The sequence below is a fragment of the Salaquimonas pukyongi genome (assembly GCF_001953055.1).
GTDB classification, from domain to species: domain Bacteria; phylum Pseudomonadota; class Alphaproteobacteria; order Rhizobiales; family Rhizobiaceae; genus Salaquimonas; species Salaquimonas pukyongi.
Genome location: NZ_CP019044.1, coordinates 1,652,650 through 1,707,711, shown reverse-complemented (window position 1 = coordinate 1,707,711; position 55,062 = coordinate 1,652,650). Strand labels below are relative to the sequence as shown.

Sequence of the window (55,062 nt, the reverse complement as noted above, 5' to 3'; positions counted from 1 at the left end):
TTCCTGTCACAGCAGCAGATCGGCGGCGACGGCCAGGCGGCGATTGAAAACCTGCAGGCAGTTTCGACCTATCTCGGCCTCATCATGACGCTGATTTTCGCCTTCGGCCTGGTGTTTCAGCTGCCGGTTGCGATCACGCTGCTGGCAAGGGTGGGGCTGACCAACTCGGCCTGGCTGAAGGACAAGCGCAAATATGCCGTGCTTTTGACCTTCGTTGCCGCTGCCGTGCTGACACCGCCCGATCCGATCAGCCAGATTGGCCTGGCGGTGCCGACCCTGCTGCTCTACGAAATCTCGATCTACATGGCGCGGATGGTCGAAAAGCAGCGCGAGGCGGCAGAAGCTGCAAGCGATACAGACGCTGACGGGAATGTTGACTCTGGGGATGTTGCAACCAAGTAAGCATCCCGCTACACGATCTCCATTCTTGCATCGCGGGAATCGGCACATGGTGCGTTTGCCCGTCTTTTCGTTTCAGGTTGATCCCAATGTTTGACATCCGATGGATTCGTGAAAACCCCGCGGCATTCGACAAGGGCCTTGCCCGGCGCGGGCTTGCGCCCCAGTCGGAAAGCCTGATCGCGCTGGATGAAAAGCGCCGGGCGCATACCGGCAAGGTGCAGGAGGCACAGCAGCGCCGCAATGCCGCCTCCAGGGAAATCGGCCAGGCGATGGGGGCCGGCGACACGGAAAAGGCCGAGAAGCTCAAAGCCGAAGTCGCCGGGCTCAAGACGTTTCTCACGGAAGCTGAGGACACAGAACGCAAGATCAACGAGGAACTGAAATCGGCCCTGGAAGTTCTTCCCAACCTGCCGCTCGACGATGTGCCCGATGGCGAGGACGAAAACGACAACACGCTCTATCGTGAGCATGGCGAAAAGCCTGAATTTGCCTTTACCCCGAAGGAGCATTTCGAGATTGGCGTTTCGGCAACCGGCATGGATTTCGATCAGGCTGCAAAGCTCTCCGGCGCGCGTTTCGTGGTGCTGAAGGGCGAAATCGCGAGGCTCGAGCGGGCGCTCGGCCAGTTCATGCTCGACCTGCACACCAATGAACACGGCTATACGGAAGTTGCGCCGCCTCTGCTGGTCAATGATGCGACCATGTATGGCACCGGACAGTTGCCGAAGTTTGCCGAGGATTTGTTCCAGACAAGGGCAGATGATGAAGAGCGGTTCTGGGGTGAGTACGTTGAAGATTTGAATAAACCAAGAAGCCCACATGTCTCTGAAGCGGAAGCCATTGAATCTGCACGCAAGAGATCAGAGTCTTGGATGAAAAGGCTCGTGGGCGGAGAATTTTCAAAGCGAATGTGGCTCATCCCCACCGCCGAAGTGCCGCTGACCAATATGGTGCGCGAGGAGATCGTCGAGAAAAAGGACCTGCCGATGCGCATGTGTGCGCTGACCTTCTGCTTCCGCTCGGAAGCAGGATCGGCCGGGCGCGACACACGCGGCATGCTGCGCCAGCACCAGTTCAACAAGGTGGAGCTCGTTTCGATCACCGACAAGGAAAGCTCGCTCGACGAGTTGGAGCGCATGCTCTCCTGTGCCGAAAAAACGCTGCAACTGCTCGGCCTGCATTACCGGGTAATGACCCTTTGCACCGGCGACATGGGCTTTGGCGCGCGCAAGACCTATGACATCGAGGTCTGGCTGCCGGGGCAGGGTGCCTATCGCGAAATCTCCTCCTGCTCGGTGTGCGGCGATTTTCAGGCCCGCCGCATGAACGCGCGCTACCGGGAGGAAGACGGCAAGACGCTTTCCCATGTCCACACCCTCAATGGTTCGGGGGTTGCCGTCGGGCGCATGCTGATCGCCGTGCTGGAAAACCATCAGCAGGAAGACGGCAGCGTTCGCATTCCTGAAGCATTGCAGCCCTATATGGGCGGCAAAACGGTGATCGGCGAGGCAAGGGGTGCCTGATGCGCATTCTCATTACCAATGATGACGGCATTCATGCGCCGGGGCTTCAGTCCTGCATCCGCATTGCCGAAACCTTCACCAACGATGTGTGGGTCTGCGCGCCGGAAAGCGATCAGTCCGGGCTTGCCCATTCGCTGACGCTTTCAGAGCCCTTGCGGCTTCGCAAGATCGAGGAAAAGCGCTTTGCGCTGAAGGGCACGCCGACCGACTGCGTCATCATGGCGGTGCGTGAAATCCTGCCCGAGCCGCCCGACCTTATTCTGTCGGGGGTCAATTCGGGCCAGAACATTGCCGACGATGTGACCTATTCGGGCACGGTGGCCGGTGCGATCGAAGGCGCGATGCTCGATATCCGTGCCATTGCCCTTTCGCAGGCCTATAGCTGGGACGAGGGACTGCGCACGGTGCCCTGGCATACGGCCGAAACGCTGGCGCCCAAAATCATTGCCGAACTGATCAAGACCGATTTTCCAAGACGAAGCTGTGTCAACGTCAATTTTCCCAATTGCGAACCGCAGGACGTCAAGGGAACGGAAGTCACCCGCCAGGGAACCTTCACCCACGGCCTTTACATGGAAAAGCGCCATGACGGGCGCGGCTTTCCCTATTACTGGCTGCGCTTCGGGCGCGAACGCGAAGCCCCGCGCGACGGCACCGACATCAAGGCGCTGGCCGAAAACAAGGTGTCGATCACGTCCCTGAAGCTCGATTTGACCGATGATGTCTTCAGTGCAACCTTGCGCGAACGGTTCTGAGCCAGATTCGCTGCGGCGGCTGCGCTCGGGCACAATGGATGCGGGATGAGCGATGCCGGTTGACAGGCGCGAGGCGGTTGCAAGCCTATTGTTGCGGTTGAGAACCGCAAGTGTGGTGGACAAGCGGCTGTTTGCGGCGTTCGAGGCAGTGCCGCGGCAGAATTTCGTACCGCTGGTCTTTCTCGATCATTCCTATGAGCCGGGCTCGTTTCCCATCGAATGCGGGCAGACCATGACGTCCGCCGACCAGGTTGCGCGCACGTTGCTGTCACTGGACGTCGGCGCCAGCCACCGGGTTCTGGAAATCGGCACGGGTTCGGGCTACCAGACCGCCTTGCTGGCGCATCTGGCCAAAAAGGTCACCAGTCTCGACCGGTTCCGCACCCTGGTGGACAAGGCCAAAATCCGGCTCGATACGCTGAAGATCACCAACACGCTCATCAGCCATGCCGACGGCATGGACGGCATGCCAAAATCGCTTTTCGACCGCATCCTGCTCAATGGATCGGTCAAGGAGCCGCCAAAACACCTGATCGAGCAGCTTGCTTCCAATGGTGTCATCATCGCGCCGGTCGGTCCGCCGGATGGTGTTCAGCAACTGGTGCGGATGACCAAGATCGGTTCCAGGTTCCAGAACGAAACCCTGTTCGAGGTGCGCATGCAGCCGTTAAAACCCGGCCTTTCAAGGGCAATCTGACGGTGGGCGGCTTCGTCATTCGACAGGCGCAGCCTGCCGACTGGCCATCCTGCTGGGCAATCCTCCAGCCGGTCTTTGAAAAGGGCGACAGCTATCCTTATCGCGGCGACATGGATGAAATGGATGCCCGCAGGCTTTGGCTTGAAAGCCCGCTGCGCTGTTATGTGGCGCAGGATAATGGTGGAGAGGTTCTCGGCACGTATTACCTGAAACCCAACCAGGCGGGCCGTGGCGATCATGTTTGCAATTGCGGCTATGTCACAGCCCAAGCTGCACGGGGCCGCGGTGTTGCCTCGGCCATGTGCCGCCATTCCCAGCAAGAGGCGCTGGCACTTGGCTTTAGCGCCATGCAGTTCAATCTGGTGGTCGCCAGCAATACCGGCGCGGTGGCGCTGTGGCAGAAGCTTGGATTTGAAATCATCGGCACGCTGCCGGGCGCCTTCCGCCACGACGAACTTGGTCCCGTCGATGCGCACATTATGTTCAAGACCCTGGCCTGAGCGGTGCCCGGAAAGCGAAACGGCATAAAATTCCGGCTCTTAACCCGGCGGTAAGATTAACGCGGTCTAATGAACTTGTTTCCAATTGTACCGCGTGAGTTTTTGAGTAATGCGTACCTTTATCATGCGCCGTCATGTCCGGCTTTTGAAGCGGACCGGGTTTGCCGTACTGATTGCGGCCAGTGCAACGGCATGCAGCTCTGACTTTACCCGATTTGACCGCAATCTTTACTCCGCCCTGCCTGGTGGAGCGCAGCCGCAGCCTGCTGCGGCCAACAATCCTTATCCTGCCGATGTCGATCCGACGACCACCGCCTCCATTGCACGCGGTGCGCCCCATCCGGCTGCCACGGTCGCACCGGCAGTGGGGCAGCCCGATCACGCCGGCTATCAGCCGATTGCCAATGTCAACAATCAGCCGATCAGGCTGAACAATCGCATGAATGGTGCGGTAAGCACCAACTACGGCAGCCAGACCGCGGGTAGTGTTGCTGCAGCACGTGCCGCCCCCACCTACAATTCCGGCGTCATCAAGCGCAGCCTGCCGAATCCGGTCAGCGGGCCAGCAGGCCTGCCATCGGCCCGTGCGCCGAAAGTCGATCCGGTCAATACCGGTTCAATTGCCCAGGCCGCCACCTCGCTGCCCAAACCATCGCTCTCTTCCGCTGCGGCTGCAGGTCAGGCAGTGGGTGGCCAGGCGGTGGGCGGATGGAACCGTACCGGCGGTACGGCCATCACCTTGCGCTCGGGCGAAACCCTGTACAATGTTTCAAAGCGCTATGGCGTACCGGTTGCGGCAATCATGAAGGCAAACGGCATCTCCAATGCCAACGAGGTACAGGCCGGCCGGCAGATTGTCGTTCCGACCTATGTCTATTCGCGCAGCGCGCCGGTTTCGGCGCCTGACAATGATCCGCTGACGCGTGCTTCGCGTGCAACCACCGGTCTTGCTGGCCAGGCAATGCCGGGCAGGATTGCCATCCCCCAGCACAATCCTCGGGAAATGGCAGCGCTTAACAATAATTCCAGCCTTAATGCCCAGCGCGAACAGATCGATCAGCGCTATGTTCCAAAGCCGCTGACCCGCGATCACAATGCAAACACCAGCGTGCCGGACTATTCCATCGTCACCGGATCGGTGTCCCGAACCGTACCGATGGACGGGCTCTATACGGTCAAATCAGGCGATTCGCTGTCGGCGATTGCGGTGCGAAGCGGAACCACGGTCAAAGCGCTGATGGACGCCAACGGTCTGGACAATTCCAACATCCGGGTGGGCCAGACCCTGCAATTGCCAGCGGCGGCAAATCAGCCAGCAGCCGCCCAGCAGGTGGCACGCAATGCGCCGGTTCAGGGGCCGAAAGCCTATGTGAAGCCGAGCCTGGATCAGACCGTCACCAATTCGGTCTCAGCCAAGGCGCCGGAGCGCACCGGAATCAAGAACCTGCGCTGGCCGGTCAGCGGGCGGATCATTTCCGGCTTTGGCGACAAGCGCCGCAGCGGCCCCAATGACGGCATCGACATTTCCGTGCCGGAGGGAACCACCGTGCGGGCTGCTGAAAACGGCGTCGTGATTTATTCCGGCAACGACCTTGAAGGCTTTGGCAATCTGATCCTGATCCGCCATGCGGACGGGTTCGTGACGGCCTATGCCCACAACAAGGCAAACCATGTGAAGAAAGGTGCGCAGGTAAAACGCGGCCAGCAGATTGCAGCATCGGGGCGCTCCGGCAGCGCCACGGTTCCGATGTTGCATTTTGAAGTGCGCAAGAACGCAAGGCCGGTGAATCCGGAGAAGTATCTCGGCGGGTAGGGGACACCCGGACTTCGTGGGGATTGGGGTATTTCTTCATCGAGCCCGCGCCGGTTTCCGGCGCGGGCTTCGCTTTTCTGGTCCGCCGGCGCTGGAAAACAGAACAGATCGAAGGGATCAATCCCGAATCGGACGATCTTTGCCCGCTCCTTTCAGCTGAATGATCGGCGACCTCCCATTTGGAAAGGTACAATGGGTCCCGGCTCGGCCTGTGGCCGTCCGGGATGACGGCGGTGGGTTGCGAACTCTGCCGCGGCCTAATCGAGGCGCTTTCCCAGCCTTCCGGCAAGATCCTGAACGAACTGCCAGGCAACCCGGCCCGAGCGCGCGCCACGGGTCGTCGACCACTCAAGCGCTTCAGCCCGCAGCTTTTCAGCAGGGTAGGATAGCTTGAAGTAATCAGTGTAACTCATTATCATTTCCAGATATTCATCCTGGCTGCACTTGTGGAAACCAAGCCACAGACCGAACCGGTCAGACAGGGAAACCTTCTCCTCGACGGCTTCGGAAGGGTTGATGGCCGTTGAGCGCTCGTTCTCCATCATGTCACGCGGCAACAGGTGGCGGCGGTTGGAGGTGGCATAGAAAATCACGTTATCGGGCCGCCCTTCAACGCCGCCTTCCAGCGCTGCCTTGAGCGACTTGTAGGAGGAATCGTCGTGGTCGAAGGAAAGATCATCGCAAAACAGGATGACGCGTTCCTTTCTGCCGCGCAGGAGGTTCAAAAGCACCGGCAGGGTGTCGATGTCCTCCCGGTGGATTTCGATCAGCTTGAGCGGCCTCTTGCCGGTTTCGTTGACGGCAGCGTGGGCAGCCTTGACCAGCGACGACTTGCCCATGCCGCGTGCGCCCCACAACAATACGTTGTTGGCGGCCTTGCCGGCGGCAAAACGCTCGGTGTTTTCAACAAGGATGTCGCGGACCCGGTCTATGCCCTTGAGCAGCGGCATGGCGATCCGGTTGACCTTTGCCACCGGTGAAAGGCGAAGCGTTTCGGCATGCCACACAAAGGCATCGGCTGCCGCAAGATCGGGGCTGGCCGGCGTGCGGACAGGAGAAAGCGACTCAACGGCGGCGATCAACCGGTCCAGCTTTTTGTCGAGGCCGGCAAGGTCGGGATTTTCTGACTTCTTTTTGCTCAAGGCAGCACCATGAAAAGGCCGGCGGCAGCGGCCGGGAGAATTTCGGATAGCAGCCCAAGGCGATAGCATGTGCGGTCCAATTGCCACAACCGCCGAATAGGGGACCGGTAAACGCCGGTTTGGTTTGCAATTGACCGTTCAATCACTATATTCCGCGCGATCATACAAGGCCGTCATGCCGACCAAGGGCGCAGCGGTCAGACAAGGTGAAATCAAGAAAGATTGGAGACCGGTCCATGTTCGTGACCCCGGCCTATGCCCAGACCGCTGGCGGCGGTGGAGACCTTTTCATGAGCATTCTGCCATTCGTGCTGATGTTCGTTATTTTCTACTTCCTGCTGATCCGCCCGCAGCGCAAGCAGATGCAGGAACGCAAGGAAATGCTTTCCAATGTCCGCCGCAACGACACCGTCGTCACCGGCGGCGGTGTGGTTGGCAAAGTCACCAAGGTGATTGACGACAATGAGGTCGAGGTGGAAATCGCCAAGGACGTGAAGGTGCGCGTGATGCGCAGCCTGATTGCCGATGTCCGGGTAAAGGGCGAGCCTGCCAAGCAAGCGGCCAAACAATCGGCCAAATAGGCGGCAAGGTGAGCGGTTCTGGCGCCATTTGGCCGTATTTGCGGCATATGGCGCTGACCATGCCCCTCCACTACAGTGCAGTAAGGCTGTGCCATTGCAAACAGGCGGCCTGTTAACCCGGTAACGCGGAACCCCATCATGCTGTATTTTTCCCGCTGGAGCACCGTTAGCATTCTCCTGGTTGTGCTGGCCGGCATTATCTTTGCCGCTCCCAATCTGGTTTCCAAATCGACGCTGCAGGCATTGCCAGACTGGCTGCCGAAAGACCAGATGACGCTCGGGCTCGACCTTCAGGGCGGCAGCCATCTGTTGATGCAGGTTGACCGGCCTTCCATGGTGGAGGAGCGAAAGGAAGCGCTGGAAGACGATGCGCGGCGCATTTTGCGGGAAGACAAGATCGGGTACCGCTTCTCCAAGCTGCAGGGTGAGGCGGGGCTGGATGTCCGGCTGCGCGATCCGGCCCAGCGCGATCTGGCGGTTGAAAAACTCGAAACGCTGACCCAGCCGGTCAATTCCGGCATTTTTGGCCAGGGCACGGTGCGCGAGATCGATCTTACCGAGCCTGAACCGGGACTGATCCGCCTGACGCTCAACGAAGACGGCATCGACAATGCCATGGCGGCAGCCGTCACGCAGTCTATCGAGGTTATCCGCAAGCGTATCGACGAACTGGGCACCACCGAGCCGGTGGTTCAGCGCCAGGGCGCGGACCGTATTTTGGTGCAGGTGCCGGGGCTCGATGACCCGGCACGCCTTAAGGCACTGATCGGCACGACTGCAAAACTCACCTTCCATCTGGTTTCCGATGCGATGAGCCCGGCTGACGCGCTCCAAAGCCGCCCGCCGGCAGGCACCAAAATCCTGTATGACGAAGAGACCGACCCGCCGACGCCTTATCTGGTGGAGAGCCGTGCGATGGTCGATGGCGAGGATCTCGTCGACGCGCAATCGGGCTTTGATCAGCGCACCAACGAGCCGATCGTCACCTTCCGTTTCAACACCAAGGGTGCTTCGCGTTTCGGCCAGGTGACGACGGCCAATGTCGGCCGGCCCTTTGCCATCGTGCTTGATGACAACGTATTGTCGGCGCCGGTCATCCGCGAGCCGATCATTGGCGGTTCAGGCCAGATTTCCGGCAGTTTCACGCCGGAATCCTCAAACAATCTGGCGATCCTGCTGCGCGCCGGAGCCTTGCCGGCCAAGCTGACCGTTCTGGAAGAGCGTACCGTGGGGCCAGGGCTTGGCGCCGACTCCATTGCTGCCGGCAAGATCGCGGCCATTGTCGGCGCGGTCGGTGTCCTGATCTTCATGCTGCTGGCCTATGGCCTGCTTGGCGTTATCGCCGACATCGCCCTTGCCGCCAACATTGCCATGATTGTCGGCATCTTGTCCTATCTTGGTGCAACGCTGACCCTGCCGGGCATTGCCGGTATCGTGCTGACCATGGGCATGGCGGTCGATTCCAACGTGCTGATCTATGAACGCATCCGCGAGGAACGGCGCAACGGGCGCAACCTGATCCAGTCTTTCGACGCCGGGTTCAGGACCGCCTTCGGTACCATTCTCGATGCCAACATCACCACGCTGATCGCCGCCTTTATCCTGTTCTATCTGGGTTCAGGTCCGATCCGCGGCTTTGCGGTAACGCTGGCGATCGGTATCGTGACCACCGTCTTTACCGCCTATACCTTTTCCCGCTTGATGATGGCGCTGTGGGTCAAGTGGAAACGGCCGAAGGAGCTGCCGCGCCGCCCGGTCTCCCTGGTGCCGGACAATACCGGTTTCCGCTTCATGACGCACAGGCGCTTCTCCTTCCCGCTGAGCGGCCTGGCCATGATTGCCTCCATCGTGCTGTTTTTCGCCGTGAGTCTTAATTTCGGCATCGATTTCAAGGGCGGCACGCTGGTCGAACTGCAGGCCAAACAGGAAACGGCCGATATCGGCGATGTGCGTTCGCGCCTTGGTGAACTGGAACTTGGCGATGTCCAGGTGCAGGAGTTCGGTTCACCACGCGAAATTCTCGTGCGGGTGGAAAGCCAGGGCACCGTCGACAACGCCGAACAGAGCGTGGAAACCCTGGTACGCCAGACTCTCGAGGCGGACTATGAATTCCGCCGCGTCGAAGTGGTGGGTCCGACGGTTTCCGGCGAACTGGCACAAACCGGCACGATAGCCGTCATTGCCGCGCTGCTCGCCATCATGGTCTATATCTGGTTCCGCTTTGAATGGCAGTTTGCGGTCGGCGCGGTGGTGGCGACGCTGCATGACGTGATCCTGACCATCGGCATGTTCGCGGTGTTGCAGCTTGAATTCTCGCTTTCCTCCATCGCGGCCATGCTGACCATTGTCGGTTATTCGCTCAACGATACGGTGGTTGTCTATGACCGAATTCGCGAGAATTTGCGCAAATACAAGAAAATGCCGGTGCCGCAATTGCTCGATCTTTCGATCAACAACACACTGTCGCGCACCATTCTCACCTCGCTGACCACACTGGTGGCGCTGCTGGCGCTCTACTTCCTGGGCGGCGAAGTGCTGGCACCGTTCACCTTTGCCATGATCTTCGGTGTTGTGGTGGGCACCTATTCGTCGGTGTTCATCGCTGCGCCCGTGCTGATCCTGTTCAAGCTGCGGCCAGGCCAGGTTGCCGGTGCCGACAAGGATGACGCGGACAGCGAAAAAGCGGCGACGGCTGCCACTCAGCCGGTCAATTTCGGCTGACCGCAAACAAGGGCGCAGATGTCATGGGCAGGGGCATAGAAATCCGCGAAGCCCATTTTCCCGGCCGGGCGCCGATCGATGCCTATGGCAATGGCGGTTTCCGGTTTGCCGATATGAGCCATCGCGGCAGCCTGCTTTGTCTGCCATCGGGCATCTATGGCTGGGATGTGGCAGAACCTGCCGATTTGACATCTGCCGCCTTTGAGACGCTGTTTGCCGAGGCAGGCGATATCGAGGTTTGCCTGATCGGCTCGGGCATCGATCTGGTACCGGTGGCAAAGGCGCTGCGCGAGCGATTCCGTGATGCTTTCATACAGGCCGATTCCATGAGTACCGGCGCTGCGGTGCGCACCTACAATGTGCTGCTGGCGGAAAACCGGGCAGTGGCTGCTGCGCTGCTGGCGGTGTGATGGCTGGCGCCGATCACAAGGACGCATTTTCCCATTGTGCCAGTGTTGTGCGGGAAGAAGACAGACCGCGTTATTCGGCAAGGCTGTTCTTGCCACAGACGGCCCGCGAAGAGAGTTTGGTGCTCGATGCCTTCCGGCTGGAAACCCTGAAGATACCCTATCTGGTCAGTGAACCCGGACCCGGCGAGATACGCCTGCAATGGTGGCGGGAGGTGATTAGGGGTGAGCGGGAAGCAGAAACCGCAGCCCATCCGGTTGCCCTGGCGCTGCGCTCGGTGATCGAACGGCATCAACTGCCGGTTCCTGCCTTCGAGCGTTATCTGGAAGGCGTGGCCTTCGAGTTTTATCATGATCTGGTCCCCGACAAGCCTGCGCTTGAGGGCCTGATTGGCGAGACCGAGAGTTTTTTGCTGCAGATGACGGCGCTTGCCGGCGGGCTGGAGCAGGGCAGTGCGCTGGCAGATGTCTGCGGCCATGGCGGCATGGCTTTGGGCATGGCGCGATTGCTGCGGCTGCTGCCCTGGCATTTGAGCCGCGGCCAAGTGCGGTTGCCGCTTGACCTTCTGAACGAGCACGGGCTGGACGAAACCCGCTTTGCTTCAGGGCAGTGGGAGCGGCGCGAGCAAGCGGTGGCCGCCTTTGCCATGCTCGGACTTGACCACGCCGCTGCCGCCCGTGCTGCGATCCGGCAGCTGCCAAAGACGGGCCGGGCGGTGTTTCTGCCTTTGACGGAAGCAGAACTTGTGCTGCAAGCCGTTAAAGCCCAGCCGGCGGCAGCATTGCGGGAGCCGGTTACCGCGTCACCACTTAAACTCCAGTGGGCATTCTGGAAAACGGCCTGGCGGGGATATTAGGGAGAATGCAATGAGCGGTAAGGAAAGCAAGGCGTCAGACATCATCAGCCTGCTGGGCATGTCCCGCCATCCAGAAGGCGGCTGGTTCGTTGAAACATTCCGCGACAGGCAAGGCCCGGACGGGCGCAGCCATGGCACGGCGATCTGCTATCTGCTTCAAGCAGGAGAGCGGAGCCACTGGCACCGGGTGGATGCAGCCGAGATCTGGCATTTCTACGCCGGGGCACCGCTTTCCTTGTCCGTTGGGCAGGGCAAGACGGTAAAAACCCATGTGCTGGGAACGGATTTTAAGGCAGGCGAACGGCCTCAAGCGGTGGTTGCGGCCGGACAATGGCAATCGGCACAAAGTACCGGCGCATGGACCCTGGTGGGTTGCACGGTTGCGCCGGGATTTGAGTTTTCCGGCTTCGAAATGGCGCCGCCGGACTGGCAACCGGGCAGTGGCGAAGGCTAACGCTGCGGAATGCGTCAATTTGTGTTTTGGCTGTCTGCATGGTTCAATCGACCCGTTGCGTAGCGTGCTCCGAAACTTGAAAAAGGAGGCAGGCTCATGACCCCCATCCATGTCTTGAATCATGCCAAACTGTTTGGCCTGTTCGTTGCCGGTTCGTTTGCACTGGCGGCGATGGTGCAGGCCGCTGAACTGCAACCGGCCGGGCCGATGACGGCCATACCGGCAGCAGGCCAGCAGATCGCATCGTTTTGCGGTGCGTGTTCCAACAGCGACCACGACGCCTGTGGCGGCCAGTCCAATGGCTGGAGTTGCTGTTCTTCCGGCTGCAGCGACGACAAGATGCAGTGCCACAACGTGACCAGCTGCGACAAGCTTGCCGGTATTGGCAATCGTTCCGGCATCAGCCTTGCCATCGGCTTGAAGACAGATGCTGCGGTTCCTGCATTGCCGGTCATTCGTGCCCAGTCGAATGCGTGCACCACTTGGTACAACAATCTCCAGGCGCAGATTTCGGCCCATAATTCGGAATGCTCGGGCACTTTGAGCGAGTCGCAGGTTGCCTATTGCAATAACCAGGTACAAAGGCTGAACAGCGAACGCGCACGGTATAACGCAGAGTGCGGATAGGCTGAAAAGGCTTCCGGCCTTGGGATCGCAGGCTGCTGCGGGACACTGTTGCGCCTGACAGGCGCTTGTCCGGCCGGCCGCAGCTTGTCCAATTGGCGGCAATGCGATAAATAGCGATTACGTTAACGTAAACGGTAGAGCGTTGCATGCCGCTTGAAATTCTGGCCGGAATGGTGGTGGTCGGTGTGGGCCTGGCGGTGCTGATGGTGCGGCTGGCCTTCGGGGCCAACCGTGCCCGGCTCGAAGGTCCCGCGGAAGCAATCGATGTATTGCGGCTCGACTATCCCGATATACAAATTGCCGCCACAAGGGGGCAGGCGATGGCGTGCTGATGGCCGATGACCATCACAACGCGCTGGTGCGGCTTGCTGCCCCGGCAAACCATCTGGGTTATGTGCAGGCGTTCGGTTCGAAATATGTCACACGGCTTCTTCAGGGCAGTGATTTCCGCAATTACCGCATTCACGGGGATGGTGTTTTGCGTATCCATCTGAAGGATTTCAGCTTGCCCCGTATCGACATGGTGATCGGCCGGGAAGAAGTGCGCGAACAGGCCCGTGCCTTGCTGGAGGATATTACGAGATGAACGAGATTCCGGATTTTCCACAGGTCACCCAATTGGCAATTCCGCTGTTTGTCGGCGCCATCATTGTCGAGATCATCGCAGTTCGCTTTTTTCGCCGTATCGGCGAGTTTGAGACCACCGACGTGCTGACCAGCCTGATGATGGGGGTTGGCAATGTGGCTGCCGGCATCCTGTTCGGTTTCATCTCCTACGGCGCCTTGATGTGGTTCTGGCAATTCCGCTTCTTCGATCTCGGTTTTTACTGGTGGGTGGGGCTGATCGCCTTCATCCTCGATGATTTGAGGTACTACTGGTATCACCGCATTGCCCACCGGGTGCGCTGGGTGTGGGCAGAACACATCAACCACCATTCAAGTCAGCACTACAATCTCTCCACCGCGCTCAGGCAAAGCTGGACGGGTCAGTTTACCGGCATGTTCGTGCTGCAGATTCCCGTGGTACTGCTGGGCTTTCATCCGGCTTTTGTTGCCTTCGTTTACGGTTTCAACCTCGTCTACCAGTTCTGGATCCACACCGAGACCATCCGTAAAATGCCCTGGTGGTTCGAGGCGGTGATGAACACGCCGTCCCATCACCGTGTCCATCACGCCACCAATCCGCGCTATCTGGATGCCAATTATGCGGGTACGCTGATCATCTGGGACCGCATGTTCGGCACCTTTGTGGAGGAGCTTGAAGAGGACATGCCGCGCTACGGGATCGTCAAGAACATCGGCACGTTCAATCCGGTCAAGGTTGCCTTTCACGAATGGGTGGGCCTTTGGAAGGATATTCTGCAGCCCGGCATCAGCCTGCAGGACCGGCTGCGTTATGCCTATATGCCGCCGGGCTGGAGCCATGACGGCTCGCGCAAGGGATCGGAAGCGCTGAAGGCCGATTACGTGCGGCGCAATCCCGATCAGGCCGGCATGCCGGGCCTTCCCGGCGAGGAAGTTCTTCCGTCCCGGCCCTTGCCGGCGGGTGAGTAGGCAGGCTCGCGAGCGGTCTGATTTTGTTAGAAATCGTCGTCTTCTGCATCGGCAAGGGACCGCTGATGGTTCTGCAAGGCGCGCTGATGAAAGATCACGGCCGCCTTGTAGGATTCTGAATCCTGCATGTTCATCTGCTCAAGGCGCTCTATCTGTTCTGCGTGCATTTCAACCTGGCGTTTGTAGAAATCCGGCGGAATGAGAAAGGCCCGCTTGCGCGGAGCGCTCGTTTGTCCGGGCGGATTTGCTGTTTCCGGCTGCTGGCCGTAGCCATCATCGAGATTGCCAAAATTGAAAAGACGGGGACGGCTGGCTACGGAATTGGCAGTTCCACTGCCATAGGGCGGCAAGATGACAAGGGTTTGCCCCTCGCCGCCGCCTTCACCAGCCGATGCTGGAAAAGCGGTCACAAAAGCCACCAAGGCCAGGGCCGCTGGCGGAGCGAATCCAAATCGGTTTTTCGCGTGAGGCATTTTGTATTGCATCTGCTCCTCCTGCGGAATGTCAGACATGCCCCACTGAAAGCGTAACATAAAAGTGTCCGGTTTTGAACTTTATGCCTGGTACCGGCGTTTCATTTGCAGTTGGACGCGGCGGCTTGATCCAGCGCAAGGCTGACCGTGGCGGCCTGGGCTAGGTTTAGAGGAACCCCAAACTCCAATGGAGGATTGCCATGTACAACACCATTATCGTTCCCATCGACGTTGGCCATATGGAGCGTGCCGAAAGCATGATCGGCACCGCCCGGCAGCTGGGACCGGACGCCGAGATCATTCTTGCCAATGCCATTGAAACGATGCCCTCCCACATCATGGCGGAAATTCCTGCCGACCTGATCAGTGACGCCAAGAACCGCGCCAAGGAGAAACTGGAAGGGCTGCTTGAAACCGCCGGGCCGAAGGCGAGCGTGAAAATGCTCGAGGGTCATGCGGCATCAGCCATCCTCGATCTTGCCGAAGACAGCAATGCCGATGTCATCGTCATTGCCTCCCACAAGCCGGGCTGGCAGGATTATCTCATTGGCTCAACGGCGGCCCGTGTGGTGCGCCATGCCAAATGTGCGGTGTTCGTCATCCGTTGACCCCGTTGCGTGTATTGACGCTTTTGCGGTTGTGGTCCTGGCCGGGCCGCTCGGCAGGTGGTGTGTTCGGACATTCAGCCCTGCAAACCGGAAGTGATTGGAAAGGATCGTTCCTGCCCCTGGATAACGGTTTGTTAACCCTGTGGGCGCAGGCTTTGGGCAAGTGCGAATCCTGTACCGCGTTGTTCGCCGGACCAACCGCAAAGGAGACCGCCATGGCCCAAGTCAGTGAAGCGTTCCTCAAACAGCTGGACGGTTACGGGCTGACGACCGCACAGATCATCTACCGCATGCCCGACCATCCCTCGCTTTGTCAGGAATTCGTCTGGCAGGAATACGATCTGTATCCGAAGTTTCCCGAACTCTCGAAATTTCTCGCTTTCTGGGAGGAAAAACTCGAGGGGCCGCTGAAATCGGTGACGATTGCCCATGCGCAATTGATCAAGCCCGCCGAACTGCGCCCGGTGGAGGGCGTGCTTACACTGCATTGATCCGGCGCTGGACCGGTCCTCAATCGCTCTTTACGAGGTCGTCGAAAACCGCCTGCTGCCGTGACATTTTCGCCTGCAGGGCGCCCATCAGGTCGCTTGGCCGCAGCATGGCGGCATTCCAGGTGGCGATCTGGTCGAGCCCGTCGGCAACCGTATGATCGCGGGCAAAATCCAGCGCTTTCTTGGTGCCGGCTATCGCGACAGGCGATTTGGCGGCGATTTCCTTCGCCAAGTCCATCGCCGCAGCAAGGGTCGCCTCGCGGTGGGGGTGAACGGAATTTGCAAAGCCCCAGGCTTGCGCTTCCGTGGCGGAAAAGCGCCTGCCGCCATAGGCCAGTTCCTTGACGATGCCCGGCGCCATCAGTTTTGGCAGGCGCTGCAGGGTTCCCACATCGGCCGCCATGCCGATGTTGATCTCTTCGATGGAAAAGAATGCGTCCTTGCTGGCCAGACGGATGTCGCAGGCGCTGGTCATGTCGACGCCGGCCCCAAGGCAGGCGCCATGAATGGCCGCAATCACCGGAAACCGTGCTGCTTCCAGCGCGTTGAAGCCCTGCTGCAAATCCACGATCAACTCCCGCAAGGCATAGGCAGCCCTGGCAGGCTCGTGCTCCAGCAATGTGGTGATGGTGCCAAAGCTTGCCAGGTCCATTCCGCCGGTAAAGTTCTTGCCTTCGCCGGAGATCACCAGCACCCGGATGGCGGGGTTGGCGTTCAGTTCCCCCATGATTTCCGGCAGTTCCCGCCAGAACTCTGGTGTCATGCCGTTTGCCTTGTCCGGGCGGTTCATGGAAAGGCGGGCGACGGGGCCTTCTATGTCTTTGAGAAAAAATGCCATGGGGTTACTCGGCTGCGAGCAGGCGTTGCTGCCCGTCTATCCATTCGGCAAAGCCTGACAGGGCGCGCTTTGCGTATTTCTGTTTCTTGGCGAGCTGCTTTTCCTTGCCGCGCCAGCGCTTGACCCCTTCCGGTTTCTTCAGTTCGCCTTCTGCCAGAGGCGGGAAGAGGCCGAAATTAATGTTCATCGGCTGGAAGGAGCGGCGCGACCGTTCGTTCGAGGTGCCATCCTCGTCATAGGCCACATGGCCTGTCGTGATATGGTGCAGCAGAGCGCCCATGGCGGTGGTGATCGGCGGCGGGGCAAGCTCGGTGCCGAGCATTTGGGCGGCGGCAAAACGGGCTGCCAGAATGCCGATGGAAGCGCTTTCGATATAGCCCTCGCAACCGGTGATCTGGCCGGCAAACCGCAGATCGGGCCGTGTCTTCAACCGCAGCCTTTCGTCAAGGATTTTCGGCGAGTTGAGATAGGTGTTGCGGTGAATGCCGCCCAGGCGGGCAAATTCGGCTTCCTCAAGCCCGGGTATCATGCGGAAAATGCGTGTCTGTTCGCCATATTTCATCTTGGTCTGAAAACCGACCATGTTGTAGAGCGTGCCGAGCGCGTTGTCCTGGCGCAGTTGAACGACTGCGTAAGGCTTGGTGTCCGGATCGTGGGCATTGGTCAGGCCCATCGGTTTCATCGGCCCGTGCCGCAGGGTTTCACGGCCGCGTTCGGCCATCACCTCGATGGGCAGGCAGCCATCGAAATAGGGCACGTTCTCCCATTCCTTGAACGCGGTTTTTTCCGCTGCAAGGATGGCGTCGATGAAGGCATTGTATTGCGCTTCATCCATCGGACAATTGAGATAGTCCTTTCCGCTTCCGCCGGGTCCGGCCTTGTCATAGCGCGACTGAAACCAGGCTTTGGTGAGGTCGATGGTGTCAAAATGGACTATCGGCGCGATGGCATCGAAGAAAGCCAGCGATTCCTGGCCGGTTTCAGCCGCAATCGCGGCTGCAAGGCCGGGGGCCGTCAACGGGCCGGTGGCAATGATCGTCTGGCCCCAGTCCCGCGGCGGAAGGCCGGTGATTTCCTCGCGCACCACGGTGATCAGCGGATGATCCTCGATTGCCCTGGTTACCGCTGCGGCAAAGCCTTCCCGGTCGACGGCAAGGGCGGAGCCGGCGGGCACCTGGTTGGCATCGCCACAGGCCATGATGAGCGAATCGGCAAGGCGCATTTCGGCATGCAGCACACCGACCGCATTGGCGGTTGCGTCATCGGACCGGAAGGAATTCGAGCAGACGAGTTCGGCCATATCCTCGCTCTTGTGTGCGTCGGTGCCGCGCACCCCGCGCATTTCGTGCAACATGACGGGAATGCCGAGCCGGGCCGCCTGCCAGGCAGCTTCCGAGCCTGCCAGCCCGCCGCCGACAATATGAAGAGGCGTTCCGATTTCCTCGTTCATCGTGCTTTCCTTGTGTTGCCGGGCATCAATCTTCATGCCCCACGGACGTTATCCCCCCATGGGACGTTATCCCCATGGGACGCTATCCATTGCCCGATCTGGCCATCGTTTATGGCATCTGCCGGTGGCAGCAGGATGCGGTCAGCCGGCAGCCACTGGATTGCCGTTCCCACCATAGCGGAATGTTGCATCAGGTTCGACCATGGGTTCATGGCCGGAAGGCTGGTGCCAGGGAGGTAGTTTTGAAGATCGTTGTATGCGGCGTTTCCCCATGGGGGAATGATCAGATAATCATAGCCGGTGCAGGCGGCCCTGGCCTGCTTCATGAAGTCGAGCGTTCGCTGGTGGAACTGGCGAAGCGCGGGATAAGAGCACAGCACGCAAAACAAATCGACCGGAGAACGGTCGGCCACGAAACCAGCCGGATGTTTGGCCTCGTTTTCCTGCTTTTCCCGAAGGATTGTTTCGAGCAGCGTGAACAGTTCGGCTGGCGCGGGGTTCTTTCTTCGCAACTCGATGATTCGGTGGAACTCTTCATCGACCCTTGGCAGGTCGAGTTCCGCGGCCAGTTTGTCCACCAGGGTTGTCTTGCCGCAATTGGCGGCGCCGGTCACGGCCAGTTTCATATGCTCTTTCCATTGCCCGCAACCATGAGAAGCAGGCCTTTGTTTGCGGCGTTGCACTGCAGCGGCAGAATTTGGCGTGGAAGAAGACAAGATGCAAGCGGCAGGTCATCCCTGAATGCAAAAACGCCCACCGGGGGAGGAGGATCCGGTGGGCGCTTTGTAACGATCCGTACTGCTAGGGAGGAGGATTAGCCTACGGATCTAGCTTTTCCAGGCTGATGGGAGGAGGAGAAGCCCGGAAAACTCTGAATTTCTCCCCGGTTTGGCTGCCCGGGGCGCAGGAGCCGCTTAGCGGCCGCGTTTTGCTACAAACGGAATGTCGGCGCGATTGATGCCGAGATCGTCCAGTTCGCGGTTAGAGAGGGCGCCAAGTTCGTTGACAGTGCGACGATATGAGCGCCAGTTCTTGAATTTGCCGATGATGTCCATCTGAACAACTCCTCGTTCTGGGGTAATACTGATGCTCGATTTTGTATCGGAGAAACTTGCGTTTCGGCGAACTACTCTCTGCGTTTGATGATTGGTATATAGCTTTGACGTTTACGTCATACCAGTGCAATTCCTGCAACCAAGGCATGCGTTTGCTGCAATGCGGCATAAGAGGGTGTCGCCGTTCCGCCAGCCGGTGTCCTGATCAGGACATTTTCACATTCTGACGACAGCAAAACGCCGGCGGGCAATGGTTCCTATCCCGTGCGAATGGCTTTAATGTTGCCTCCTTCAGAATCGGCAAACATTGACCGGACGGGAAACATGGCAATCTGGAACCGCAAATCGGCTGTCGCCAGCGCCCTGGCAAACTGGCGGGAACGCGGGCTGATCGATGGTCCGGTCTTTGACCGGCTATCGGCCGATCTGAAAGCGCAGACGCCACCCCGTTCCTTTACCTCCGTCATCCTGCTTCTGGGCATTGTGTGCATTGCCTTCGGGGTGATGACGTTTGTTGCGGCCAATTGGGATGCGATGTCCAACCTGTTGCGGGTTGGCCTGTTGTTTGTTGCCCTGTGGGCAAGCTGGGGGCTTTCAATCTGGCTGCGCCACCGGGGGCATTCCTGGGCGGGCCAGCTCTTCGTGCTGCTTGCCTGTGCGGTATTCGGCGCTTCGATCATGCTGATCGGCCAGATCTATCAGATCCAGGGCAAACCGAAGGATGCGCTCTGGCTGTGGGCTGTGGGTACGTTTGCTGCTGCGTTCCTTGCCCGTTCGGTCCCGGCGCTGGCGCTTGCGATCATGGCGATTACCCTGTGGGCGCTGATGGATTTTGAGCTTTTCGGCAAGCCGGGCGGCTTTGAATACGGATTTCTTGCCTATTGGCTCGCTGGCGCTGCGGGCGCCTGGTGGCTGGCGAGCCGGTTTTGTGCTCATGTTTTGATGCTTTCGCTCAGCGCCTGGCTGCTTTTTCTGGTGTTTCATCTCGCCGAAATGTCAGGCGGAAAGGCCGACCTGACAGCACTTTTTGCAGTGCTGTTCGCCACCTTCGGAATGATCTCCCTTGCGCTATATTCCCTTGGAGGCGGGCGATGGTTCAAGGGGTTCGAACCGGCGGCGATCGTCCATCTGTTTCTTTTGGCAGGCGCGCTGGTGTTTTTCTGGTATCTGGCGACCGATCTGCGCTTTAACGGCGACTGGCGCAGTGTATCGGCAGCAAGCTGGCCGGGGCTTGCAGGGGTTGGCGTTACTGCCATCTTGGCCGGGCTCGGCTATCGCCGGAACCATCCTCATTTCTACGACCTTGCGGTGACTGTGGCCTTTGCAATGGTAGCCGCGGCGCTTTCGGTCGCGGTTCAGCGTGTGCCCTTCCTGATGGAGGGCTACATGCTGGCCCTGTCGATCTGGGTCATCCGCATGGGCTGGCGGCTTGAATACCGGGCATTGTCGACGCTCGGTTTCCTCGGGTTTTCAGCTGTCATGCTGCTGCTCTATTTTGAAACCCTGGGCAACCTGCTCGACACCAGCCTGTTTTATCTCGGCGCGGGGATATTGCTGCTTTTGGGCGCTGTGATCATCCCAAGACTTGCCAGGCGAAACCGGACACGGGGCAAGGACGGGGAGGCGGCATCATGAAGGCAAACTGGATCATCGGCGGTGCCTTGCTGGCGGCGCTGCTGCAATCGGCAGCCCTGGGCAAGATCCTCTGGGATCGTCACAGCCTGCTGGAAAACGGACAGGAAGTGGTGCTGCAATCGGCCATGGTCGATCCGCGGGACCTGTTCCGCGGGCACTATGTGAGGCTCAACCTCTCCGTCGGTGCGCTGGAAGAGGGCACGTTTACAGTGGATGGCGAATTGAAACGCGGCGAGGACGTTTTCGTATCGCTGAAACCGGGAGAAGACGGTTTCTGGGTTGCCAGGACGCTGCACGCGGCAATGCCGCAAGCACCATCTGCGCCAATCCTTCGCGGAAAGCTGATTTCCGACCGGCCTGTTACCGGCGATAACGCGCCGCGATATGTGATCCGCTTTCCCTTTGACCGCTATTTCGCCGACAGGAAAAAGGCCAAGGATCTGGAAAAAGTGCGCAACGACCGCAAGCTCGGCGTCATCATCTCGGTGGGAGAGGACGGCGAGGGTGCCGTCAAGGGCATCAGCGTCGATGGTGAACTGGTCTATGTGGAGCGGGTGTTTTAGGGCCACCGAGACATCTGGCCGACGGTCATCAAGTTTCATTCAGCAGATGTTAGAAGTGTGGGCTCACGCGGGGCGCATGACGTAAGTGGCGGTGAGGCTGTTTGCAGTTTTTGCATCGGCCAATGGTATTCGCGCGACGAGCGACAATATAGCCAGACTAGGAGGATTCCTGGGTTAGATCGACCGGTTCAGGTTTTCCAAGCTCATAGTTGAAGCGTTTGAGTTGACAACGAATAGCTACTCCTATGGATGGATGAACGGAAAAATCAAATCGGGCTGCCTCACTATCATTCTCTCGTGGAGGCACAAAGTTCGCATCTTCAAGCTCAAATTGTTCAATTCCATCGACAACGTAGTTTTTTGCTAAAAAGACGATCCACATGTTGATCACATTGGTCAATATACTGCGGAGTGTCCTTTGCGTCCCATCATTGAGTTCCACAACGACCCTTTTCCTTGCTATTCGATAAGGTCCTGCTTCATCTCTATACTCGGTGATCTCAATTAAGGGGTATATTTGATTGGCACGATCAATCGGTGGACTACGTCGATCAATTTTCCCATGTTTTGCTGCATCTACGACGTAACCCAACAGATCATAGTCAGTGCAAATCAAGGCAAGTTCACTGCGGGAAATCCTAAGATCTTCAGGCAAATGTTCGCGGAAATGATAAAGCGAACTCGCTGCATTTATACCATTCGAAACATTTTGGTTCATGCCGCTGCCATCATTTTGGCCTGTGCGGATGAACTCCCTAAATTCTGCGACGACCTTATCAACAAATAACATTGAGAGATTCTCAAAGAGCATTGCTCACTCCGCGGCCTGTTTGCCTTTTCGGTCAGTTCCCTGGGGCGGCGTTCCAGCAATTCCTTCAGGAACTGCCCGGTATAGCTATGTTCTTCCGCGACAACGTCTTCGGGCGTTCCGGCGGCCACCAGCCTGCCGCCGCCATCGCCGCCTTCAGGGCCCAGATCGAGAACCCAGTCGGCCGTCTTGATGACCTCCAGATTGTGTTCGATCACGGTGACCGTGTTGCCCTGATCGACCAGTTCGTGCAGCACGTCGAGGAGTTTGGCCACATCGTGAAAGTGCAGGCCCGTCGTCGGCTCGTCGAGAATGTAGAGGGTGCGCCCGGTGGCGCGTTTTGACAGTTCCTTGGCAAGCTTGATGCGCTGGGCTTCGCCGCCCGACAGGGTCGTTGCCTGCTGGCCCACATGAATATAGCCGAGGCCGACGCGTTTTAAGGTCTCCATCTTGTCGCGCACCGATGGCACGGCAGCGAAAAAGTCGGCCGCTTCCTCCACCGTCATGTCGAGCACGTCGGCAATCGACTTGCCCTTGAACTGCACCTCCAGGGTTTCGCGGTTATAGCGCTTGCCGTGGCAGACATCGCAGGTCACGTAAACGTCCGGCAGGAAGTGCATTTCGATCTTGATGACCCCGTCGCCCTGGCAGGCTTCGCAGCGCCCGCCCTTGACGTTGAAGGAAAACCGCCCCGGCGCATAACCTCGGGCCTTTGCCTCGGGAAGGCCTGCATACCAGTCGCGAATCGGCGTGAAGGCTCCGGTATAGGTTGCCGGGTTGGAACGCGGCGTGCGGCCGATCGGGCTCTGGTCGATATCGATCACCTTGTCGAGGAATTCCAGCCCCTCGATCGACTTGTAGGGGGCGGGCACCTCGCGTGCGCCGTTGAGTTTGCGGGCTGCCGCCTTGTACAAGGTTTCGATCAGGAAGGTCGACTTGCCGCCGCCTGAAACGCCGGTAACGCAGGTAAACGTTCCAAGCGGGATTTCGGCAGTAATGTTCTGCAGATTGTTCCCTTCCGCGCCGCTAACGCGGAGGCGCTTGCCTTTCTTCGGCTGGCGGCGGGCTTCAGGCATGGGAATGGCAAGTTCGCCGGTCAGATATTGCCCGGTCAGGGAATGCGGGCTTGCCATAACTGTCTTGGGTGCGCCCTGGGCGACGATGCGCCCGCCGTGAATGCCGGCGGCGGGGCCAATATCAAGCAGATAGTCGGCGGAGAGGATTGCATCCTCGTCATGCTCGACCACAATCACCGTATTGCCGAGGTCGCGCAGATGGCGCAGCGTGTCGAGCAGGCGGGCATTGTCGCGCTGGTGCAGGCCGATGGACGGCTCATCCAGCACATAAAGTACTCCGGTCAGCCCCGATCCGATCTGGGAGGCAAGGCGGATACGCTGGCTTTCGCCGCCCGACAGCGTGCCGGAATTGCGCGACAGGGTGAGATAATCGAGGCCCACATCGTTGAGGAATTTCAGCCGCTCGCGGATTTCCTTCAGGATCCGGCCCGCAATCTCGTTCTGCTTATCGGAGAGCCTTGCCGGCAATTCATCGGCCCAGCCATTGGCGGAACGGATCGATTGTTCGGTAACCTGGCCGATGTGCAGACCGTTTATCTTGACGGCAAGCGCCTCGGGTTTCAGCCGGTAGCCGCCGCAGGACTGGCACGGGGCCGACGACATGTATTTCTCGATTTCCTCGCGCATCCAGGCTGAATCCGTCTCCCGCCAGCGCCGTTCCAGATTGCCGATCACCCCCTCGAACGGTTTGCGTGTCTTGTAGGTGCGCATGCCGTCGTCATAGGCAAAATCGATTTCCGCCGCGCCGGTGCCGTAGAGCACGGCATTCTGTGCCTCGCTGGACAGGCCGGACCATTTATCGGCCAGCTTGAAGCCATAGTGACGGCCAAGCGCTTCCAGCGTCTGGGCATAATAGGGGGAGGGGTTGTTGGACTTCGACCATGGCGCGATGGCGCCGCCGCGCAGCGTCAGGTTTGTATCCGGCACCACCATGTCGGGGTCGATGCCCTTTTCGGTGCCAAGGCCGTCGCAAGTCGGACAGGCACCGGCCGGTGCGTTAAAGGAAAACAGCCTGGGTTCAACTTCGGGAATGGTGAAACCGGAAACCGGGCAGGCGAATTTTTCGGAGAACAGGATGCGTTCATGGGTTTCGTTCTTCGACTTGTTGGCGCCTTCGCCGGACAGTTCGGATGCAGGCAGCGGCTTGTCGGCGAATTCAGCCACTGCCAGCCCGTCGGCGAGCTTGAGGCAGGTTTCAAGTGAGTCGGCGAGCCGGGCTGCGATATCCTCGCGCACAACCACCCGGTCGACCACCACGTCGATGTCATGGGTATATTTCTTGTCGAGGGCCGGTACGTCGGCGACTTCATACAGTTCGCCATCGACCTTGACGCGCTGGAAGCCCTTTTTCATCAGTTCGGCAAGTTCCTTGCGGTACTCACCCTTGCGGCCGCGCACAATGGGCGCGAGAATCAGGAGCCGGGTGCCTTCCTCAAGCGCCATGACGCGATCGACCATTTGCGAAACGGTCTGGCTTTCAATCGGCAAGCCGGTGGCCGGCGAATAAGGCACACCGACACGGGCGAACAACAGGCGCAGATAATCGTAGATTTCGGTGACCGTGCCGACCGTTGAGCGCGGGTTGCGGCTGGTTGTCTTCTGCTCGATGGAGATTGCCGGTGAAAGCCCGTCGATCTGGTCGACATCGGGTTTTTGCATCATCTCCAGAAACTGCCGGGCATAGGCCGACAGGCTTTCCACATAACGGCGCTGGCCTTCGGCATAAATCGTGTCGAAGGCAAGCGAGGATTTGCCGGAACCTGAAAGGCCGGTGATAACGATCAGGCTGTCACGCGGCAGATCGACATCGACGTTCTTCAGATTGTGCTCGCGGGCGCCGCGAACGGAGATGAATTTGTGTTCGGCCATGATCTGGTCAGTCCGTCTCGGTCGATCTGCCGGCTGGCGATCTACCACTGGATGTTTATGCCCGGCGGGCAACCCCTAACTTAGTTCATGGCAGGAGATTTAGAAGTGGGGCCGGGCGGTTTTTCAGGGGCGATCTCCAAGACTACTGACATTTGTCGCACCAGAGCGGGAATCACCTGAGTCAAATATAGAACAAAAAAGGAACATATACTTGCAAAAATGCAGTATTCGCTTATCTTGATGACTGACCCACGAAAGTGAGGGCAGATGACAAGGGAAGAACAGCGGCTTGCTGACGACAAGATGCGGGCCGAAATTAACAAGCTGATGGCGGAAACGGCCAAGATCAACAGCGAGAACAAGTTTTGTCCGCTGGTGGTTGGTTCGGGCGCGACTCTGGCCATCGTGGCAATTGTGAAACCGTTCTTATAGGCGGGCCTTATGGCAGACTCGTGCAATACGGGCTGAAAACGGATAATCTGGGGATTGGCGGTGTCCGTCCTCGACTGGCAGACGGGTTTCCATCAAAACAGAAGCTACAAATTCATGATCAGGCGGCTGGCCTGACCGTCCATGGTGTTTTGCACAATTTCAATGTGCATATCAGCGGGCAATAGCAGCCGGGAAGGCAATCAGGGAGTTCATTCATGGCAGGCAGTGTCAACAAGGTTATTCTGGTCGGCAATCTGGGAGCGGATCCGGAAATCCGGCGTACCCAGGATGGCCGCCCGATTGCCAATCTGTCGGTGGCAACATCAGATAGCTGGCGCGACAAGAATACCGGCGAACGGCGTGAAAAAACCGAATGGCACCGTGTGGTGATCTTTAACGAGGGGCTCTGCAAGATTGTCGAGCAATATCTGAAGAAAGGCTCCAAAGTGTATCTGGAAGGCCAGTTGCAGACCCGCAAGTGGCAGGACCAGTCGGGCCAGGACCGCTATACCACCGAGGTGGTGCTGCAGGGCTTCAATTCCAGCCTCACCATGCTGGACGGGCGCGGTGATGGCGGCGGCGGAAATTACGGCGGCGGTTCGGGCGGTGGCAGCTCCCAGGGCGGAAGCTCCGGCGGCGGATCGGATTTCGGCCAGTCCGGCCCGAGTTTCGGCGGTGGCGGCTCGAACGATTTCGACGACGAAATCCCGTTCTGATTCACGTCCGCCTGATCCAAGGGACTTTATCCTAAACCCTGACGTGCCGTGCCCCTCCAAAAGCTGTGTCTTGGCGGAATTGGGCTCGTTGTGTGGCCATGAGGGGAGGCTTTTGTGTGCCGGCCACCGCCAGTATCCGGTGGATTATACTCGTGTATTGCCGGACTGTCCGGCCAGTGTGTGGATGGGTGCAGGACTGGTAGAGCAGGGCGGGTGGTGTTAGGCGTTTAACGGAATGCGCACCAACAAGAATGCATGGCCGCTGGCGGGAGCCGGTTGCGGGAGGAAGGACTGCCGGGAAGCGGCAGGGGAGGTTCTGAACCAATGACGGATTTTCTGTTGCTGGCGTTCGTGTTCCTGATCGCAGGCGTCGTGGCTGTACCCCTGGCATCGCGCCTGGGCCTTGGATCGGTGCTGGGCTATTTGATTGCCGGCATAGCAATAAGCCCCCTGCTTGCCATTTTGAATGTCGACGTCGTTTCCATTCAGCACTTTGCCGAATTCGGCGTGGTGATGATGCTGTTTCTGGTCGGTCTTGAACTTGAACCGAAGATGCTTTGGTCGATGCGCTCCAAGCTGCTGGGGCTGGGCGGCGGACAGGTTTTCATCACGGCGGCTGCCATCATGGGCATCGCCATGCTGCTCGGCGAACCCTGGAAAATATCCCTTGCCATCGGCCTTGTGCTGGCGCTTTCCTCAACCGCGATCGTGCTGCAAACGCTCAATGAAAAAGGGCTTATGAAGAGCGATGGCGGGCAGTCCAGTTTTTCCGTCCTGCTGTTTCAGGACATTGCCGTCATTCCCATGCTCGCCCTAATTCCGCTGCTGGCAATGTCGGGGGTCGATCCCGTCGTCACACATGCCACGGGCGCAGAGGGCGATCATGGCGCTGCCATGAGCCTGGTTGACGGTCTTTCGGGCTGGCAGACCGCGCTGGTAACGACTGGCGCGGTTGCAGCGGTCATTCTTGGCGGCAGTTTTCTGACCAGTCCGGTTTTCCGGTTTATTGCTGCTGCAAACCTGCGTGAATTGTTCGTCGCCACGGCCCTGATGATGGTGGTTGGGATTGCGTTGCTGATGTCACTGGTTGGTCTTTCGCCTGCGCTGGGAACCTTCCTGGCCGGTGTGGTGCTGGCAAACAGCGAATACCGCCATGAGCTGGAATCGGATATCGATCCGTTCAAGGGCCTGCTGCTCGGCCTGTTTTTCATGACCGTTGGCGCAGGCATCGACTTTGCATTGCTGACGGAAAATCCCGGTTCGATCTTCGCACTGACCCTGGGATTGATAGCGGTCAAGGCGGGGGTTCTCTTGGTGCTGGCCAGATTGTTCGGGCTGGAGGGTGCCGACAAGTGGCTGTTCGGGCTGGGCCTCGCGCAAGCTGGCGAATTCGGGTTTGTGCTGCTGTCGTTTACCGTCGCCAACAATGTCATTCCGGCCTCGATCGCCGATCAGCTCTTGTTGATCGTGGCGCTCTCGATGCTGCTCACGCCCCTGCTGTTCATTGTGTATGACCGGCTGATTGCTCCGCGCTATGCTGTGGCGTTTGAGCGCGAGGCAGACGAAATCGAGGAAAGCAATCATATCATCATCGCCGGCTATGGACGCGTTGGCGGTATTGTCAGCCGCATGCTGAGCGGGGCGGGCTATTCCTCGACGGTTATCGACTACAGCGCAAAACAGCTCGACATGCTGAGCCGGTTCGGGATCAAGGCCTATTATGGCGATGCCACGCGTCCCGACATGCTGCATTCGGCGGGGATCGACGAGGCAAAGCTGCTGGTGATTGCAATCGATGACAAGGACCAGATCACCGAACTGGTCAAATATGTTTACAAAACCCATCCGCATGTGCACGTGGTTGCCAGGGCGGTAGACCGCAACCATGTCTACGAATTGTGGGCGGTCGGCTGCCGCGACATCGTCCGGGAAACCTATGACAGCTCGCTGCGCATGGGGCGTTCGGCGTTTGAAGCCTTGGGCGCGAGCAGAAAGCAGGCCGATGACATGAAGCTGGCCTTTGACGAAACCGACCGGAAATTCATGCTCACCGCCGCCCAGCATTACGATCCCGACATACCGGCAATTGAAAACGAGACCTATATCGCAAAGGTCCGTGAAATGAGGGTGGACTGGGAAAAGGAATTGGCCGCCAGGATGAAAAAGATAATGGCACGGAAGTAGGCTGCCCATACCGGTCTTTTAAATCTATCCGGGATTTAATCTGAGCGAGGCCAATGCCTGATATTCTGCCGGAACAGATTGGTGGTTCTATCAGCTTGCCAAATGCGGGGGAATCCGTTTGTAAGGCGAGGAATGTGGTGCGTTCCGCGATGGGACCCGGGATTTTTGCTGGATGAAGAAACTGACAAGATTGTATTCGTTTGCCGGCCGGGTGAAGCGGGCGAAGTTTTTGCAGTTCATTCCCCTTGCGCTGGGACTCTGGCTGCTGGCGGCCTGGGTCGATGAAACCTGGCTGGCGCCCAATCTGTGCCTGATCAATGAAAACTGGATATGCTACCTGCCTGGCGAAGTGCGCGAGGGCATTACCCTGGACATGGCCGTCTTTGCCTTTGCGGTGCTGCCCTTCCTGGCCCTTTCAGCGCGCCGGGTACACGATCACGACCGCAGCGGCTGGTGGGCCCTGCTGGGACTGCCCCTGCTGATCGTGCTGGCGGGATTTTTATATTTCCCAGAATGGGGCGTGGGCTATACGCATATGGCAGCGGCGGCAGTCATTTTTTTGCCGCTTCTTTACTGGATTTTGCGCAAGGGCCCGAAAGAGCCAAACCGGTACGGCTGACGCTACAGCAGACATGCGCAGACAGCCAACCTTGCGAGTTGCCATCCGGGGTTGATTTTGCAACCTGCTGCCCGCAGGTTCTGCATGGCGGATTCGGGAGAATATGCCCGTTTGCGCCCTGAACACAGTGCCATGCGGCGGACGCCGGCAGGGCATTATGAAGGAGTATGGGAATGCCATTCAAGCATATGGTTTCTTTTGCCGCAGCCCTTTTGCTCGTGGCGGTTCTTGCTTCGGGTGAGGCGATGGCCGCGCCCAAGAAGGTTTATCTGGTCAACGGGCTGTTCTCCAAGGCATTCGGGTATGGGTTGACCAATTTGTCGAAGAAAATTCCCTATGCGCGGCACTTCAAGTTTTCCGGCAGCGTTTCACAGGCTGCCATCAACGGCATCATCAGCGATGCCACCAAAGCCTACAAGCGCGATCCATCGACCCAGATTTCACTGGTCGGCATCAGCCAGGGCGCCAATGCGGTCGCCAATATCGCCTCGCAGCTGGCACGCAATGGCGTCAAGGTTCATTACCTGGCGGCGATCGAGGGCGGCAACATGGCCGCGGTGCAGAACAACGTGAAGAAGGCCGACAGCTTTATCTGTTCCAATTCCGGATGCACGCGAAAGAAACTGCGGCGGGCCGGCGGCAATTCCAGCACCCGCATGGGCGCGGTGGAACTCGATACAGGCCATATCGACAGCGGCAATCATCCGCGCATGCACCGCCGCGTCATTTCCCAGATCAACAGCGGCTGAACGGAAAGTCAGGCGGTGCTTTGCGGCGCGTCTTGTTGTCAACAGCAGGAAAAATCAAGGATAACGCTTGCGCGCCTTGGCTTGGCCAAGTTTCTTGCCTTTCGAATCGAGCGCAGTCGCCGACCATTCATAGTTGTGTGAGCCGCTTGGCGGGCAGGGGCTCTTGTATTTGAATGCACCGGGAGCAATCGTCGAACCACCGGAGTATTTCACGGTGCCGCCACCATGATTGTAGCTTGGTACATTTAGATCCTTCATCTTGAAGCGGATTTTCGCTGTACCATCTGGGACGCTGCGAAGTTTGAATGTGGGATTTGCGACGCGGTTGGGATTGCCGCTGGTGCATTTCTTGAGATTTCCCCAACTGAAACTGATAGAAAAGGCTGCAGCCGTGCCAGCAAGACCAAGAGAGATTGCGGCGGCAAGACAAATCGATTTGGTAGCATTGTGGTTCATGGCGTTGCTCCCATTCTTGTATTTGCGTTGATTATTTGAACCCTGCAGGGGAGTTTTGGCAAATCTTTTTGTTTTAACGCGCCTCGCGTTTTCGCGCCGCCGCCGCCTTGCGCACTTCCTCGGCGTGGTGGCGCTTGTTCTGGACTTCGATATAGAGGCGCTTGATCTCGGGAAAACGCTCCTTGATCGCCAGTTCCAGCTTGTAGATGATGTTTTCCACCTTGCCGACGGTCAGGTTGTTCTTGAAATCGATGGAAACGGCCAGCAGCACGTCGCGGGGGCCGCGATGCAGCGTTCTGATCTCGTTGAGCCGGTCAACGCCCTCAGCTGCGTCAACCTGTTCGCTGACCCAGGCCGCAAGTTCCGGCGCGGCAGCTTCGCCGATCAGCAGGCCCTTGGTCTCCACAGCCAGGAGAACGGCGGTAATTCCCAGTATGACGCCGATCAAAATGGAGGCGACGCCGTCCAGTTCCGGGATGGCCAGATACTGTGCCAGGAAAATGCCGGCAAAGGCGACGATCAGCCCCGCCATGGCGGCAGTGTCCTCAAACAGGACGGTGAACACCGTTGGATCCTTTGACTGGCGAACGGCCTCAAACAGGCTGCGATTGCCCTTGATGGCGGCAAATTCCTTGTAGGCAATCCACCAGGCAACGCCCTCAAACACCATGGCCAGCGCCAGAACGATGTAGTTGATCGAAGGATCGCTGATGACGTGGGGGTCGAGGACCTTCTTGATGCCTTCATACAGGGAGATGCCCGAGCCGATGGCAAAAATCAGGATGGCAACGACAAAAGCCCAGAAATAAAGTTCCGCGCCATAGCCGAAGGGATGCTCCTTGTCGGCGGGTTTGGCCGACCGTTTCATGCCGTACAGCAGCAGTCCCTGATTGCCGGTATCGACCAGGGAGTGGATACCCTCCGACAGCATGGCCGAAGAACCGGTAATGGAAGCAGCAAAGAATTTGGTGATGGCAATCAATCCGTTGCCGGCCAGCGCCGCATAGATGACCTTTTTCGACCCGCTCGCCATGTTGTGATTTGTTCCCTTATTGCCAACAGTTTCTAATGCCATAACCCGTCGCGCCATGGAACGAAACCCTGCCGTCGCCGCGAAACGATGGCGCGAACCGGGTGCGAACCGATGGAAGTGGAGTTAGCGATGAAGATGAAATCCCATGGGCGCGTTTTCGGCGTGGCTGGTGCAATCCTGTTGTGCTGGAGCGTGTCGGCTTTTGCCGGACAAGCCGATGTCGTTGAGGTCAAGGCGCGCAAGAGCGGGGAGGGCTGGCATTTCGACGTGACGGTGGCCCATCAGGACACCGGCTGGGAGCATTATGCCGATGCGTGGGAAGTGGTGGGCCCGCACGGCACGGTCTACGGCACGCGCGAATTGCTGCATCCTCATGTGGACGAGCAGCCCTTTACCCGTTCGCTTTCCGGTGTCGTCATCCCCGGCGGGGTGACGGAAGTCGTCATACGGGCGCGCGACAGCGTACACGGGTTCGGGGGGCGTGAATTCACGCTTGAACTGCCGAAATAGCGCCAGACGCTTGCAAAATCAGCCGGCAAACAGCGCCAGCGCCCCGTCTGCGACGAACTGGACGGCGAGCGCTGCCAGCAGCACACCGAGCAGACGGGTTAAAATGGTCCGTCCGGTCGCACCGAGATATTTGTCGAGGAATTCTGCTGCCACGAAGGCAAGCAGGACCAGCAGCAGCACCAGGACAATGACGCCAAGCAGCAGCATGGTCGGTTGCCATTCATGCCCCAGATCGGTTGCCAGCAGAATGGTCGCGGAAATGGCGCCAGGCCCGGCAATCAGCGGAATGGCAAGCGGGAAGGCGGCGATGTTGGCAATCTGGTCCTTGGTGATGGCGGTTTGGGAAGACTTTTCATGGCGCTCCTGGCGCTTTTCAAAGACCATTTCGATGGCGATGTAGAACAGCAGCAATCCGCCGGCCACGCGAAAGGCGTGGATGGTAATGCCCATCGTGTCGAGCACTACAATGCCGGCCAGCGCAAAGGCTACCAGCACACCGAAGGCAATCGCCACGCTGCGCAGGGCAACGGAATAACGCTGGGTGCGGTTCATGCCCGACGTCAGGGCCAGAAAGATCGGCGCCAGGCCCGGCGGGTCGATGGTAACGGCCAGCGTCACGAAGGCATTCAAAATGATGTCGAAATCGAGCATTTCCCCTCCAACTTCCGCCAGGGCGAAACCGATAGCGCAAATAGCTGCCGGAATGCCAACCGGGTATATCAGCCGGGAAGGCCTATGGAAACGGGTTACAGGCATTTCACGGCGGGGTGTTTTCAAGGCCTGGAAACCTGTTTAACGCTGTCGAAAGGCTGTGCGATTCTGCGCAAAAACCGCAAAGCAGCGCCAAATCCGGCCCTTGCTGCCAGGTGAGGCGCTAGATTTAGATAAGGTGTTGAAAAATAAATAAAAAATAACCCCGAAAATCAAGGCTAAACTTGGCTTTCGAGCGCCTATCTGATAGAAGATCGTACTGCATTTTAACGGGGTTCCAGTCTTTGTCGGACGAAACCAACATACCCAATCCGCCGGGTGATGGCGGCGGCGGCGAACCGGGCGGTTCATCGGACATCAAGCCGGTCTCCATCATCGAGGAGATGAGCAAGTCCTATCTCGATTATGCGATGAGCGTGATCGTCAGCCGGGCCTTGCCGGATGCCCGTGACGGGTTGAAGCCGGTGCACCGGCGCATCCTCTATTCGATGCATGAAAACGGCTATGACTGGAACAAGCCGTACCGCAAGTCGGCACGCATCGTCGGTGACGTTATCGGTAAATATCACCCGCACGGGGATTCAGCGATCTACGATTCGCTGGTGCGCATGGCGCAGGACTTTTCCCTGCGTGTGCCGCTGATCGACGGCCAGGGCAATTTCGGCTCGATCGATGGCGACAAGGCTGCGGCCATGCGCTACACCGAGTCGCGCCTTGCCAAGCCCGCGCACGAGCTTTTGTCCGATCTCGACAAGGATACGGTCGATTTTCAGGACAATTACGACAATTCAGAGCGCGAGCCGGTGGTCATTCCGGCGAGATTTCCCAATCTGCTGGTCAATGGGGCGGGCGGCATTGCCGTCGGCATGGCGACCAACATTCCGCCGCACAATCTGGGCGAGGTGATCGATGGCTGCATCGCGCTGATCGACAATCCGGCAATCGATCTTGCTTCGGTGATGGAGATCGTTCCGGGGCCGGACTTTCCAACGGGTGGCATCATTCTGGGGCGTTCCGGCATCCGTTCGGCCTACGAGACCGGGCGCGGCTCGGTCATCATGCGGGGCAAGGCTGAGATTGAGACGCTGCGCGGCGAGCGTCAGGCAATCATCGTCACCGAAGTTCCCTATCAGGTGAACAAGGCCTCGATGATCGAGAAGATCGCTGAACTGGTGCGCGACAAGCGGCTTGAGGGCATTTCCGATATTCGCGATGAATCCGACCGCTCCGGCTACCGGGTGGTCATTGAACTAAAGCGCGATGCGGTGGGCGATGTGGTGTTGAACCAGCTCTACCGCTTTACGCCGCTGCAGACTTCCTTCGGCTGCAACTTCGTGGCGCTTAATGGGGGAAAGCCGGAGCAGCTAAACCTGCTCGATCTGCTGCGCGCCTTTGTTGCCTTCCGCGAGGAAGTGGTAACGCGGCGTACCAAGTTCCTGCTCAACAAGGCGCGCACCCGCGCCCATATCCTGGTTGGCCTGGCAATTGCGGTTGCCAATATCGACGAGGTAATCAAGTTGATCCGCCACGCGCCGGACCCGGCGACGGCCCGCGCGCAGTTGATGGAGCGGCGCTGGGAAGCAAAAGACGTGGCGCCGCTGGTGGAACTGATCGATGATCCCAAGCACCGGCTGAACGATGACGGGACCTATTTCCTTTCCGAGGAACAGGCCCGCGCCATTCTCGATCTGCGCCTGCAGCGGCTGACGGCGCTTGGCCGCGACGAGATTTCAGAAGAGCTGCACAAGCTGGGTGACGAGATCGCCGACTATCTTGATATCCTCTCTTCCCGCGAGCGGGTGATGACGATCATCAAGGATGAACTTGCCGCTGTGCGCGACGAGTTTGCCACCCCGCGCCGCACGGAGATCGCCGAGGGCGATTTCGACATGGAGGATGAGGACCTGATCGCCCGTGAGGAGATGGTCGTCACCGTTTCCCATGCCGGTTACATCAAGCGTGTGCCGCTCGACACCTACCGGGCGCAGCGGCGCGGCGGCAAGGGCCGCTCGGGCATGTCGACCAAGGACGAGGATTTCGTCACCCGGCTGTTCGTCGCCAATACCCATACGCCGATCCTGTTTTTCTCCTCGCGCGGCATCGTCTACAAAATGAAAGTGTGGAAACTGCCGCTGGCAGCCCCTCAGGGGCGCGGCAAGGCACTCGTCAACCTGCTGCCGCTGCAGGCCGATGAACGCATTACCAAGACCATGCCGCTGCCCGAAGACGAGGCAAGCTGGGAAGATCTGGACATCATGTTCGCCACGCGGCGCGGCACGGTGCGGCGCAACAAGCTTTCCGACTTCATTCAGGTAAACCGCAACGGCAAAATCGCCATGAAGCTCGACGGTGGCGACGGCATTGTCGGGGTGGAAACCTGTACGGAGGACGCCACCGTGTTGCTGACCAGCGCACGGGGGCAGTGCATCCGCTTTCCCGTTACCGATGTGCGGGTGTTCACCGGGCGTAATTCTGTGGGTGTGCGCGGCATCAACCTGGCGGATGGCGATACGGTTATCTCGATGACCATCCTCAATCCCTCGCAGGCCGAGGCATGGGAACGCACAGCCTATCTGAAGCGCCGGCGGGCAGAGCTTGCCGCCGAATCGGGCGAAGTGCCGGAGCCGGTGGAAGTGGAAGAAGGCGACGACGAACAGGTGCTTTCGGAAGAACGCTACCAGGTCATGCGCGAGCGCGAACAGTTCATCCTCACGCTTTCCAGAAAAGGGTTCGGCAAGCGCTCCTCAAGCCATGAATACCGGGTTTCCGGCCGCGGCGGAAAGGGCATTGCCGCCATGGTGGTCAACGAGCGCAATGGCCAGCTTGTTTCCTCCTTCCCGGTCGAGGAAACCGACCAGATCATGCTGGTGACCGATGGCGGCCAGTTGATCCGCTGCCCGGTCGTTGATATTCGCATTGCCGGGCGCTCCACCCAGGGCGTTACCGTGTTCAAGACGGCGGAGGGCGAGGAAGTCGTTTCCGTCGAGCGCGTCAGCGAAGCCGATGACGAGGACGAGGACCTGCTGCCCGAGGAGGCGGGTATGGTTGAACCCGGCGGAGAGGCCGATGCACAGGTTGCAACCGGCGGCGACGACGGGGCACCGGACCAGGATGTGGCACCGGAGGGCGATGCAGAGAGTTGATCTGGCGGACGGTGATCGAACCGGCGTTCAGTCTTTGTCCAATTGCTGCAGATTCTCGCTCATCCGCGTTGCCATGATCTGGGCCAGTGCATAGGCAAATTCCGGGTCGTCGAGGCAAAGCCTGCTAACTTCCTCTGCCCCCAGCATGCGCAGCTTCACATCGCCCAGTGCCCTTGCGCCCATGGAGCGGCTGGCGGAGCGGGTAAACAGGCCGACTTCGCCCAAGAGGCCGTCCTTTTCGACTTTCGCGCCATTGTCGATCGCCACCGTGCCTTCATCGACCAGGTAAAGCCGGTCTGCGGGGTCGCCTTTTTCGAAAATGGTCTGCCCGGCGCTGAAGGATGCCGGGCGCATGTATTTGCGCAGATCGGAAACGTTGTATCCATAGTGGCGGATGTGGCGGATGCGGCGCGAGGTGTTGTGAATTTCGTAGATCCGGAAAAGATTTACCGCGATGGCGGCACCGGCGATGGCCGCAAGGGCCATGCTCTGTGAAAACCAGGCGGCAAGGGCAGCGGCGATGCCGGCACCAAGCAAGAAAAGCCGCATGCTCAATGCCCGCCGTGCAAACAGGCCGCCAATGGCGAATACGCCCGCCACCAACAGGGTAAGGAAAACCGGATTTTCGAACAGGTTCATCGCGTTTTTCGTCTTGTCGGGTGAAGGCTTGCTGTGTAGCGTTCTGGTTCTACAGTGAACCTTCTAAGCAGGTGTGGCCTGCTGCTGCAAGCCCGCAGGTTACTGCCGTCCCCGCAGGTTGCTGCCATCCATCGTGAAAGGCTGTTGCCATGACCCTGCCGACCCTGCTTGTTTTCGCATTCGCCTGTTTCGTGATCGTTATCGTTCCCGGTCCCACGGTAACGGTGATCATCGCCAATTCGCTGAGAGGCGGGGCAAGGGCGGGGCTGCTCAACGTGCTGGGCACCCAGGTCGGCCTGCTGCCGATGGTGCTGATCGTGGCGCTCGGCCTTGAATCGGTGGTGCGGATGATGGCGGAATGGTTCTTCTGGATCAAGCTGGCGGGTGCGGCCTATCTCATCTGGCTTGGCATTTCGCTGCTAAGGTCCGATGGAAGGCTGGCCGATCCCGGCACGGTAAAGCCGCCGCGCATCGGTTATTTCTGGCAGGGCGTTCTGGTAATCTGGTCAAACCCCAAGGCATTGCTGTTTTTCGGTGCCTTTTTGCCGCAATTCGTCAATCCCGCAGCAGGAAGCCCGTTCTGGCAATCGGTAGTTTATGGGCTCACCTTCATGGCAGTGGCCACCATCTTCGACAGCCTGTATGCGCTGCTTGCTGGAAAAGCCGGCTCCGCGCTGACACGCACCCGTGTGCGGCTGGTTGAAAAGCTCAGCGGCGGATTGCTGGTTGCCGGCGGTATCTGGATGGCCTTTCTCAAGCGCTCACCGGCCTGATATCCGCTCAGCGGGTATTTTCTGCTGCAACCAGATGGGCTGCGCAGATGCGGTCGGAGCGAACGCTTTTCGGATTGATTCTGGCTCGCTTTTGCTTTGCGAGACTGCGCATGCACAAAACGATGGCAAGCTGGGCTTTGGCCGGCAGTGCCCCGGCTACTGAAATGCCGTCGAAGAATCGCAAGGTCATCTGCGGGCAGTGCTCGAAGACCTGCAGCAGGTCTTCGCCAATGGGGGCCAGCGTTGCCTTTTCCCAGTCAAGAAGACAGGGCCGCCCGTCGGTTCTTATCAGGATTTCCTCGCATATGCCGCCGCCATGGGTAATCGACCAGTCCATCGATCCGTTCTGCCAGCCCGCGGGCAGCTCGATGCCAAGGCGCCGTGCTTCCGCTTCCAGCGCATCGGGCGTTGCCATGGTGCCAAGACAGCGGCTGCCAAGATAGCGGCTGACGGGCCTGGTCCTGCATCCCCAGAAGTCGAAATAGCCGGGCGCTATCTGCTCCACATAGCATTCGGCCTGTTCGGGCGCGCTGAGCTCGCGTACTGCCTCGATCTTCTCCAGCACAATCCAGCGCAGGTTTGGGTCTGCGGCCTCGATCTTCGGGACAAGACCGTTAAATGCGGACAGGGTTTTCAGCATGCGGATTTCCCGCGCATGGGAACGGTGGGCAAGGCTGATCTTGAGTACATGGGCCTCGCCGGTTGTCTTGCCTGGCGCCTTGTTGCCGGACTGCCAGAAGAGGATGGCGTTTTCCTTCAGCACCCGGGGTTTGCGGGCTGATTTGCGGCTGCGGGCAAGTGGTCCCAATACCCCTGTTGCCTGGTTCTGCCAGAGGGCAATGTGTACCGGGCGGCCATGAACAAGCCCTGCCAGGCGGATCAGCGGCGACAACGTGCCTTGGGGCTTGACACGAATGTCGCGGCTGGTTGGGTAAAGCACGTGGGGAAAGGCGGTTTTGCTCCCGCCAAGGGCGTCAGCGGCACGTTTGGAGGCGGACTGAAGATTTTCCACCGCCGGAGTGGTGACCGGATGTTTCCAGGTGTAAAACCAGTGGGCGAGTTTGGAGATCAATTCGGGCTCCCGGCAAAAACCCGATGGATGAACCACATTTAGGGGGCAATGGGAATAAGGGACACTCGCAAGCTTGCGAAAAAGTGGGGCAAGCCTGTAGAAAAACAGGCCGAAACGGCAAATGGGGGCTACATGCCGTAAGCGGGCTTATTCGACCCAGCGATAGTCGTCGAGGCGCTTCAGGCGGCGCTCGCGGCCTGCCTGTTTCTCGCTTTCAAGGCGCATGATGGCGGCGATGGACAGGATGGTGATCATGAAAAAGGCGGTGATGAGCAAAACCATGGAAATCTCCTGCATTTGATGCATCTTTTGCTTCAGTTCAGTGCCATTTCTTGCACTTACAACGTGAATGGCGGCGGAAAGTTCCATTCATCGTGCATTCATCGGTCATGGCGCGGCCGGAACTGAGGCTGGCAGCATCCCCGATACTGGTTGAAACGGCGGGGCGGCGATGTGTGGTCCGTCACATCCTGCGGGCAGCCCGCGCCGCGAAATTGCGGTTGCGATTGGCGCTAAGGGGTGACAAAAGAGCCCCATGAGTGACGCAGAAATCCGTATTGCACTTTATGCGGGCAGCTTTGATCCGCTGACCAACGGCCATGTGGACGTAATCCGGCAGGCGCTGGCGCTTGCAGACCGTGTCGTGGTGGCAATCGGTGTGCAGGCGAGCAAGAAGCCGGTGTTCTCCTTTGAAGAGCGGGCAAAGCTGATCGAACAGTCCGTCAGCGAACGCGTGGATGTGAGCGGGCGGGTTTCGGTGATTTCGTTTTCCGGGCTGGTGGTCAATGCCGCGCGGGAAAACGGTGCCACGGTGATGGTGCGCGGCCTGCGCGATTCCACCGACTTCAACTATGAAATGCAGATGGCGGGCATGAACAGCGCCATGGCACCGGACGTCCAGACCGTTTTCGTACCGGCATCGGCAGGGCTTGGCCATATTACCGGCACACTTGTGCGCCAGATCGCCTCCATGGGCGGCGATGTTTCCGGTTTTGTGCCGGCGGTGGTCGACAAGGCGCTCAAACAAAAACTCTCCTGACCGGCCGTCCGGCCACACACTTCTCCCATTTGTACTCCCGAGGAACTCGATGACCAAAATGCTGAAGCTTCTTGCTGCGCCCTTGCTGGCGCTTGCCCTTGCCGCCTGTAACAACGGAGCGCCCGAAGCGCCGCAGAGTGAAACGCCGAAAACCGAGGCGCCGGCGACGTCTGAACCTGCCACCGGACAGAACGCGCCAAATGCTGCAAGTGAGCAGGCGGAAGAAGATATGGTCTATCTCGATTTGAAGGATGGCAGGGTTACGATCCGGCTCCGGCCCGATCTTGCGCCCAAACACGTCGCGCAGATCAAGACGCTGGTTGGAAAGGGCTTTTATGACGGCATCGTCTTTCACCGGGTGATCGACGGTTTCATGGCCCAGACCGGGGATCCGACCGGAACGGGGACCGGCGGTTCGGACCTGCCGGATATCGAGGCGGAGTTTACCGGTGAACCCTTCAAGCGCGGTACAGTGGGCATGGCACGGGCTGCCGATCCCAATTCCGCCAATTCGCAATTCTTCATCATGTTTGCCGATGGCGACTTCCTCAACGGCCAGTATACGGTGATCGGAGAAGTGGTCGGCGGCATGGAGCATGTGGACAAGATCAAGCGTGGTACCGGCCAGAACGGTATGGTATCGGAGCCCGACAAGATCATCAAAATGACGCTTGCCGAACAGGCCGGCTGACGCCAGTCAATCGCGAAGCATCAAACGCGGAACAGTCAAGAAAAGGGGGCCGGCATGGCTTACGAAGATCCGGAAAACACACTCGTCATGGAAACCACCAAAGGGCCGGTTGTTATCAAGCTGCGGCCCGATCTTGCGCCCAATCATGTGGCGCGGATCAAGGAACTGGCTGGCGAGGGCTTTTATGACGGCATTGTCTTTCACCGGGTGATTGACGGGTTCATGGCACAGGTCGGCTGCCCCCACGGCATTGGCACGGGCGGTTCGTCCAAGCCGGACCTTAAAGCCGAGTTCAACGAGGAACCCCATGTGCGCGGCACCTGTTCCATGGCGCGCGCCCAGAACCCGGACAGCGCCAACTCGCAGTTTTTCATCTGCTTTGAGGACGCGCCCTTTCTCAACCGCCAATACACGGTCTGGGGCCAGGTCATCGAGGGCATGGAAAATGTCGACCAGATCAAGCGCGGCGAACCGGTGAAAGATCCCGATTCCATCGTTTCCATGAAGGTGGCGAGTGCGTTGTAATTTTCAGCACAATTTGCTGTATCAGGGGCGGCGTTCAAGCCGCCCTTTTTCTTGAGTATCCCTGATGCGCGTTGACCTGTTCGATTTCGACCTGCCGGAAGACCGGATCGCTCTGCGGCCGGTCAGCCCGCGCGATCGTGCAAAGCTGCTGCGTGTGCACCCTGAAGAAGGTCTTTCAGATCATCTCGCCCGCGATCTGCCGGACCTGCTGGAGCCCGGCGACGCGCTGGTGTTCAACGATACCAAGGTCATTCCCGCCCAGCTTGAGGGCATTCGCAACCGAGATGGGGCGACCGCGCAGATCAGTGCGACGCTGCACCTGCGCGTGTCCGGCAATCGCTGGAAAGCCTTTGTGCGCGGTGCCAAAAAGCTGAAGCCCGGCGACCGGGTGCGCTTTGGTCACGACAATACGGCCTGCCTGATGGGCGCGCTGGATGCGACGGTTACGCAAAAGGGCGCTGATGGGGAGGTCGAACTTGCCTTCGACCTCACCGGCGCGGCGCTTGATGAGGCACTGCATGGCGCAGGCCATGTTCCCCTGCCGCCTTACATTGCGCTAAAGCGCGCCGAAGATGCCCGCGACCGGAAAGACTACCAGACCATCTATGCCCGCGAGGAAGGGGCGGTGGCAGCGCCCACGGCGGGCCTTCATTTCACGCCTGAACTCTTCGAGCGGCTCGACGCAAAAGGCATCGCGCGCCATTTCGTCACCCTGCATGTGGGGGCAGGCACGTTTCTGCCGGTCAAGGCGGACGATACTGCAGCCCACAAGATGCATTTCGAGCGCGGCCATGTCTGCGAAAAAACCGCTGAAGCACTCAATGCGGTAAAGGCTGCGGGCGGGCGGATCGTCAGCGTGGGAACGACCTCGCTGCGTTTGCTTGAAAGCGCTGCAGATGAAGCCGGCAGGCTGCATGGCTGGGAGGGGGCGACGGACATTTTCATCACGCCGGGCTATCGTTTCCGCTTCACCGATTTGCTGATGACGAATTTCCACCTGCCGCGCTCAACGCTGATGATGCTGGTTTCTGCTTTCTGCGGGCTTGAGAGGATGCAGGCAGCCTATGCCCATGCAATATCAAACGGCTACCGCTTCTATTCCTATGGCGATGCCTCGCTGTTATACCGCGCGCCATGACTGCCGAATTCACCTTCACCCTCATTGCCACGGACAAAACGGCGCGGCGCGGCGAGATATCGATGCCGCGCGGCACGGTGCGCACGCCCGCCTTCATGCCTGTGGGCACGGCCGGCACGGTCAAGGCGATGTATATGGATCAGGTTCGGGACCTGGGTGCCGACATCATTTTGGGCAATACCTATCACCTGATGTTACGGCCGGGCGCCGAGCGGGTGGCAAAGCTTGGCGGCCTGCATGAATTCGCCCGCTGGGAAGGGCCGATCCTGACCGATTCGGGCGGCTTTCAGGTCATGTCGCTTGCTTCGCTCAGAAAGCTGACGGAGGACGGCGTTACCTTCACCTCCCATATTGACGGGCGGAAGTTCTTTCTATCACCCGAGCGCTCCATCGAAATTCAGGGGTTGCTGGGGTCTGATATCCAGATGCAGCTTGACGAGTGCATCGCGCTTCCCGCTTCGCGCGACGAGATGAAACGGGCCATGGAGCTTTCGCTAAGATGGGCTGAACGCTCGGCGGCAGCCTTTGGTGAGCAGCCCGGCAAGGCGATGTTCGGTATTGTTCAGGGGGCGATGATCCTGCTTTGCGCGTTGAGTCGGCAAATGCCCTCAAGGCGATGAATTTAAAGGGGTATGCCATTGGCGGGCTGGCTGTGGGCGAACCCCAGGACGTGATGCTGCGCATGCTTGAAACGACCTGTCCGGCAATGCCCGAAGACAGACCGCGCTATCTGATGGGGGTGGGAACGCCCGATGACCTCATTGAAAGCGTTGCGCGTGGCGTCGACATGTTCGACTGCGTGATGCCGACCAGGGCCGGCCGCCACGGTCTTGCCTATACCCGCCATGGCAAGATCAATCTGAGAAATGCCCGGCACGCAGAAGACCCCCGTCCGCTGGATGAGACAAGCGATTGCCCTGCGGCGCGGGATTATTCGCGCGCCTATCTGCACCATCTCGTCAAATGCGGCGAGGCGCTGGGGGCATGCTGCTGACCTGGAACAATCTTGCCTATTACCAGTTGTTGATGGCAGGCATGCGCAGCGCCATCGAGGCAGGTGATTTTGAAAATTTCAAGGGCAAGACCAAGGAAGGCTGGGCAAGGGGGGATATTGAGACCGTATGATATTTCCCACCGTCATCCCTGGCCGTGTGCCAAGGATCTGATGGCCTATTGGTAAACCCACTCAGACAGGGACAACGCAAATCCTCGGGACAAGCCCGAGGATGACGAAACCAGTTCCCCTGGAGCCTGTCCGGCTTAAACGATTCCATTTAAACCGGACACGCTCTAAACCGCCGCCCCCTTGTAGGGGTTCATCTTCACGCCGGTGATCTTCCAGGAGCCATCCTCCTGCTGTTTTAAGGTATAGACGGCCTGCCACTGGTTGCCGTGCCGGTCGGTGATGATCACTTCCTGATAGATTTCTTTGTTGATGATGGTGTTGCGCCCGAAGACGTGGTTTCGGGAGGAGTAGATTGCGCCATAGCCGCGGGAGACCATGGCGGCGAACTTGTCGACCGTGTCGAAATATCCCTTGATGTTGGGGGCAGCATGGGAATAGGCGCGGGCATGGTCCTTGCTGCGAAAGGCCTGAAGCTGGTCTGCGATCACCGCCTGTGTGGCGCTGCTTTCAGCGGCCGGCACCGGCATGTCCTGTGCAAATGCCTTTATGCCGATGAGGCCCGCCGCCGCAAAGATGACGAGCGCCACAATGACAGCCTTGAAATCCTCGAAAAAGGGCGGATTTGGCGGTTTGTTCTGCATGGTGTCCTCCGGCTTCCCGTACTGGATACGCAGGCACGGAGCAAAAAGTTTCACCTTGCTGCATTTTTATTGCGGAGAACTTTCCTGGGGCAGGGCGGCGACAATGTGCACCCGCCGTGTCTCCCCGCCGTTCAAGGCGGTGTGATACCCCCTTGTGTCGGTAAAATAGACCGAACCGTCGGCGGGCAGATGGGTCACGTGGTGGTTGACGATAAACAGCGAGCCGGGATTGGTGAGAATGGGGATGTGCAGGCGCGGTTCGGGGTCGCGGTGCCAGGAATTGCAGTTGTAAAGCCCTTTTGAAAGCACCCGCATGCGGCCGATGGGGAAACGTTTTGCCAGTTCGCTGTGAACGTGCTCGAAATAGGTTCCGGCAAACTCCGGCACGAACTGGGTAAAGGCGAATTCGTCGACCGGTTCCTCGCGGGGTTCTTCCTCATAGGTTTCAGCCGTTCTCAGCCAATAGCGGCCGGAAAGGTCGTTGGCGGTTTCGGTTTCAACGCCGGGGCGGCGGGTAAGGGAAAACGCGCCAAAACCCTGTTCGGCCCAATCACCCTGGCTTTCAACGCGCTGAAGGCAGGTCTCAAGCGCTTCGCGAAGGGCGCCGATGTCGAATTTCAGGTCGAGCTTTTTAATTCCCGGACCGGGAACGAAATGGTGAACGGTGGAGGAATCAACGCCTTCGGCCAGCCATTGCCGCATGTTGCGCTGATCGCCAAGGGTTTGGGTGGTTTCGCACATGATGTCCTCCATGCAGCTTCGCCATCGGTATCAAGAAAGTTACCCCCCGGCGACTCGCTTGACAAACCATGGTTTTTGGCAAGTTGATGATAAAAGATAATCAACTTTCCCAAAAACAGTGTAATCCCTGGATGAATCAGGCGAATTGAGCAGGAAAAATCATGAGTCGCCGTACGATACCCACTTCAGCTTCGCTGATTGCCTTTGAGGCAGCAGCGCGTTGCGGCAGTTTCACCCGGGCTGCCCGCGAACTCAATCTGACGCAGGGTGCCATTTCGCGGCAGATTCGGGTGTTGGAGGAACAAAGCGGCCAGCAGCTTTTCGTGCGGGAGCGCCAGCGGGTTCGCCTTTCCCCGGCAGGCGAAGCGTATCTGGAAGCGGTTTCCCCGCTTCTGGAGGCACTTGAAATTGCAACATTGAAGCTTCAGTCCTGGCGCGATTTGGCTGGCTCGCTGACGGTCGCAACCTATCCCACGCTTTGTGCGCGCTGGCTGTCACCGCATCTGTTTGCCTTCACCGATGCCTTCCCGGGCATCGATCTTGCAACGCGCACTTTTCTCGACAATACAGCAATGGAGGATGCCAAGGCAGATATCCTGATCGTTCAGGGCGATCCGCCCTGGCCGGGTATGCAGGCGGATTTTCTCATGCAGGAAAAAATCGGTCCGGTTTGCACGCCGCAACTTGCCGGTCGCCATGGATCGTTCAAAGCCCTGATGGCTGGCGCGCCGCTGTTGCGCAACGCAACCCGGCCGCTTTCCTGGGAGCTTTGGCTGCGCGATGCGGGCCACTCGACCGAAGAAATCAGACCGGGCCGTGAACTGGTCCTGCCGCAGTTCGAGATGATTGTGGAAGCTGTTCGCGCGGGCAGGGGTGTCGGCATCCTTCCCCATCAACTTGTGGCGGAAGAGCTTGCAAGCGGCAGCCTGGCTTTCGCCCATGATCATGTCATGACGTGTGGTGCCGGTTATTACCTGCTTTCCCCACTGCGGGACCGGCGCGATCCGCGCATTGAAGCCTTTCGCGAGTTTTTGCTTTCCCGGGCAGTATCCGAAAACTGAAGGCTCTAACTGCCCTTGTTTATCATCTCCACGGCCATTTTTCCCAATACGGGAACCGCCTTGCCATATTCGCGCGCCTTTTGCGGGTTGGAGGCATTGCCGTCGAGCGAGCGCTTGTAGACCCCTTGCAGGATGGCGGCGATGCGGAAAAAGCAGAAGGCGACGTAAAACGGCCAGTTGCCGGGTCTTTCGATGTTTCGGCGGCGGCAATAGGCAGCAACATAGTCTTCTTCAGACGGAAGGCCGAGGGCGGCGCGGTCAAGCCCGCCCAGGCCGCGAAAGCCGCCCTGATGGGGCAGGCGCCATTGCATGCACTGATAGGCAAGGTCGGCCAGGGGGTGGCCAAGGGTCGACAGTTCCCAGTCGAGAATGCCGAGAATTTCATGGGCATCATGGCTGAAGACCATGTTGTCGATGCGGAAATCGCCGTGAACCAGCGATATCCTGCCGTCATCCTCGGGCATGTTGGCGCCGAGCCAGTCGATGAGATGGTGAAGTTCCTCGTTGCGGTCGACCTCGCTGGCGGCATATTGCTGGGTCCATCGTGCCAGTTGCCGCTCGAAATAGTTGCCCGGCTTGCCGAAATCGCCAAGACCAGCCGCTTCGACATCCACATCATGGAGTTTGGCCATGGCCGCATTCATGCGGTCGTAGATCAGTGCCCGCCGCTCCGGTGCTTTTTCGCCGTGAAACTCATGGATTTCCGGCAAAGCCGGGTCCCAGAAAATGTGTCCGTCCAGATATTCCATCACGAAGAACATCCGCCCGATGGGGCTGTCCTCACTGCTCAGCGCAAACATGCGCGGCACGGGCACGGCGGTTGCACCCAGCGCCTTCATGACACGGTATTCGCGATCCACCTGATGGGCGGACTTCAACAGTTCTCCGGGTGGTTTGGCCCTCAGAACATATTTGCCGCTCTGGGCGATGATCAGATAGGTCGGATTGGATTGACCGCCCGTGAACTTGCGGATCTCCATCAGGTCATGAAAGCCGTCGACATGGCTTTCAAGCCAGGGGGAAAGCGCTGCGCTGTCGAGCTGGTTTACCGCATCATCCATTCCGTCTCGTTCTCCCTTCCATCACGGTTCAAACTTGACGCCCGGCCCGCCTTGCGTCAAGCAGCATCGGCTGGCGGTTTGAAACCGCCCAAAAAAGGTGACAAAACCCCTCATGCCAAGCATTTCGATCCTGTTTATGAGTCCGTGATCTGGTTTAACGCGTAGCTGAATGTCCGCCGCAAATTTCGTCGAACCCGCCCTAAGAGCCTTCCGGCAGATCGGCATCGCCCGCCTTGCCAAGGCCGGGCTGGCGCTTGGCGTTATTCTGGCAGTAGGCTATCTGGCCAAGTCAATCGACTTCGAGGGGCTTGCCCAGTGGGTCGATTTCAACGACCAGGCCAATGCCCGGTGGTATCAGGGCAAGCTTGCCTATCTTTCCGCCGGCATGCTGTTTACCGCCATTGGCGGTCCGCGTCAGGCGGTGGCGTTTTTCGGTGCGTATTTCTTCGGGCTTTGGACCGGGCTTGCCGTCTCGACCCTTGCGGCCGGGCTTGGCTGTGCGCTGGCAGCGCTCATTGCCCGGGTATTGGAGACGAAGGCGCGACAGGTGATCAGGGGGCGGGTGGACATTGCCTTTGAATACTGGCGCCAGCACCCGGTAACGACAACCCTCATCATTCGACTGTTGCCGGTCGGCTCCAATCTCTTGACCAATCTGGCGGCCGGCGTTACCGGCGTACCGCTTTTTGCGTTCGTGATGGCATCCATCGCCGGCTATATCCCGCAAATGGCGGTTTTTGCGCTGATGGGCAGCGGCGTCGACGTGGGAGCCGGCTGGCAGGTTGCGCTGGGCATCGGCCTGTTTGCCGTATTGATGATTGCCGGCCTTTGGATTTACGGCCGATACCGGCGCCAGATCCGGGCGGAGCGCAAGAGCGGGAAAAAAACCGGGGCCGGTTGAGGCCGGTTATTTTTCCTCACCTACCTTTTCTTCCCGCACTGGCGGGTGTTTGGTGCGCCGCCGCAGCCAGGACACCCCGAACAGATCATAAAAACCGATCAGCGCACGGTTGAAATTGTTGTATTTCGATATGCCGGCAAGCCGCTCCCGGGAGTTCACGGGAACATAGTCCGTCTTGTAACCATAGGTCTGGAACAGGGCTGGCAAATAGCGGTGGACCGAGGTGAAGAACGGCAGTTTCAAAAACGCCTCACGCCAGAAAACCTTGATGCCGCAGCCGGTATCCGGGCAATCATCGCGCAAGACCCAGTCGCGAATCTTGTTGGCGGCGCGTGAGGCCCAGCGTTTGGAGCCGGTGTCCTTGCGGTTGACGCGGATGCCACCGATGAGGGCCGGGCCATCCTCCTTGCCGGCGGGCGCAATGGCGCTGATCATTGCAGGCAGATCGGCGGGATCGTTCTGGCCATCCCCATCGAGCGTTGCGATCAGGGCATGGTTGGCAGCCAGAATGCCGGTTCTGAGCGCTGCGCTCTGGCCGGCGTTTTCAAGATGGCGTATCAGGCGGACTTTCTTGCGCTTTCGGGCAATGGCAAGCACCTCTTGCGGTCCCTTGTCGGACGAACAGTCATCGACAACGATGATTTCGCCAAGACTTGCAGGCGCCACGGCGCCATGGGTCTCCTCAACGAGGCGGCCGATATTGCCTTCCTCATTGTAGACCGGAATGACGACGGAAACGGTTTTTCGGGCGCTGGCCATAAAGGTACCAAAACAATTACGGATTGAACGAAGGGTGCGGGCTGGTCTTGTTGACAGTTTGGCGCTTCCATCCCATAGACGCCACGAATTCGCAAGGGACGCGAAACGATCGCCGAACTGCCGGGCAAGAAGGTCCGAATGAACACCATCCACGCTGAAGGACAACACGCTGGCAGCGCATCCGTCATGGCAAGGCGCTTCTGGCTTGTCGCGGCGCTGATCCTGCTGGTGCGCCTTGTTTCGCTGTGGTTCAACAGTGCGCCGCTGTTTTTCGACGAAGCGCAATACTGGGTTTGGGCGAAGGAACCGGCCTTCGGTTATTTTTCCAAACCACCGCTGCTTGCCTTTGTCATCGCCGCTTTCACCGGTGTGTGCGGTGACAGCGAATTCTGCGTGCGGCTGGCATCGCCCGTTCTGCACACCCTGACCGGGTTTTTCGTGTTTTTGTGTGGCGCGGCCTTGTTCAATGCGCGCATCGCGCTGGTTGCAGGTATCGGATGGCTGCTGCTGCCTGCGGTTTCGCTTTCCGCCACGCTGGTTTCGACCGATGTGCCGCTGCTGCTCTGCTGGTCGGCGGCGCTTTGGGCGCTCATCTGCTACCGGCAGGATCGGCACGCCAAATGGCTGTTTGTTCTGGCGATAGCGTTTGGGCTGGGGCTTAATGCGAAATACGCCATGGCCTATTTTGCGCTGTGTTTTGTGCTCTTCGGCATGTTGTCGAAGGAGGGGCGCGGTTTGCTGAAGGACTGGAAGCTTTGGACCGCCTTTGCGGCGGGGTTGGCGTTTTTGATTCCCAACGTCGTCTGGCAATCGCAAAACCAGTTCACCACCGTCACCCATACCGGCGACAACATTGGTTGGGGCGGGCATTTTCCCAACCTGGCCGGGCTTGGTGAGTTTATCGGTTCGCAATTTGCGGTTGCCGGCCCAATCGTTTTTGCCGTCTACCTGATCGCGCTCATCCGGCTGTGGCGCGAGGGGGCAAGCAGCGAACAGAAGCTGTTGATTGCCTTTTCGCTGCCGGTCCTGGTGCTGATCTCGTTTCAGGCAATCATGAGCAAGGCGTTTGCCAATTGGGCGGCAACCGCCTTTCCCGCCGCCCTGCTGCTGGTCAGCGAGTTGTTCATACGCCGTATGCCGCAATTGTGGATGCGCCTGTCAAACGGTATCCATTGGGCGGTTTTTGCTGCCATTGCGGTTCTGGTGGGATTTGCCGGGCCCGGGCAATTGCCGCTGTCAGAAAAACAGAACCCCTTCAGCCGCATGTGGGGCGGGCCGGAGCTGGCTGCCGGTGTTGGCGAGGTGGCGCGCGCCGAAGGCATTGCAAACGTTCTTTCCGGCAGCCGCAAACGCTCGGCAACGCTGATTTATTACCTGCGCGAAGAACCGCTCACCGTTTATGCCTGGCGGGAAGGGAATGGCCCGGGCGATCATTTCGAGCTGACGCGGGCGCTTCAGGACCGGCCGGATTTGCAGGGCGAGGATTTCATCTTTCCAACCAGCAGTCCGGGCGTGCCGGAAGCTGTTGCCAGCCGGTTCACGACTGTGCGGTTGGCAGGTGAAATTCCGGAATATGCGGGCAGTGACAAACAGCGGCGCATTTTTGTTCTGAAAGGTTACCGGCCATGAGCGGCGTGCAATCCATCTGGCGGCATGGGTTTGACGCAGGCCGGCTAGCCGCAGAGCGGCGGTTCGCCTGGTTTGTCTTGCTGGCAGTCTCTGTTGCCGGCCTGTTGGCGGCGCTGGCGTTTTTGGGCCGGCCGCAGCTCGACATTGTGCTGACGCAGGCACTTTACAACGATGGCAGATTTGATTTGCGCGGCAGTGATCTGTGGTCAACCCTGCGGCGTATCACCATGACCGGCTATGGCCTGTTTTATGCGCTGGTCACCGCCGGGATCATCGGCGCGCTCTACCACCGCGAACGGTTCTGGAGACTCTTGCCGGTGCAGTGGCTTTATCTGCTGCTTACCTCGCTGATCGGTCCGCTGCTGGTAACCAACATCATCCTGAAGGATCATGTGGGCCGGCCCAGACCGCGCACGGTGAGCGAATTTGGCGGCGAATTCGATTTCAAGCCGCTGTTCGAAAGTGGCGGGGAATGTGTGGACAATTGCTCCTTCGTCAGCGGCGAGGTCTCCTCCATGGTGATGGTGGTGGCGTCGCTGATGTTCATCTTGCCGAAATGGCGCAAGCTGTTTGCCGCATTGCTGCTTCCGGCCTGGTTTTTTGCATCCTATATGCGGGTCGGGCAGGGCGGGCACTTTCCCTCCGACACGGTGTTTGCCGGGATTTTCATGATCGCCATTGCGGCCATCCTCTACCGCTACATCGTGCTTGCGGACGGCGGCAGGGGTTCTGCCACTAGGAACTGACTGCCTTGCTGGCATTGGTCAGCACCTTGGCGATGTGCTCATTGCCGTGGGAAAAGTGGTCCGGCTCGGCCATGTCGGCGATACGGCTGAAGTTTTCTGCAACGCCATCGGCATTGCGATCATCTTCGGCCAGAAAAACTCCCTTGCTCTCGCGGATTTCAAGCTTTGAAAACGTCCCGCCACCGGCGAACATCACGGTTCTGTTGGGCGCCTTGCGGCTGACCATGTAAATCGCCGCAGGGGTGACATGCCTGGGATCGAGGGCGGCCAGCATTTCCTCGCTCATGATGTCTTCGGTCATGCGGGTTGCGGCGGTCGGTGCCAGGCAATTGATGCGGATGTCGCTTTTCATGCCTTCAATGCACAGCGTGTTCATCAGGCCGATGACGCCCATTTTTGCAGCGCCGTAATTGGCCTGGCCGAAATTTCCGTAGATGCCGGAGGTCGACGTTGTCATCAGGATACGGCCATAGCCCTGTTCCTTCATCTGGTTCCAGACCGAGCGGGCGCAGTTTGCCGAGCCGGTCATGTGAACCGCAACGACGGCGTCCCATTCGCTGTCCGACATCTTGCCGAAGCTGCGGTCGCGCAGGATGCCGGCATTGTTGATCAGCACATCAACCCGGCCCCATTTGGCGACGGCATCAGCCACCATCTGGCCGGTATCCTCGATGCTGGCGACATTGGCGCCGTTGGCAATGGCTTTACCGCCCGCAGCCTCGATTTGAGCCACCACTTCTTCTGCCGGTGTCAATGAACCGCCGGAACCGTCGCGGGCACCGCCGAAATCGTTGACCACGACCTTGGCGCCACGGCGGGCAAGTTCCATGGCATGGCTCTTGCCAAGGCCGTTGCCGGCGCCGGTCACGATGGCGACTTGGCCATTAAACTCAATTGTCATGTGAAGAAAACCTCTTAAAGATTTGAAATTATTTGCTTATAGCGTGCATATTTTCGGCGCGAGCAAGGCGTTTTCTGCCGATGGTCCAACCTACATGCTGGCTGCTTCTTCAAACAGGTCCGGACCCGTTGTGACATGAACGCCGCCATCGATGGGAAGAATAGCGCCCGTTACGTAACTCCCTCCGGGACCGCACAGATAGAGGGTCGCGGCAGCGATGTCATCGGGCCTGCCGATGCGTCCAAGCGGCACCGACTTTCCGGTAACTTCCGCCTTTTCCCGCGAACCCGTGGCAAAGGCGGTCATCTTCGAGGGAAAAGGGCCTGGTGCGAAGGCGTTGAAAGTGATGTGGCGGTGAGCAAGTTCCTTGCCGAGAATGCGGGTGAGATGATGCACGGCTGCCTTGGAGGCGGCATAGGAATAGGCGCCATCGCCATAGGGGGACGAACCCATGACCGAACCGATGTTCACGACGCGGGCAGGGTCTTGTGCGGATGCAGATTTTTCCAGCAGCGGCAGCAGTTCGCGCGTCAGGTTGAACAGGCCGGTGACGTTGACGTCGAATACCCGGCTCCACGCTTCATAGGGAAAGGTGTCAACGGGTTCGCCCCAGGTGGTGCCGGCATTGTTGAACAGGATGTGGAGGGTATCCGTGCGGTGCTTGACTTCTTGCACAAGGGCAAGCACGCCATCCCGGGTTGCCACATCGCCGCCGAAGCCTTCCGCCGACCCGCCGCAGCCTGTTTCCTTTGCCAGGGCGTTGAGCGCCTCAGCCACTTTTTCGCATTCTTCGGTTTTGCGGGATGCGATCATGACTTTGGCGCCAGCCTCCACCAGCGCGGTTGCGATCATGCGGCCTATGCCGCTGGCGCCGCCGGTTACCAGAGCCACTTTTCCGTCGAGCGAAAACAGCCTTTCACAGATGGTCATCGGATTTCCTTTGCATCGAACCCGCCGGGGTTTCCGGCCGGGCCGGGATGGCGCTAGTAGGGACCGATTTTACCTGTTACGTAAAGGGGACAATAGAGGTTGTTTACAGCTTTGCAGGTGCAGGCTGTCTGCAGGAGGGTTTTGATGGACCTTGGAATGACGGAACGGCTGAAACCGATCCATGAACAGGTGGCGGGCATGATCGCCGACGAGATCAGGCCGCTGGACGCGGAGTTTCTGGCCGAGGTGGAAAAGGGTGACCGCTGGGCCTACACGGAGCGCCAGAAAGAGATTCTGGAAGGCTTGAAGGCAACGGCGAAAAAGCGCGGGCTTTGGAACTTCTGGCTTACCGATTCGCAAAGGGGCTACGGGCTGACAACGGTGGAATATGCCTATCTTGCCGAGGAAATGGGGAAATCCCATCTAGCCGCCGAGGTTTTCAACTGCAATGCGCCCGATACCGGCAATATGGAAGTGCTCGAGCGCTATGGCAGCCCCGATCACAAGGAAAAATGGCTCGCGCCACTGCTCGAAGGCGAAATCCGCTCAGCCTATCTGATGACGGAGCCTGACGTTGCCTCGTCGGACGCCACCAACATTGCCATGTCCTGCATCAGGGATGGCGATGCGTATGTGCTTAACGGCGAAAAATGGTGGTCATCGGGGGCAGGCGATCCGCGCTGCGCGGTTTACATCGTCATGGTGCACACGCCCAGTGAGGGCCGCTCCCGCCATCAGCAGCACTCGATGATACTGGTCGATGCGGCTTCCAAGGGCATTGAAAAGCTGCGGCCTATGGCAGTCTACGGCATGGACGATGCGCCGCACGGCCATCTGCATATCCGCTTCAAGGATGTGCGGGTCCCGGCTGAAAACCTGTTGCTGGGCGAGGGGCGCGGATTTGAAATCGCCCAGGGCCGGCTTGGGCCGGGGCGCATCCATCACTGCATGCGGGCGATCGGGCAGGCCGAAAATGCGCTTGAACTGATGTGCCGGCGCTCGCTTCAGCGCGAGGCTTTCGGCAAGCCGATTGCCCATCTGGGCGCCAATTACGACATCATCGCCAATTGCCGCATGGAAATCGAACAGGCCAGATTGCTGTGCCTGAAGGCGGCTTGGATGATGGATCAGGGCGATGCGCGCGCTGCTGCGCCATGGATATCACAGATCAAGGTGGTGGCGCCGCTGATGGCGCTGAAAGTCATCGATGAGGCGGTGCAGGTCCATGGGGCACAGGGAATTTCCCAGGATACGACGCTCGCTCATTCCTGGAAGCATGTGCGCACGCTGCGGCTTGCCGACGGGCCGGACGCGGTGCACCGGCGGCAGGTGGCGCGTACGGAACTGAAGAAATACAGCCAGGAAAAGTTCTAAGAAGGACGCCACAAAAAGGATGGTCAGGGGAGATGGCAATGACGCTGCCTGAACGGATGAAGGCACTGGTGCTCAAGCAGGACGGGTTTTCGGACAAGCCGGCAAGCTATTCGCCGAAAAGCCTTGCGCCGTTTCTTGCCTATAAAGAAGTCGATGTGCCCCGTCCGCGCAAAGGACAGGTGCTGGTGAAGATGCGCTGTTCGTCGGTCAATCCGTCCGATGTGATGTTCATTCAGGGCAGCTATGGCCAGCCGCGCATCAAGGGCCAGCCGGCGGGATTTGAAGCCGTCGGCGATGTGGTTGCTTCCGGCGGCGGGTTTATGGCCGCCATGATGAAGGGCAAGCGGGTCGCGTTCGTGGCGCGAAGCTCGGGCAGTTGGGCACCTTACGTACTGGCCGATGCGGCGACTTGCATTGCCTTGCGCAAGGATGTGCGCGACGAGGATGGTGCGGCAATGATCGTCAACCCGCTGACGGCCTATGCGATGTTCGACATGGTCAAGCGGTCGGGGTCAAAGGCGTTCGTCATGTCGGCGGCGGCCAGCCAGTTGTGCAAGCTGATGGCTGGCCTTGCCCGCGATGAGGGTTATAGCGCCATCGGCGTGGTGCGCCGAGACAGCCAGATCGGCCCTTTGAAGGAACTGGGCGCTGCCCATGTACTCAACAGCGAAACGAAGGCTTTTGCCCGGGAATTTGCAGCATTGTGCAAGGCAGAAAAGCCGGTCCTGTTTCTCGACGCGGTGACGGGGCCTGTTTCGGCGGAAATATTCGATGCGATGGGCCGCGATGCGCGCTGGGTGATCTATGGCCGGTTGACCGATGAACCGACCACCGTCAGGGAGCCCGGCCAGTTCATCTTCATGCGCAAACAGATTGAAGGCTTCTGGCTTGTCACCTGGCTTGGCAGTACCTCGCTGTTGACCAAGATGAAGACGACCCGCGCCGTTCAACGGCGCTTTGCCAGCGGTGCCTGGCAAACGCAGGTTTCTGCCCGGGTGGCGCTTGGGGACGCCCTGAAGGAACTGCCAGGACTTCTTGCCGGTGAAAATACCGGCAAGGTATTGCTGGTGCCGGGCAGGTCATAGGCGATGGCGCCGATTTCGTTCTTGCCGGCCGGCCCTATCTTTACGGTGTTGCCGCCCATGGCGAAGCAGGCGCTGACCATGTCAGCCATATTCTTGCCACCGACCTTGCCAACAACATGATGCAGCTGGGCGTTTCAACGCTGGCGGATTTGCGCAGGCTGTCTGCCCTCTGACTCAACACCTGAGCAACGCGCGGCCGGGCCGCTGGCGTTAACCGGCTGCTAACCACCTTTGTTTGGCTGCACTTAACCCTAACAGGGCATGATTTATTTCTGCCCGATTTTAGACAGTTTCGGCTGGCTAGGTCGGCAGCACAAAAATCCGGAGTGGGGAAATGATCAAGCCAGTATTGCGTATCCTGTTTGCCGCCTCTGCGCTGATGTCGGCCTTTGTGCCGGCACAGGCAGTGGAGGTCTATCTGTTTCGCGGTGCGGGCGATTTCTCCTTCGTGGCGGACCGGCTGACTTTCAGCCAGGGGATGGACGATCTGCGCGACAAGATCCGCGAAAGCGGCATTCATGCCGATGTCTATCGCTGGCAGAATGCGGTGGGAGCACTTGCCGATATCCGCAAGCGCAAGCCGCGGTCTGTGGCGCTGCTGGGCCATTCCATGGGTGCGCTGGCGGCGATTACCACGGCAGCCCAGTTACGCAAGGAAGGGGTCAAGGTTTCCTATCTCGGCCTGATCGACATTCCAGGCCCCGTCGGCACGGTGCCGGAGGGTGTGATGTGGGCGGAAAATTTCTATTCGCTGTTTCCCGTTTACGGGTTGTTGCCC

The 55,062-nt window shown here is 59.0% G+C and carries 58 protein-coding genes and 2 pseudogenes (2 of these 60 cut by a window edge); 40 read left to right on the top strand and 20 right to left on the bottom strand.

Annotated features, from left to right (window positions below; translation table 11 throughout):
• The 6 genes from tatC to BVL55_RS08300 all read left to right on the top strand — a co-directional run.
• Positions 1-402: the end of a twin-arginine translocase subunit TatC gene (gene tatC, locus BVL55_RS08325; RefSeq protein ID WP_075996498.1), read on the top strand. 426 nt of this gene lie to the left of the window's left edge; 402 of the gene's 828 nt are visible here — the last part of the coding sequence; its start codon lies off the left edge, out of view; its stop codon occupies positions 400-402.
• An 86-nt stretch (positions 403-488) separates the two neighbouring features.
• Entirely contained in the window at positions 489-1,925 is a 1,437-nt protein-coding gene (gene serS / locus BVL55_RS17365; RefSeq protein WP_075996497.1) for a serine--tRNA ligase, read from the top strand.
• The gene (surE, locus tag BVL55_RS08315; RefSeq protein ID WP_075996496.1) at positions 1,925-2,680 is read left to right on the top strand and encodes a 5'/3'-nucleotidase SurE; all 756 of its coding nucleotides are present in this window, start codon (positions 1,925-1,927) and stop codon (positions 2,678-2,680) included. The genes serS and surE overlap by 1 nt, the downstream gene beginning before the upstream one ends.
• Positions 2,681-2,732: 52 nt before the next feature.
• On the top strand, positions 2,733-3,377 hold the full coding sequence (locus tag BVL55_RS08310) for a protein-L-isoaspartate(D-aspartate) O-methyltransferase (RefSeq protein WP_075996495.1): 645 nt from the start codon (positions 2,733-2,735) through the stop codon (positions 3,375-3,377).
• Positions 3,378-3,379: 2 nt separating this feature from the next.
• Positions 3,380-3,877, top strand: a complete 498-nt coding sequence (locus BVL55_RS08305) for a GNAT family N-acetyltransferase (RefSeq protein WP_244530470.1) — start codon at positions 3,380-3,382, stop codon at positions 3,875-3,877.
• 109 nt (positions 3,878-3,986) lie between these two features.
• On the top strand, positions 3,987-5,690 hold the full coding sequence (locus BVL55_RS08300) for a peptidoglycan DD-metalloendopeptidase family protein (protein ID WP_075996494.1): 1,704 nt from the start codon (positions 3,987-3,989) through the stop codon (positions 5,688-5,690).
• Between the two features lie 257 nt (positions 5,691-5,947).
• Here BVL55_RS08300 and BVL55_RS08295 read toward each other — a convergent pair whose 3' ends face one another.
• Positions 5,948-6,832, bottom strand: a complete 885-nt coding sequence (locus BVL55_RS08295; RefSeq protein ID WP_075996493.1) for an ATP-binding protein — start codon at positions 6,830-6,832, stop codon at positions 5,948-5,950.
• A 236-nt stretch (positions 6,833-7,068) separates the two neighbouring features.
• Here BVL55_RS08295 and yajC point away from each other — a divergent pair, with 236 nt between their 5' ends.
• The 9 genes from yajC to BVL55_RS08250 all read left to right on the top strand — a co-directional run bounded on the left by yajC (position 7,069) and on the right by BVL55_RS08250 (position 14,033).
• The gene (gene yajC / locus BVL55_RS08290) at positions 7,069-7,413 is read left to right on the top strand and encodes a preprotein translocase subunit YajC (RefSeq protein WP_075996492.1); all 345 of its coding nucleotides are present in this window, start codon (positions 7,069-7,071) and stop codon (positions 7,411-7,413) included.
• A 138-nt stretch (positions 7,414-7,551) separates the two neighbouring features.
• A complete protein-coding gene (secDF, locus tag BVL55_RS08285) occupies positions 7,552-10,134 on the top strand; it encodes a protein translocase subunit SecDF (RefSeq protein WP_075996491.1) in 2,583 nt (860 codons plus the stop codon).
• 23 nt (positions 10,135-10,157) lie between these two features.
• Positions 10,158-10,544, top strand: coding sequence for an Mth938-like domain-containing protein (locus BVL55_RS08280; RefSeq protein WP_075996490.1), 387 nt, complete (start codon positions 10,158-10,160; stop codon positions 10,542-10,544).
• Positions 10,544-11,398: a phytoene/squalene synthase family protein gene (locus BVL55_RS08275; protein ID WP_075996489.1), complete on the top strand. Its 855-nt coding sequence runs from the start codon at positions 10,544-10,546 to the stop codon at positions 11,396-11,398. Before BVL55_RS08280 ends, BVL55_RS08275 begins: the two co-directional genes overlap by 1 nt.
• Positions 11,399-11,408: 10 nt before the next feature.
• The gene (locus BVL55_RS08270; RefSeq protein WP_075996488.1) at positions 11,409-11,852 is read left to right on the top strand and encodes a cupin domain-containing protein; all 444 of its coding nucleotides are present in this window, start codon (positions 11,409-11,411) and stop codon (positions 11,850-11,852) included.
• A gap of 96 nt (positions 11,853-11,948) precedes the next feature.
• Entirely contained in the window at positions 11,949-12,479 is a 531-nt protein-coding gene (locus BVL55_RS08265; protein ID WP_075996487.1) for a hypothetical protein, read from the top strand.
• 146 nt (positions 12,480-12,625) lie between these two features.
• Entirely contained in the window at positions 12,626-12,811 is a 186-nt protein-coding gene (locus BVL55_RS08260) for a hypothetical protein (RefSeq protein WP_075996486.1), read from the top strand.
• On the top strand, positions 12,811-13,065 hold the full coding sequence (locus BVL55_RS08255; RefSeq protein WP_075996485.1) for a hypothetical protein: 255 nt from the start codon (positions 12,811-12,813) through the stop codon (positions 13,063-13,065). The genes BVL55_RS08260 and BVL55_RS08255 overlap by 1 nt, the downstream gene beginning before the upstream one ends.
• Complete coding sequence (locus tag BVL55_RS08250; RefSeq protein ID WP_075996484.1) at positions 13,062-14,033, top strand: sterol desaturase family protein; 972 nt, start codon at positions 13,062-13,064, stop codon at positions 14,031-14,033. The genes BVL55_RS08255 and BVL55_RS08250 overlap by 4 nt, the downstream gene beginning before the upstream one ends.
• Positions 14,034-14,059: 26 nt before the next feature.
• On the opposite strand, the gene BVL55_RS08245 is transcribed toward BVL55_RS08250, so the two are convergent.
• Positions 14,060-14,443 (bottom strand): hypothetical protein, encoded by a 384-nt coding sequence (locus BVL55_RS08245; RefSeq protein ID WP_156892475.1) that lies wholly within the window; start codon positions 14,441-14,443, stop codon positions 14,060-14,062.
• Between the two features lie 263 nt (positions 14,444-14,706).
• On the opposite strand from BVL55_RS08245, the gene BVL55_RS08240 reads away from it, so the two are divergent.
• Both BVL55_RS08240 and BVL55_RS08235 read left to right on the top strand, forming a co-directional pair.
• Positions 14,707-15,114: a universal stress protein gene (locus BVL55_RS08240; protein WP_075996482.1), complete on the top strand. Its 408-nt coding sequence runs from the start codon at positions 14,707-14,709 to the stop codon at positions 15,112-15,114.
• Between the two features lie 215 nt (positions 15,115-15,329).
• Positions 15,330-15,605, top strand: a complete 276-nt coding sequence (locus BVL55_RS08235) for an usg protein (RefSeq protein WP_075998020.1) — start codon at positions 15,330-15,332, stop codon at positions 15,603-15,605.
• Between the two features lie 19 nt (positions 15,606-15,624).
• Here BVL55_RS08235 and BVL55_RS08230 read toward each other — a convergent pair whose 3' ends face one another.
• From BVL55_RS08230 to BVL55_RS08215, 4 genes are all read right to left on the bottom strand, one after another.
• Positions 15,625-16,443, bottom strand: a complete 819-nt coding sequence (locus BVL55_RS08230) for a crotonase/enoyl-CoA hydratase family protein (RefSeq protein WP_075996481.1) — start codon at positions 16,441-16,443, stop codon at positions 15,625-15,627.
• A 4-nt stretch (positions 16,444-16,447) separates the two neighbouring features.
• Positions 16,448-17,893 (bottom strand): methylenetetrahydrofolate--tRNA-(uracil(54)-C(5))-methyltransferase (FADH(2)-oxidizing) TrmFO, encoded by a 1,446-nt coding sequence (trmFO, locus tag BVL55_RS08225; protein ID WP_075998019.1) that lies wholly within the window; start codon positions 17,891-17,893, stop codon positions 16,448-16,450.
• A gap of 32 nt (positions 17,894-17,925) precedes the next feature.
• Positions 17,926-18,519: an AAA family ATPase gene (locus BVL55_RS08220; protein WP_075996480.1), complete on the bottom strand. Its 594-nt coding sequence runs from the start codon at positions 18,517-18,519 to the stop codon at positions 17,926-17,928.
• 288 nt (positions 18,520-18,807) lie between these two features.
• Positions 18,808-18,948 (bottom strand): DUF1127 domain-containing protein, encoded by a 141-nt coding sequence (locus BVL55_RS08215; protein WP_075996479.1) that lies wholly within the window; start codon positions 18,946-18,948, stop codon positions 18,808-18,810.
• A 324-nt stretch (positions 18,949-19,272) separates the two neighbouring features.
• Between BVL55_RS08215 and BVL55_RS08210 the strand changes: the two genes are divergently transcribed.
• Positions 19,273-20,583 carry a DUF2157 domain-containing protein gene (locus BVL55_RS08210; RefSeq protein ID WP_162841472.1) on the top strand — a complete coding sequence of 437 codons (1,311 nt, stop codon included), beginning with the start codon at positions 19,273-19,275 and terminating at the stop codon, positions 20,581-20,583.
• The gene (locus tag BVL55_RS08205) at positions 20,580-21,146 is read left to right on the top strand and encodes a GDYXXLXY domain-containing protein (protein WP_075996477.1); all 567 of its coding nucleotides are present in this window, start codon (positions 20,580-20,582) and stop codon (positions 21,144-21,146) included. Before BVL55_RS08210 ends, BVL55_RS08205 begins: the two co-directional genes overlap by 4 nt.
• Before the next feature lie 157 nt (positions 21,147-21,303).
• Here BVL55_RS08205 and BVL55_RS16485 read toward each other — a convergent pair whose 3' ends face one another.
• Positions 21,304-21,864: a hypothetical protein gene (locus BVL55_RS16485; protein ID WP_205410774.1), complete on the bottom strand. Its 561-nt coding sequence runs from the start codon at positions 21,862-21,864 to the stop codon at positions 21,304-21,306.
• A 113-nt stretch (positions 21,865-21,977) separates the two neighbouring features.
• Positions 21,978-24,899 (bottom strand): annotated as a pseudogene (gene uvrA / locus BVL55_RS08195) (excinuclease ABC subunit UvrA); the annotation flags it as partial.
• A gap of 267 nt (positions 24,900-25,166) precedes the next feature.
• Here uvrA and BVL55_RS16730 point away from each other — a divergent pair.
• From BVL55_RS16730 to BVL55_RS08175, 5 genes are all read left to right on the top strand, one after another.
• A complete protein-coding gene (locus tag BVL55_RS16730) occupies positions 25,167-25,331 on the top strand; it encodes a hypothetical protein (RefSeq protein WP_162841471.1) in 165 nt (54 codons plus the stop codon).
• A gap of 215 nt (positions 25,332-25,546) precedes the next feature.
• Positions 25,547-26,047 carry a single-stranded DNA-binding protein gene (locus BVL55_RS08190; RefSeq protein WP_075996475.1) on the top strand — a complete coding sequence of 167 codons (501 nt, stop codon included), beginning with the start codon at positions 25,547-25,549 and terminating at the stop codon, positions 26,045-26,047.
• A 324-nt stretch (positions 26,048-26,371) separates the two neighbouring features.
• Positions 26,372-28,231 (top strand): cation:proton antiporter domain-containing protein, encoded by a 1,860-nt coding sequence (locus BVL55_RS08185; RefSeq protein WP_075996474.1) that lies wholly within the window; start codon positions 26,372-26,374, stop codon positions 28,229-28,231.
• A gap of 172 nt (positions 28,232-28,403) precedes the next feature.
• The gene (locus BVL55_RS08180) at positions 28,404-28,850 is read left to right on the top strand and encodes a DUF805 domain-containing protein (RefSeq protein WP_083649442.1); all 447 of its coding nucleotides are present in this window, start codon (positions 28,404-28,406) and stop codon (positions 28,848-28,850) included.
• 173 nt (positions 28,851-29,023) lie between these two features.
• Positions 29,024-29,599 (top strand): alpha/beta hydrolase, encoded by a 576-nt coding sequence (locus tag BVL55_RS08175; RefSeq protein WP_156892473.1) that lies wholly within the window; start codon positions 29,024-29,026, stop codon positions 29,597-29,599.
• Between the two features lie 54 nt (positions 29,600-29,653).
• Here the strand turns inward: BVL55_RS08175 and BVL55_RS16480 are convergent, their stop codons facing one another.
• Together BVL55_RS16480 and BVL55_RS08165 are read right to left on the bottom strand one after the other, a co-directional pair.
• Complete coding sequence (locus tag BVL55_RS16480; protein WP_075996471.1) at positions 29,654-30,055, bottom strand: hypothetical protein; 402 nt, start codon at positions 30,053-30,055, stop codon at positions 29,654-29,656.
• Between the two features lie 73 nt (positions 30,056-30,128).
• Positions 30,129-31,088: a cation diffusion facilitator family transporter gene (locus tag BVL55_RS08165; RefSeq protein ID WP_075996470.1), complete on the bottom strand. Its 960-nt coding sequence runs from the start codon at positions 31,086-31,088 to the stop codon at positions 30,129-30,131.
• 129 nt (positions 31,089-31,217) lie between these two features.
• Between BVL55_RS08165 and BVL55_RS08160 the strand changes: the two genes are divergently transcribed.
• The gene (locus tag BVL55_RS08160) at positions 31,218-31,598 is read left to right on the top strand and encodes a hypothetical protein (protein ID WP_211907220.1); all 381 of its coding nucleotides are present in this window, start codon (positions 31,218-31,220) and stop codon (positions 31,596-31,598) included.
• An 18-nt stretch (positions 31,599-31,616) separates the two neighbouring features.
• Here the strand turns inward: BVL55_RS08160 and BVL55_RS08155 are convergent, their stop codons facing one another.
• A complete protein-coding gene (locus BVL55_RS08155; RefSeq protein ID WP_075996469.1) occupies positions 31,617-32,249 on the bottom strand; it encodes a MarC family protein in 633 nt (210 codons plus the stop codon).
• A 443-nt stretch (positions 32,250-32,692) separates the two neighbouring features.
• Between BVL55_RS08155 and gyrA the strand changes: the two genes are divergently transcribed.
• Entirely contained in the window at positions 32,693-35,452 is a 2,760-nt protein-coding gene (gyrA, locus tag BVL55_RS08150; RefSeq protein ID WP_244530638.1) for a DNA gyrase subunit A, read from the top strand.
• 27 nt (positions 35,453-35,479) lie between these two features.
• Here gyrA and BVL55_RS08145 read toward each other — a convergent pair whose 3' ends face one another.
• On the bottom strand, positions 35,480-36,091 hold the full coding sequence (locus tag BVL55_RS08145; RefSeq protein WP_075996467.1) for a Crp/Fnr family transcriptional regulator: 612 nt from the start codon (positions 36,089-36,091) through the stop codon (positions 35,480-35,482).
• A 149-nt stretch (positions 36,092-36,240) separates the two neighbouring features.
• Between BVL55_RS08145 and BVL55_RS08140 the strand changes: the two genes are divergently transcribed.
• The gene (locus tag BVL55_RS08140) at positions 36,241-36,864 is read left to right on the top strand and encodes a LysE family translocator (RefSeq protein ID WP_075996466.1); all 624 of its coding nucleotides are present in this window, start codon (positions 36,241-36,243) and stop codon (positions 36,862-36,864) included.
• A gap of 7 nt (positions 36,865-36,871) precedes the next feature.
• On the opposite strand, the gene BVL55_RS08135 is transcribed toward BVL55_RS08140, so the two are convergent.
• Complete coding sequence (locus tag BVL55_RS08135; protein WP_075996465.1) at positions 36,872-37,936, bottom strand: hypothetical protein; 1,065 nt, start codon at positions 37,934-37,936, stop codon at positions 36,872-36,874.
• Between the two features lie 147 nt (positions 37,937-38,083).
• Positions 38,084-38,218 (bottom strand): hypothetical protein, encoded by a 135-nt coding sequence (locus BVL55_RS17195; protein ID WP_280161938.1) that lies wholly within the window; start codon positions 38,216-38,218, stop codon positions 38,084-38,086.
• A 253-nt stretch (positions 38,219-38,471) separates the two neighbouring features.
• Between BVL55_RS17195 and coaD the strand changes: the two genes are divergently transcribed.
• The 5 genes and pseudogenes from coaD (at position 38,472) to tgt (ending at position 42,454) form a co-directional block, all read left to right on the top strand.
• The gene (coaD, locus tag BVL55_RS08125) at positions 38,472-38,975 is read left to right on the top strand and encodes a pantetheine-phosphate adenylyltransferase (RefSeq protein ID WP_075996463.1); all 504 of its coding nucleotides are present in this window, start codon (positions 38,472-38,474) and stop codon (positions 38,973-38,975) included.
• 49 nt (positions 38,976-39,024) lie between these two features.
• Positions 39,025-39,666, top strand: coding sequence for a peptidylprolyl isomerase (locus BVL55_RS08120; RefSeq protein WP_487391204.1), 642 nt, complete (start codon positions 39,025-39,027; stop codon positions 39,664-39,666).
• 54 nt (positions 39,667-39,720) lie between these two features.
• Entirely contained in the window at positions 39,721-40,191 is a 471-nt protein-coding gene (locus BVL55_RS08115) for a peptidylprolyl isomerase (protein WP_075996462.1), read from the top strand.
• Positions 40,192-40,255: 64 nt separating this feature from the next.
• Positions 40,256-41,329 (top strand): tRNA preQ1(34) S-adenosylmethionine ribosyltransferase-isomerase QueA, encoded by a 1,074-nt coding sequence (queA, locus tag BVL55_RS08110; protein ID WP_075996461.1) that lies wholly within the window; start codon positions 40,256-40,258, stop codon positions 41,327-41,329.
• Positions 41,326-42,454, top strand: a pseudogene (gene tgt, locus BVL55_RS08105) (tRNA guanosine(34) transglycosylase Tgt). The gene queA and the pseudogene tgt overlap by 4 nt, the downstream one beginning before the upstream one ends.
• A gap of 165 nt (positions 42,455-42,619) precedes the next feature.
• Here tgt and BVL55_RS08100 read toward each other — a convergent pair.
• Together BVL55_RS08100 and BVL55_RS08095 are read right to left on the bottom strand one after the other, a co-directional pair.
• On the bottom strand, positions 42,620-43,096 hold the full coding sequence (locus tag BVL55_RS08100) for a DUF4864 domain-containing protein (RefSeq protein ID WP_083649441.1): 477 nt from the start codon (positions 43,094-43,096) through the stop codon (positions 42,620-42,622).
• Between the two features lie 66 nt (positions 43,097-43,162).
• Positions 43,163-43,837, bottom strand: a complete 675-nt coding sequence (locus BVL55_RS08095) for a hypothetical protein (RefSeq protein WP_075998015.1) — start codon at positions 43,835-43,837, stop codon at positions 43,163-43,165.
• Between the two features lie 161 nt (positions 43,838-43,998).
• Here BVL55_RS08095 and BVL55_RS08090 point away from each other — a divergent pair, with 161 nt between their 5' ends.
• Complete coding sequence (locus tag BVL55_RS08090; RefSeq protein WP_075996460.1) at positions 43,999-44,898, top strand: LysR substrate-binding domain-containing protein; 900 nt, start codon at positions 43,999-44,001, stop codon at positions 44,896-44,898.
• A 5-nt stretch (positions 44,899-44,903) separates the two neighbouring features.
• Here BVL55_RS08090 and BVL55_RS08085 read toward each other — a convergent pair whose 3' ends face one another.
• Positions 44,904-45,959: a phosphotransferase gene (locus tag BVL55_RS08085; protein WP_075996459.1), complete on the bottom strand. Its 1,056-nt coding sequence runs from the start codon at positions 45,957-45,959 to the stop codon at positions 44,904-44,906.
• Between the two features lie 169 nt (positions 45,960-46,128).
• Between BVL55_RS08085 and BVL55_RS08080 the strand changes: the two genes are divergently transcribed.
• Positions 46,129-46,860 (top strand): TVP38/TMEM64 family protein, encoded by a 732-nt coding sequence (locus BVL55_RS08080; protein WP_075996458.1) that lies wholly within the window; start codon positions 46,129-46,131, stop codon positions 46,858-46,860.
• 6 nt (positions 46,861-46,866) lie between these two features.
• On the opposite strand, the gene BVL55_RS08075 is transcribed toward BVL55_RS08080, so the two are convergent.
• Entirely contained in the window at positions 46,867-47,619 is a 753-nt protein-coding gene (locus tag BVL55_RS08075; RefSeq protein WP_075996457.1) for a glycosyltransferase family 2 protein, read from the bottom strand.
• A 138-nt stretch (positions 47,620-47,757) separates the two neighbouring features.
• Here BVL55_RS08075 and BVL55_RS08070 point away from each other — a divergent pair, with 138 nt between their 5' ends.
• Positions 47,758-49,248, top strand: coding sequence for an ArnT family glycosyltransferase (locus tag BVL55_RS08070; RefSeq protein WP_075996456.1), 1,491 nt, complete (start codon positions 47,758-47,760; stop codon positions 49,246-49,248).
• Complete coding sequence (locus BVL55_RS08065) at positions 49,245-49,994, top strand: phosphatase PAP2 family protein (protein WP_075996455.1); 750 nt, start codon at positions 49,245-49,247, stop codon at positions 49,992-49,994. Before BVL55_RS08070 ends, BVL55_RS08065 begins: the two co-directional genes overlap by 4 nt.
• Here BVL55_RS08065 and BVL55_RS08060 read toward each other — a convergent pair.
• Positions 49,984-50,895, bottom strand: a complete 912-nt coding sequence (locus BVL55_RS08060) for an SDR family NAD(P)-dependent oxidoreductase (protein ID WP_075996454.1) — start codon at positions 50,893-50,895, stop codon at positions 49,984-49,986. The genes BVL55_RS08065 and BVL55_RS08060 overlap by 11 nt on opposite strands.
• 90 nt (positions 50,896-50,985) lie before the next feature.
• Entirely contained in the window at positions 50,986-51,825 is an 840-nt protein-coding gene (locus BVL55_RS08055) for an SDR family oxidoreductase (RefSeq protein WP_075996453.1), read from the bottom strand.
• A 144-nt stretch (positions 51,826-51,969) separates the two neighbouring features.
• Here BVL55_RS08055 and BVL55_RS08050 point away from each other — a divergent pair, with 144 nt between their 5' ends.
• The 4 genes from BVL55_RS08050 to BVL55_RS08035 form a co-directional block, all read left to right on the top strand.
• The gene (locus tag BVL55_RS08050) at positions 51,970-53,199 is read left to right on the top strand and encodes an acyl-CoA dehydrogenase family protein (protein WP_075996452.1); all 1,230 of its coding nucleotides are present in this window, start codon (positions 51,970-51,972) and stop codon (positions 53,197-53,199) included.
• 38 nt (positions 53,200-53,237) lie between these two features.
• The gene (locus BVL55_RS08045) at positions 53,238-54,284 is read left to right on the top strand and encodes an alcohol dehydrogenase catalytic domain-containing protein (RefSeq protein ID WP_075996451.1); all 1,047 of its coding nucleotides are present in this window, start codon (positions 53,238-53,240) and stop codon (positions 54,282-54,284) included.
• Complete coding sequence (locus BVL55_RS17315) at positions 54,260-54,457, top strand: alpha-hydroxy-acid oxidizing protein (protein WP_083649647.1); 198 nt, start codon at positions 54,260-54,262, stop codon at positions 54,455-54,457. The genes BVL55_RS08045 and BVL55_RS17315 overlap by 25 nt, the downstream gene beginning before the upstream one ends.
• A 161-nt stretch (positions 54,458-54,618) precedes the next feature.
• Positions 54,619-55,062 carry the 5' portion of a thioesterase domain-containing protein gene (locus tag BVL55_RS08035; protein WP_075996450.1) on the top strand. The gene runs 249 nt beyond the window's last position, so the window shows 444 of its 693 coding nt (coding positions 1-444); its start codon is at positions 54,619-54,621; the stop codon falls past the right edge of the window.

Bases quoted from the DNA above. Each gene is read 5' to 3' on its own strand.
- BVL55_RS08115 (WP_075996462.1), top strand. From the start codon at position 39,721: ATGGCTTACGAAGATCCGGAAAACACACTCGTCATGGAAACCACCAAA.
- BVL55_RS08045 (WP_075996451.1), top strand. From the start codon at position 53,238: ATGACGCTGCCTGAACGGATGAAGGCACTGGTGCTCAAGCAGGACGGG.
- BVL55_RS16730 (WP_162841471.1), top strand. From the start codon at position 25,167: ATGACAAGGGAAGAACAGCGGCTTGCTGACGACAAGATGCGGGCCGAA.
- BVL55_RS08215 (WP_075996479.1), bottom strand. From the start codon at position 18,948: ATGGACATCATCGGCAAATTCAAGAACTGGCGCTCATATCGTCGCACT.
- BVL55_RS08205 (WP_075996477.1), top strand. From the start codon at position 20,580: ATGAAGGCAAACTGGATCATCGGCGGTGCCTTGCTGGCGGCGCTGCTG.
- coaD (WP_075996463.1), top strand. From the start codon at position 38,472: ATGAGTGACGCAGAAATCCGTATTGCACTTTATGCGGGCAGCTTTGAT.
- BVL55_RS08260 (WP_075996486.1), top strand. From the start codon at position 12,626: ATGCCGCTTGAAATTCTGGCCGGAATGGTGGTGGTCGGTGTGGGCCTG.
- surE (WP_075996496.1), top strand. From the start codon at position 1,925: ATGCGCATTCTCATTACCAATGATGACGGCATTCATGCGCCGGGGCTT.
- BVL55_RS08275 (WP_075996489.1), top strand. From the start codon at position 10,544: ATGGCTGGCGCCGATCACAAGGACGCATTTTCCCATTGTGCCAGTGTT.
- BVL55_RS08155 (WP_075996469.1), bottom strand. From the start codon at position 32,249: ATGCTCGATTTCGACATCATTTTGAATGCCTTCGTGACGCTGGCCGTT.
- BVL55_RS08220 (WP_075996480.1), bottom strand. From the start codon at position 18,519: ATGAAACTGGCCGTGACCGGCGCCGCCAATTGCGGCAAGACAACCCTG.
- BVL55_RS08080 (WP_075996458.1), top strand. From the start codon at position 46,129: ATGTCCGCCGCAAATTTCGTCGAACCCGCCCTAAGAGCCTTCCGGCAG.
- BVL55_RS08120 (WP_487391204.1), top strand. From the start codon at position 39,025: ATGACCAAAATGCTGAAGCTTCTTGCTGCGCCCTTGCTGGCGCTTGCC.
- BVL55_RS17195 (WP_280161938.1), bottom strand. From the start codon at position 38,218: ATGGTTTTGCTCATCACCGCCTTTTTCATGATCACCATCCTGTCCATC.
- BVL55_RS16485 (WP_205410774.1), bottom strand. From the start codon at position 21,864: ATGAACCAAAATGTTTCGAATGGTATAAATGCAGCGAGTTCGCTTTAT.
- serS (WP_075996497.1), top strand. From the start codon at position 489: ATGTTTGACATCCGATGGATTCGTGAAAACCCCGCGGCATTCGACAAG.
- BVL55_RS08300 (WP_075996494.1), top strand. From the start codon at position 3,987: ATGCGTACCTTTATCATGCGCCGTCATGTCCGGCTTTTGAAGCGGACC.
- trmFO (WP_075998019.1), bottom strand. From the start codon at position 17,893: ATGAACGAGGAAATCGGAACGCCTCTTCATATTGTCGGCGGCGGGCTG.
- BVL55_RS08085 (WP_075996459.1), bottom strand. From the start codon at position 45,959: ATGGATGATGCGGTAAACCAGCTCGACAGCGCAGCGCTTTCCCCCTGG.
- yajC (WP_075996492.1), top strand. From the start codon at position 7,069: ATGTTCGTGACCCCGGCCTATGCCCAGACCGCTGGCGGCGGTGGAGAC.
- BVL55_RS08190 (WP_075996475.1), top strand. From the start codon at position 25,547: ATGGCAGGCAGTGTCAACAAGGTTATTCTGGTCGGCAATCTGGGAGCG.
- BVL55_RS08265 (WP_075996487.1), top strand. From the start codon at position 11,949: ATGACCCCCATCCATGTCTTGAATCATGCCAAACTGTTTGGCCTGTTC.
- BVL55_RS08095 (WP_075998015.1), bottom strand. From the start codon at position 43,837: ATGTGCGAAACCACCCAAACCCTTGGCGATCAGCGCAACATGCGGCAA.
- BVL55_RS08255 (WP_075996485.1), top strand. From the start codon at position 12,811: ATGGCCGATGACCATCACAACGCGCTGGTGCGGCTTGCTGCCCCGGCA.
- BVL55_RS08210 (WP_162841472.1), top strand. From the start codon at position 19,273: ATGGCAATCTGGAACCGCAAATCGGCTGTCGCCAGCGCCCTGGCAAAC.
- BVL55_RS08100 (WP_083649441.1), bottom strand. From the start codon at position 43,096: ATGCAGAACAAACCGCCAAATCCGCCCTTTTTCGAGGATTTCAAGGCT.
- BVL55_RS08060 (WP_075996454.1), bottom strand. From the start codon at position 50,895: ATGACAATTGAGTTTAATGGCCAAGTCGCCATCGTGACCGGCGCCGGC.
- BVL55_RS08235 (WP_075998020.1), top strand. From the start codon at position 15,330: ATGGCCCAAGTCAGTGAAGCGTTCCTCAAACAGCTGGACGGTTACGGG.
- BVL55_RS08055 (WP_075996453.1), bottom strand. From the start codon at position 51,825: ATGACCATCTGTGAAAGGCTGTTTTCGCTCGACGGAAAAGTGGCTCTG.
- BVL55_RS08180 (WP_083649442.1), top strand. From the start codon at position 28,404: ATGAAGAAACTGACAAGATTGTATTCGTTTGCCGGCCGGGTGAAGCGG.
- BVL55_RS08160 (WP_211907220.1), top strand. From the start codon at position 31,218: ATGAAGATGAAATCCCATGGGCGCGTTTTCGGCGTGGCTGGTGCAATC.
- BVL55_RS08065 (WP_075996455.1), top strand. From the start codon at position 49,245: ATGAGCGGCGTGCAATCCATCTGGCGGCATGGGTTTGACGCAGGCCGG.
- BVL55_RS08230 (WP_075996481.1), bottom strand. From the start codon at position 16,443: ATGGCATTTTTTCTCAAAGACATAGAAGGCCCCGTCGCCCGCCTTTCC.
- queA (WP_075996461.1), top strand. From the start codon at position 40,256: ATGCGCGTTGACCTGTTCGATTTCGACCTGCCGGAAGACCGGATCGCT.
- BVL55_RS08310 (WP_075996495.1), top strand. From the start codon at position 2,733: ATGCCGGTTGACAGGCGCGAGGCGGTTGCAAGCCTATTGTTGCGGTTG.
- BVL55_RS08175 (WP_156892473.1), top strand. From the start codon at position 29,024: ATGCCATTCAAGCATATGGTTTCTTTTGCCGCAGCCCTTTTGCTCGTG.
- BVL55_RS08070 (WP_075996456.1), top strand. From the start codon at position 47,758: ATGAACACCATCCACGCTGAAGGACAACACGCTGGCAGCGCATCCGTC.
- BVL55_RS08240 (WP_075996482.1), top strand. From the start codon at position 14,707: ATGTACAACACCATTATCGTTCCCATCGACGTTGGCCATATGGAGCGT.
- BVL55_RS08280 (WP_075996490.1), top strand. From the start codon at position 10,158: ATGGGCAGGGGCATAGAAATCCGCGAAGCCCATTTTCCCGGCCGGGCG.
- BVL55_RS08145 (WP_075996467.1), bottom strand. From the start codon at position 36,091: ATGAACCTGTTCGAAAATCCGGTTTTCCTTACCCTGTTGGTGGCGGGC.
- gyrA (WP_244530638.1), top strand. From the start codon at position 32,693: ATGAGCAAGTCCTATCTCGATTATGCGATGAGCGTGATCGTCAGCCGG.
- BVL55_RS08090 (WP_075996460.1), top strand. From the start codon at position 43,999: ATGAGTCGCCGTACGATACCCACTTCAGCTTCGCTGATTGCCTTTGAG.
- BVL55_RS08140 (WP_075996466.1), top strand. From the start codon at position 36,241: ATGACCCTGCCGACCCTGCTTGTTTTCGCATTCGCCTGTTTCGTGATC.
- BVL55_RS08270 (WP_075996488.1), top strand. From the start codon at position 11,409: ATGAGCGGTAAGGAAAGCAAGGCGTCAGACATCATCAGCCTGCTGGGC.
- BVL55_RS08250 (WP_075996484.1), top strand. From the start codon at position 13,062: ATGAACGAGATTCCGGATTTTCCACAGGTCACCCAATTGGCAATTCCG.
- BVL55_RS08050 (WP_075996452.1), top strand. From the start codon at position 51,970: ATGGACCTTGGAATGACGGAACGGCTGAAACCGATCCATGAACAGGTG.
- BVL55_RS08075 (WP_075996457.1), bottom strand. From the start codon at position 47,619: ATGGCCAGCGCCCGAAAAACCGTTTCCGTCGTCATTCCGGTCTACAAT.
- secDF (WP_075996491.1), top strand. From the start codon at position 7,552: ATGCTGTATTTTTCCCGCTGGAGCACCGTTAGCATTCTCCTGGTTGTG.
- BVL55_RS08185 (WP_075996474.1), top strand. From the start codon at position 26,372: ATGACGGATTTTCTGTTGCTGGCGTTCGTGTTCCTGATCGCAGGCGTC.
- BVL55_RS08165 (WP_075996470.1), bottom strand. From the start codon at position 31,088: ATGGCGAGCGGGTCGAAAAAGGTCATCTATGCGGCGCTGGCCGGCAAC.
- BVL55_RS16480 (WP_075996471.1), bottom strand. From the start codon at position 30,055: ATGAACCACAATGCTACCAAATCGATTTGTCTTGCCGCCGCAATCTCT.